At 70.1% G+C, this 57279-nt stretch carries 53 protein-coding genes and 1 pseudogene (2 of these 54 cut by a window edge); 36 read left to right on the top strand and 18 right to left on the bottom strand.

Translation table 11 applies throughout. From position 1 onward, the window contains the following. The 7 genes from ACFMRZ_RS07405 to ACFMRZ_RS07375 form a co-directional block, all read left to right on the top strand. Positions 1-65: the 3' portion of a hypothetical protein gene (locus tag ACFMRZ_RS07405; protein WP_400178454.1), read on the top strand. It extends 580 nt beyond the left edge of the window; only the last 65 of its 645 coding nucleotides appear in the window; its start codon lies off the left edge, out of view; its stop codon occupies positions 63-65. Between the two features lie 107 nt (positions 66-172). Next, the gene (locus ACFMRZ_RS07400; protein ID WP_400178453.1) at positions 173-1180 is read left to right on the top strand and encodes a malate dehydrogenase; all 1008 of its coding nucleotides are present in this window, start codon (positions 173-175) and stop codon (positions 1178-1180) included. 135 nt (positions 1181-1315) lie between these two features. Then, positions 1316-2476 carry a ubiquitin-conjugating enzyme E2 variant gene (locus ACFMRZ_RS07395; RefSeq protein ID WP_400178452.1) on the top strand — a complete coding sequence of 387 codons (1161 nt, stop codon included), beginning with the start codon at positions 1316-1318 and terminating at the stop codon, positions 2474-2476. Beyond that, complete coding sequence (locus ACFMRZ_RS07390; RefSeq protein WP_400178451.1) at positions 2473-3633, top strand: hypothetical protein; 1161 nt, start codon at positions 2473-2475, stop codon at positions 3631-3633. Before ACFMRZ_RS07395 ends, ACFMRZ_RS07390 begins: the two co-directional genes overlap by 4 nt. A 28-nt stretch (positions 3634-3661) precedes the next feature. Then, a complete protein-coding gene (locus ACFMRZ_RS07385) occupies positions 3662-4111 on the top strand; it encodes a hypothetical protein (protein WP_400178450.1) in 450 nt (149 codons plus the stop codon). Between the two features lie 24 nt (positions 4112-4135). Continuing rightward, positions 4136-4330, top strand: a complete 195-nt coding sequence (locus ACFMRZ_RS07380; RefSeq protein WP_400178449.1) for a hypothetical protein — start codon at positions 4136-4138, stop codon at positions 4328-4330. Further along, a complete protein-coding gene (locus tag ACFMRZ_RS07375) occupies positions 4323-5507 on the top strand; it encodes a HesA/MoeB/ThiF family protein (RefSeq protein WP_400178448.1) in 1185 nt (394 codons plus the stop codon). The genes ACFMRZ_RS07380 and ACFMRZ_RS07375 overlap by 8 nt, the downstream gene beginning before the upstream one ends. Positions 5508-5538: 31 nt before the next feature. On the opposite strand, the gene ACFMRZ_RS07370 is transcribed toward ACFMRZ_RS07375, so the two are convergent. Together ACFMRZ_RS07370 and ACFMRZ_RS07365 are read right to left on the bottom strand one after the other, a co-directional pair. Then, positions 5539-6411, bottom strand: coding sequence for a TIGR03619 family F420-dependent LLM class oxidoreductase (locus ACFMRZ_RS07370; RefSeq protein ID WP_280274150.1), 873 nt, complete (start codon positions 6409-6411; stop codon positions 5539-5541). Between the two features lie 232 nt (positions 6412-6643). Further along, positions 6644-7291: a TetR/AcrR family transcriptional regulator gene (locus ACFMRZ_RS07365; protein ID WP_280274151.1), complete on the bottom strand. Its 648-nt coding sequence runs from the start codon at positions 7289-7291 to the stop codon at positions 6644-6646. A 227-nt stretch (positions 7292-7518) separates the two neighbouring features. Here ACFMRZ_RS07365 and ACFMRZ_RS07360 point away from each other — a divergent pair, with 227 nt between their 5' ends. Both ACFMRZ_RS07360 and ACFMRZ_RS07355 read left to right on the top strand, forming a co-directional pair. Further along, positions 7519-8946 (top strand): NAD(P)/FAD-dependent oxidoreductase, encoded by a 1428-nt coding sequence (locus tag ACFMRZ_RS07360; RefSeq protein ID WP_400178447.1) that lies wholly within the window; start codon positions 7519-7521, stop codon positions 8944-8946. Further along, positions 8939-10741, top strand: a complete 1803-nt coding sequence (locus tag ACFMRZ_RS07355; protein ID WP_400178446.1) for an FAD-dependent oxidoreductase — start codon at positions 8939-8941, stop codon at positions 10739-10741. Before ACFMRZ_RS07360 ends, ACFMRZ_RS07355 begins: the two co-directional genes overlap by 8 nt. A 9-nt stretch (positions 10742-10750) precedes the next feature. Here the strand turns inward: ACFMRZ_RS07355 and ACFMRZ_RS07350 are convergent, their stop codons facing one another. Both ACFMRZ_RS07350 and ACFMRZ_RS07345 read right to left on the bottom strand, forming a co-directional pair. Beyond that, positions 10751-12379, bottom strand: coding sequence for a hypothetical protein (locus tag ACFMRZ_RS07350; protein WP_400178445.1), 1629 nt, complete (start codon positions 12377-12379; stop codon positions 10751-10753). Positions 12380-12381: 2 nt separating this feature from the next. Next, positions 12382-12708: a type VII secretion target gene (locus tag ACFMRZ_RS07345; protein WP_280272903.1), complete on the bottom strand. Its 327-nt coding sequence runs from the start codon at positions 12706-12708 to the stop codon at positions 12382-12384. A 213-nt stretch (positions 12709-12921) separates the two neighbouring features. On the opposite strand from ACFMRZ_RS07345, the gene ACFMRZ_RS07340 reads away from it, so the two are divergent. From ACFMRZ_RS07340 to ACFMRZ_RS07325, 4 genes are all read left to right on the top strand, one after another. Then, positions 12922-13914 carry an NAD-dependent epimerase/dehydratase family protein gene (locus ACFMRZ_RS07340; RefSeq protein WP_400178444.1) on the top strand — a complete coding sequence of 331 codons (993 nt, stop codon included), beginning with the start codon at positions 12922-12924 and terminating at the stop codon, positions 13912-13914. A 31-nt stretch (positions 13915-13945) separates the two neighbouring features. Next, positions 13946-14962, top strand: coding sequence for an Rv2578c family radical SAM protein (locus ACFMRZ_RS07335; protein WP_400178443.1), 1017 nt, complete (start codon positions 13946-13948; stop codon positions 14960-14962). A gap of 162 nt (positions 14963-15124) precedes the next feature. After that, the gene (locus ACFMRZ_RS07330) at positions 15125-17068 is read left to right on the top strand and encodes a 2-oxoacid:acceptor oxidoreductase subunit alpha (RefSeq protein ID WP_400178442.1); all 1944 of its coding nucleotides are present in this window, start codon (positions 15125-15127) and stop codon (positions 17066-17068) included. After that, the gene (locus tag ACFMRZ_RS07325; RefSeq protein WP_400178441.1) at positions 17068-18147 is read left to right on the top strand and encodes a 2-oxoacid:ferredoxin oxidoreductase subunit beta; all 1080 of its coding nucleotides are present in this window, start codon (positions 17068-17070) and stop codon (positions 18145-18147) included. The genes ACFMRZ_RS07330 and ACFMRZ_RS07325 overlap by 1 nt, the downstream gene beginning before the upstream one ends. A gap of 28 nt (positions 18148-18175) precedes the next feature. Here ACFMRZ_RS07325 and ACFMRZ_RS07320 read toward each other — a convergent pair whose 3' ends face one another. Then, complete coding sequence (locus ACFMRZ_RS07320; protein ID WP_400178440.1) at positions 18176-19096, bottom strand: neutral zinc metallopeptidase; 921 nt, start codon at positions 19094-19096, stop codon at positions 18176-18178. A 165-nt stretch (positions 19097-19261) separates the two neighbouring features. On the opposite strand from ACFMRZ_RS07320, the gene aspS reads away from it, so the two are divergent. Together aspS and ACFMRZ_RS07310 are read left to right on the top strand one after the other, a co-directional pair. Further along, on the top strand, positions 19262-21046 hold the full coding sequence (gene aspS / locus ACFMRZ_RS07315) for an aspartate--tRNA ligase (protein ID WP_280272897.1): 1785 nt from the start codon (positions 19262-19264) through the stop codon (positions 21044-21046). 92 nt (positions 21047-21138) lie between these two features. Then, positions 21139-22128, top strand: a complete 990-nt coding sequence (locus ACFMRZ_RS07310) for a DUF389 domain-containing protein (protein WP_280366761.1) — start codon at positions 21139-21141, stop codon at positions 22126-22128. On the opposite strand, the gene ACFMRZ_RS07305 is transcribed toward ACFMRZ_RS07310, so the two are convergent. Then, positions 22092-23219, bottom strand: coding sequence for a hypothetical protein (locus ACFMRZ_RS07305; protein WP_400178439.1), 1128 nt, complete (start codon positions 23217-23219; stop codon positions 22092-22094). The two genes, ACFMRZ_RS07310 and ACFMRZ_RS07305, sit on opposite strands and share 37 nt — an antisense overlap. 228 nt (positions 23220-23447) lie before the next feature. Here ACFMRZ_RS07305 and ACFMRZ_RS07300 point away from each other — a divergent pair, with 228 nt between their 5' ends. The 8 genes from ACFMRZ_RS07300 to ACFMRZ_RS07265 all read left to right on the top strand — a co-directional run bounded on the left by ACFMRZ_RS07300 (position 23448) and on the right by ACFMRZ_RS07265 (position 32861). Continuing rightward, positions 23448-24617 (top strand): kinase, encoded by a 1170-nt coding sequence (locus ACFMRZ_RS07300; protein WP_280272894.1) that lies wholly within the window; start codon positions 23448-23450, stop codon positions 24615-24617. A 244-nt stretch (positions 24618-24861) separates the two neighbouring features. Further along, positions 24862-26205 carry a replication-associated recombination protein A gene (locus ACFMRZ_RS07295; protein ID WP_280366756.1) on the top strand — a complete coding sequence of 448 codons (1344 nt, stop codon included), beginning with the start codon at positions 24862-24864 and terminating at the stop codon, positions 26203-26205. Positions 26206-26317: 112 nt separating this feature from the next. Beyond that, positions 26318-28984 (top strand): alanine--tRNA ligase, encoded by a 2667-nt coding sequence (alaS, locus tag ACFMRZ_RS07290; RefSeq protein WP_400182794.1) that lies wholly within the window; start codon positions 26318-26320, stop codon positions 28982-28984. Beyond that, positions 28984-29538: a Holliday junction resolvase RuvX gene (gene ruvX / locus ACFMRZ_RS07285; RefSeq protein ID WP_400178438.1), complete on the top strand. Its 555-nt coding sequence runs from the start codon at positions 28984-28986 to the stop codon at positions 29536-29538. The genes alaS and ruvX overlap by 1 nt, the downstream gene beginning before the upstream one ends. Further along, positions 29531-31099 carry an endolytic transglycosylase MltG gene (locus ACFMRZ_RS07280; protein ID WP_280272891.1) on the top strand — a complete coding sequence of 523 codons (1569 nt, stop codon included), beginning with the start codon at positions 29531-29533 and terminating at the stop codon, positions 31097-31099. Before ruvX ends, ACFMRZ_RS07280 begins: the two co-directional genes overlap by 8 nt. Further along, positions 31089-31919, top strand: a complete 831-nt coding sequence (locus tag ACFMRZ_RS07275; protein WP_400178437.1) for a shikimate dehydrogenase — start codon at positions 31089-31091, stop codon at positions 31917-31919. The genes ACFMRZ_RS07280 and ACFMRZ_RS07275 overlap by 11 nt, the downstream gene beginning before the upstream one ends. A 108-nt stretch (positions 31920-32027) precedes the next feature. Then, positions 32028-32219 (top strand): hypothetical protein, encoded by a 192-nt coding sequence (locus ACFMRZ_RS07270; protein WP_400178436.1) that lies wholly within the window; start codon positions 32028-32030, stop codon positions 32217-32219. A gap of 168 nt (positions 32220-32387) precedes the next feature. Then, positions 32388-32861, top strand: a complete 474-nt coding sequence (locus ACFMRZ_RS07265) for a B-4DMT family transporter (protein WP_400178435.1) — start codon at positions 32388-32390, stop codon at positions 32859-32861. Between the two features lies 1 nt (position 32862). On the opposite strand, the gene ACFMRZ_RS07260 is transcribed toward ACFMRZ_RS07265, so the two are convergent. The 6 genes and pseudogenes from ACFMRZ_RS07260 to ACFMRZ_RS07235 all read right to left on the bottom strand — a co-directional run bounded on the left by ACFMRZ_RS07260 (position 32863) and on the right by ACFMRZ_RS07235 (position 39034). Next, a complete protein-coding gene (locus ACFMRZ_RS07260; protein ID WP_400178434.1) occupies positions 32863-33201 on the bottom strand; it encodes a hypothetical protein in 339 nt (112 codons plus the stop codon). A gap of 449 nt (positions 33202-33650) precedes the next feature. Beyond that, positions 33651-34787, bottom strand: coding sequence for a 3-dehydroquinate synthase (aroB, locus tag ACFMRZ_RS07255; protein ID WP_400178433.1), 1137 nt, complete (start codon positions 34785-34787; stop codon positions 33651-33653). A 1379-nt stretch (positions 34788-36166) separates the two neighbouring features. Continuing rightward, on the bottom strand, positions 36167-36388 hold the full coding sequence (locus tag ACFMRZ_RS07250; RefSeq protein ID WP_400183063.1) for a hypothetical protein: 222 nt from the start codon (positions 36386-36388) through the stop codon (positions 36167-36169). 166 nt (positions 36389-36554) lie between these two features. Continuing rightward, positions 36555-37067 (bottom strand): annotated as a pseudogene (locus ACFMRZ_RS07245) (shikimate kinase); the annotation flags it as partial. Between the two features lie 2 nt (positions 37068-37069). Beyond that, positions 37070-38275: a chorismate synthase gene (gene aroC, locus ACFMRZ_RS07240; protein ID WP_400182793.1), complete on the bottom strand. Its 1206-nt coding sequence runs from the start codon at positions 38273-38275 to the stop codon at positions 37070-37072. Between the two features lie 318 nt (positions 38276-38593). Beyond that, a complete protein-coding gene (locus tag ACFMRZ_RS07235; RefSeq protein WP_400178432.1) occupies positions 38594-39034 on the bottom strand; it encodes a prepilin peptidase in 441 nt (146 codons plus the stop codon). A gap of 199 nt (positions 39035-39233) precedes the next feature. Between ACFMRZ_RS07235 and ACFMRZ_RS07230 the strand changes: the two genes are divergently transcribed. From ACFMRZ_RS07230 to ACFMRZ_RS07215, 4 genes are read left to right on the top strand one after another with little or no spacing between them, the layout of a single operon-like run. Next, positions 39234-40355, top strand: coding sequence for a M24 family metallopeptidase (locus ACFMRZ_RS07230; RefSeq protein WP_400178431.1), 1122 nt, complete (start codon positions 39234-39236; stop codon positions 40353-40355). Between the two features lie 47 nt (positions 40356-40402). Then, positions 40403-40966, top strand: coding sequence for an elongation factor P (gene efp, locus ACFMRZ_RS07225; protein ID WP_400178430.1), 564 nt, complete (start codon positions 40403-40405; stop codon positions 40964-40966). 10 nt (positions 40967-40976) lie between these two features. Then, a complete protein-coding gene (gene nusB, locus ACFMRZ_RS07220) occupies positions 40977-41483 on the top strand; it encodes a transcription antitermination factor NusB (protein ID WP_400178429.1) in 507 nt (168 codons plus the stop codon). Further along, positions 41483-41740 (top strand): YciI family protein, encoded by a 258-nt coding sequence (locus ACFMRZ_RS07215; RefSeq protein WP_400178428.1) that lies wholly within the window; start codon positions 41483-41485, stop codon positions 41738-41740. Before nusB ends, ACFMRZ_RS07215 begins: the two co-directional genes overlap by 1 nt. Before the next feature lie 13 nt (positions 41741-41753). Here the strand turns inward: ACFMRZ_RS07215 and ACFMRZ_RS07210 are convergent, their stop codons facing one another. Next, positions 41754-42893 carry a serpin family protein gene (locus ACFMRZ_RS07210; RefSeq protein ID WP_400178427.1) on the bottom strand — a complete coding sequence of 380 codons (1140 nt, stop codon included), beginning with the start codon at positions 42891-42893 and terminating at the stop codon, positions 41754-41756. 269 nt (positions 42894-43162) lie between these two features. Between ACFMRZ_RS07210 and ACFMRZ_RS07205 the strand changes: the two genes are divergently transcribed. Further along, on the top strand, positions 43163-43720 hold the full coding sequence (locus tag ACFMRZ_RS07205) for a DUF4334 domain-containing protein (RefSeq protein ID WP_400178426.1): 558 nt from the start codon (positions 43163-43165) through the stop codon (positions 43718-43720). Positions 43721-43736: 16 nt separating this feature from the next. On the opposite strand, the gene ACFMRZ_RS07200 is transcribed toward ACFMRZ_RS07205, so the two are convergent. From ACFMRZ_RS07200 to ACFMRZ_RS07190, 3 genes are all read right to left on the bottom strand, one after another. Next, complete coding sequence (locus ACFMRZ_RS07200) at positions 43737-44450, bottom strand: HD domain-containing protein (protein ID WP_400178424.1); 714 nt, start codon at positions 44448-44450, stop codon at positions 43737-43739. 82 nt (positions 44451-44532) lie between these two features. After that, positions 44533-45159, bottom strand: coding sequence for an alpha-ketoglutarate-dependent dioxygenase AlkB (locus ACFMRZ_RS07195; protein WP_400178422.1), 627 nt, complete (start codon positions 45157-45159; stop codon positions 44533-44535). 32 nt (positions 45160-45191) lie between these two features. Further along, the gene (locus ACFMRZ_RS07190; RefSeq protein ID WP_400178421.1) at positions 45192-46418 is read right to left on the bottom strand and encodes a glycosyltransferase; all 1227 of its coding nucleotides are present in this window, start codon (positions 46416-46418) and stop codon (positions 45192-45194) included. Positions 46419-46613: 195 nt separating this feature from the next. Between ACFMRZ_RS07190 and ligA the strand changes: the two genes are divergently transcribed. The 4 genes from ligA to ACFMRZ_RS07170 all read left to right on the top strand — a co-directional run bounded on the left by ligA (position 46614) and on the right by ACFMRZ_RS07170 (position 51367). After that, positions 46614-48605: an NAD-dependent DNA ligase LigA gene (gene ligA / locus ACFMRZ_RS07185; protein WP_400178420.1), complete on the top strand. Its 1992-nt coding sequence runs from the start codon at positions 46614-46616 to the stop codon at positions 48603-48605. A gap of 82 nt (positions 48606-48687) precedes the next feature. Beyond that, positions 48688-49467: a hypothetical protein gene (locus ACFMRZ_RS07180; RefSeq protein ID WP_400178419.1), complete on the top strand. Its 780-nt coding sequence runs from the start codon at positions 48688-48690 to the stop codon at positions 49465-49467. A gap of 355 nt (positions 49468-49822) precedes the next feature. Continuing rightward, a complete protein-coding gene (locus tag ACFMRZ_RS07175) occupies positions 49823-50557 on the top strand; it encodes an alpha/beta hydrolase (RefSeq protein WP_400178418.1) in 735 nt (244 codons plus the stop codon). A gap of 132 nt (positions 50558-50689) precedes the next feature. Next, on the top strand, positions 50690-51367 hold the full coding sequence (locus tag ACFMRZ_RS07170) for a hypothetical protein (protein ID WP_400178416.1): 678 nt from the start codon (positions 50690-50692) through the stop codon (positions 51365-51367). A 27-nt stretch (positions 51368-51394) separates the two neighbouring features. Here ACFMRZ_RS07170 and ACFMRZ_RS07165 read toward each other — a convergent pair whose 3' ends face one another. Next, entirely contained in the window at positions 51395-51979 is a 585-nt protein-coding gene (locus ACFMRZ_RS07165) for a winged helix-turn-helix transcriptional regulator (protein ID WP_400178415.1), read from the bottom strand. A gap of 92 nt (positions 51980-52071) precedes the next feature. On the opposite strand from ACFMRZ_RS07165, the gene ACFMRZ_RS07160 reads away from it, so the two are divergent. Beyond that, on the top strand, positions 52072-53283 hold the full coding sequence (locus tag ACFMRZ_RS07160) for a pyridoxal phosphate-dependent aminotransferase (RefSeq protein ID WP_400178414.1): 1212 nt from the start codon (positions 52072-52074) through the stop codon (positions 53281-53283). A gap of 31 nt (positions 53284-53314) precedes the next feature. On the opposite strand, the gene ACFMRZ_RS07155 is transcribed toward ACFMRZ_RS07160, so the two are convergent. Continuing rightward, positions 53315-54190 (bottom strand): alpha/beta hydrolase, encoded by an 876-nt coding sequence (locus ACFMRZ_RS07155; protein ID WP_280362171.1) that lies wholly within the window; start codon positions 54188-54190, stop codon positions 53315-53317. Between the two features lie 243 nt (positions 54191-54433). On the opposite strand from ACFMRZ_RS07155, the gene pyrR reads away from it, so the two are divergent. The 3 genes in view from pyrR to ACFMRZ_RS07140 are tightly spaced (each overlapping or abutting the next) and all read left to right on the top strand, a layout consistent with a single transcriptional unit that may run on beyond the window. Continuing rightward, positions 54434-55069 carry a bifunctional pyr operon transcriptional regulator/uracil phosphoribosyltransferase PyrR gene (gene pyrR / locus ACFMRZ_RS07150; protein WP_280272868.1) on the top strand — a complete coding sequence of 212 codons (636 nt, stop codon included), beginning with the start codon at positions 54434-54436 and terminating at the stop codon, positions 55067-55069. Beyond that, positions 55066-56031 (top strand): aspartate carbamoyltransferase catalytic subunit, encoded by a 966-nt coding sequence (locus ACFMRZ_RS07145; RefSeq protein WP_280317906.1) that lies wholly within the window; start codon positions 55066-55068, stop codon positions 56029-56031. Before pyrR ends, ACFMRZ_RS07145 begins: the two co-directional genes overlap by 4 nt. Further along, on the top strand, positions 56028-57279 hold the 5' portion of the coding sequence (locus ACFMRZ_RS07140) for a dihydroorotase (RefSeq protein ID WP_400178413.1). The gene runs 53 nt beyond the window's last position; only the first 1252 of its 1305 coding nucleotides appear in the window; it begins with the start codon at positions 56028-56030; its stop codon lies off the right edge, out of view. The genes ACFMRZ_RS07145 and ACFMRZ_RS07140 overlap by 4 nt, the downstream gene beginning before the upstream one ends.

Below are 57279 nucleotides of genomic sequence, written 5' to 3'. Positions count from 1 at the left end.
TCCGCGCCAAGGACATCGTGCAGCCGGTGGTGCTCAGCGACAGTGAGATCGCCGCGCTGGAGTGAGGGTGACTGTCTACTTGCTCACGGCACGGGTTCGGGCGTGGTGAGTCTCGTTAGGGTTGGGGCCGAGACCATCGAGACAGAGGAGCCTTCGTGCGCGAGGAGTTGTCGTGAGCTATGCCGTCCGTCCGCCCGTGACCGTCACCGTGACCGGCGGCGCCGGTCAGATCGCTTACGGGTTGCTGTTCCGGATCGCGTCCGGGGCGATGCTCGGCCCGCAGACGCCGGTGCGGCTGCGGCTACTCGAGGTGCCCGCCGCGGTCGGCGCCCTCGAGGGCGTGGCGATGGAGCTGGAGGACGGCGCGTTCCCGCTGCTGCGCTCGGTGGACATCAGTGACGATCCGTGGATCGGCTTCGACGGCGCGAATATCGCGTTGCTGGTCGGGGCGCGCCCGCGCACGGCTGGCATGGAGCGCGGGGATCTGCTCGCCGCCAACGGCCCGATCTTCACCGATCAGGGCGCGGCCATCAACGCCGGCGCGGCCGACGACGTCAAGGTGCTGGTGGTCGGCAATCCGGCCAACACCAACGCCTACATCGCGATGAGCAACGCGCCCGACGTGCCCGCCGACCGCTTCACCGCGCTGACTCGGCTCGACCACAACCGGGCCATCGCCCAGCTGGCCGCGCGGACGGGCGCCCCGGCCGCCGACATCCACCGGGTGACGATCTGGGGCAACCATTCGGCCACGCAGTACCCCGACCTCGAACACACCACCGTCGCTGGCCGCCCCGCCCTCGAGGTCGTCGACGACACCGAATGGGTCCGTGACGTTTTCGTCCCGACCGTGCAGCAGCGCGGCACCGCGATCATCAAGGCCCGCGGCGCGTCCTCGGCGGCGAGCGCGGCCAGCGCCGCCATCGACCACATCCACGACTGGGTGCTGGGCACCCCCACCGGCGACTGGGTGTCGATGGCGGTGCCCTCCGACGGCTCCTACGGCGTCCCCGAAGGCCTGATCAGCTCTTTCCCCGTCACCTGCGCCGACGGCGCCTACACCGTCGTCCCCGACCTGCCCCGCACCGAATACGCCCGCGAGCGAACAGATCTCAGCATCACCGAACTGCGCACCGAACGCGACGCGGTCATCGACCTGGGCTTCGCCAAGCCCCGCTGATCCCTAGCGCCCCCGGGGGCACGGCCGCTCGCCATCGGGCCTTTGGACCCTGTTGCCCGATATCAGCCACCCATACTCTTTCCGCATCACTGTGGCGGCGGCCGACCGGCCGGATCATAGGGGGAGGGTGGTTCGGTGGAATGGTTCTGGGCGTTGATCGCTGGTCCCGCCTTGAAGACGGTGCTGGGGGCTTTGCCGAATCTGCTGGGCGAGCAGCTGCGGCAACGCGGGGTAATTCGCGAGGCGCGCGAGCGGGGGCGGCTGAGTGAGCTGGCCGAGGAACGGCGCAACGCCGCCCAGCTGGCGTACTCGGAGCAACGACATCGGCGAGAGCTGCTGCTCACGAAGTACCGGACTCGCACGGCGAGTTACCCTCTCGGAACGATCGGTCGCCTGCACGACGTGACAGCGGCCGACGATATCCGCCCAGCCGTGCTCGTGTCGCCGGTGCGGGGTGCTGCCGCGACCGTCCGGCCGTTGATCCACCGGGCGCTGCACGACATCGGCGAGTTTGCGGATTTCGCGCAATTGCACACCGGCGGGTTCGTGAGCGACCTCGGTATCACCCGGATCATCGACGGGTCGGTCGAGGCTTCGGAAATTGCCGTGCTGGAATTCCCGGGACACCCGTCGATTCTGCTCTATTTCGAGGAAAGTGCCGGTCGGGTGGACGCGTTCGCTCATCTCGGGTCGTTGTTCCCCTTGACGGACGGCAGGACCGGGTTCTCGCTGCGGATCGCCTCGTTCGGTTCGGGCGGTGGTGTGACGGCGCCGGGCGATGGCGCATTGCCGACGTGGCGATACGTGAACCTCGGCGAAATCGACTATCCCCCCGAAGAAGTCATCGCCACTGTCGTCACATGGTTCGTGGCGACCTGCGTGGAAACCTATTGGTCGCTGCGTGGTGCCGCGTCCCCGAACCTGCGGGCGATCGCGAACGGTCGGGCCGCCGGTAGCGCCGCCGCGAATTCGGCGCGGTCGGAGTCCGCGCTCTCGCTGATCGACCGGATCAACGACGAGGATTCGGTATTCGGCTGCCGGATCCAACAGGAAGCCTCCATGTTGCTCGAGCTCGGCTACGCCGACATCGAAACCGTCGAAGTCGGCCCGGACGGTGTGGCATTGGTCGTCTTCGGTCCGGCGTTGTCGTTGTCGTTCCTGCTCGACGCCGACTTTCCGGCGACGCCGCCGGAAATCTTCTACATTTCCGGCACCGAACGCGAACACATCCTGCTGGACGGCGCCACCTGGTCTCCCGAACACACACTGGCCGAGATCGTGGAGGCGATCGGATGAACGAGCACTATCCGGTGCGGGTTTACGAATCCGAACTGGCGCTGATCGCCGACGAAACCCGCGGCCATGTCGATCTGGAGACAGGTGGCAATCTGTTCGGCCTGTTCAGTCACGGCGGCGGGCCGACCGTCTTTCTCGCCACCCGCCCCGCGGGGCGGTTCCGGAAGACGCCGACGGCCCTGGAACTCGATCCCGGCATCACCCGGGAACTCGAGGAACTGGCGTGGAAGCGGTACGGCGTGCAATGCATCGGTATGTGGCACTCGCACCACTGGATCGGGCTGCTGGAACCGAGCAACGGTGATCGCGAACGCACACGGCGGTATGCCCAGAAATACGACCGCCCGCAATACACCGAGATACTCGCGAATTTCGTGGGTGAGCGACCGTCGCGGGCGGGCGAGGATGCCGCCGTCGTGCAGCTGACGCCCTTTTTTTATCTGGACGCTCGGAATCTGTCCCGCGCCGAATCCACCATCGAGGTGCTGCCGGGGATGAGCCCGCTGCGGCGGGAACTCACCGAGCACCAGCACGATTCGGCGTTGTCCGGCGCGCTGCGCCCGCCTGTCCGGTTGCCCAACGGCTGCTACCGATTGGCCGGTTCGGCGGGCACCGGCGCCTCGGCACGGGGGATACGCCGGCTGTTCGGCGGCGCCGCAACCGGTCGTACCGGCCCGGAGTTCTACCAGGAGGTCGCCGACGACCAGCGCGGTCTCGACGAGCCCGGCAAAACCCTGGAGCCCGAAAGGGATTCGCGTGCCGAAGAGACGAGTGCCCGGGCGATCGAACCGCCCGGTCCCGCGCCGCAGCCTCCGGCGCCCGAAGGCGCGTGGGTGCAGTCCGCGCATCTGCGGCCGATCCCCGACCTGACCGACTTCGTGACCCGGTATCTCGAACCGGTATTGCAGCGACTGGCGGGGCAATACGAGGTGCAGCTGGACATCATCGACGCGGATCGGCTCGCCGTGCTCATCCATCGACCTCGCCATCACGCCCAGGCGTTGCTGCTGGTCGGCTGGGACGGCACGGCCGCGGTCGCTTTCGGTTGCGAGGTGGTGGTGGCCTCCCAGGTGGAGCGCTTGCCTCCCGACCGGGGCGTCTCCGGGCTCGATGGGCCACTCCAGTGGAGCCTGAGCCGTCTGGCCAGGTTGCCGTAACGCCACCAACCGCGTCGAGGAGCATGAGATGGCTTGGGCCCCATACCAACAGCATCGGCTGGGCCACGAAAGGGCCGCGCTGCGGCGACATTTCCCGAACTTCCAGTTCTACGACCCGTCCGGCCGGACCTACGTGCGTGGCACGTGGTTCAGTAACACCGCCCGCCGGTACGACATCCGGATCGCGATCCCGCCCGGCTATCCCGACGAATGCCCGAGCACCTACATCACCTATCCGTCGCCGCTGCGCGACTGGACCGGGCTGCAATCGCTCGAGTCGTTCGGCACCAGCCACCACATGCACATCTGGCAGACCGACCGGCCCGGCTGGGTGAGGATCTGCACGTATCGGCCGGAGAACTGGTCGGCGGCCCACTCCATGATCAAGATCATTCGCAAGGGGTTGCTGTGGATCGTGGCGTACGAATGTCACCTACAGGACGGCGCGCCCTTGACGAACTTCCTACTCGACGACTGAGGACAACAGTGCAGAGGAGACGCTATGTCCAGCGATAAACACCACGACCTGCGTGCGTTCATGGAACAGGCTCGTGCACAGGGCGCGCCACCGGCCGGCAAGCGCATGGTGCTCAACCCGGTGACCGGCAAGTTCGAGGTCCGGTCCGTCGGTGAACCGGTCGGCGACCAGGTCGCGCAGGTGGATGCGGAAGATATGAAGGCGTTCGGTCGTGACTGAGCGGAGCCCGCGCCATCTCGTCTTCACCGCCGCGGCGCTCGATACCGTCGCGCGAATCGGCGAGCGCCCGATCGGGCTGGCCATGGAACTGCGCGACGACGGTGACCTGGGGACGGTCACCGGCCGCGGCGGACACGACGTGCTCGTCTTTCCCCACGAACCGGAGCGGACCGCGACGGGAGCGCCCGTGCTCTGCTGGTCCTCGGACCATGGCGTGCTCGCCCGCCGCGTCGATACCGGGGACCGGATCGACACCACCGCGGCCGTAGCGGACGCCGGAACGGGCTTCGAGCGAGTCCACAGCGCTCTCGAAACCGACGTGCTGGCCGCCAAATCCGTCGCGGTGCTCGGATTGGGCTCGGGCGGCAGCTTCATTGTGCGCGAACTCGCCAAAACCGGTGTCGGCCGGTTTCTGCTCGTCGACAACGATCGCCTGGAAGTCGGTAACGTCACCCGCCACGAATGCGGGCTGTCGGAGGTCGGGAGGCTGAAGACCAACGCCGTGCGCGACCTTGTCGCCGATCGCAACCCTCGCGCCGACGTGCACACCAGCACCTTGACCATCGACGGGACGACGCTCGGCACGCTGCGCGGCCTGATCCGGGACATCTCGGCCGACCTGGTGGTCTGTGCCACCGACAATCGCGAGAGCAGACTGCTGATCAACCGGCTCTGTCTGGAGGAGCAACTGCCCCTGTTGCTCGGCGGTGTCTACCGCCGCGCGTACGGCGGCATCGTCCAGCGGGTGGTGCCCGGAGTCACGCCATGCTACCAGTGCTTCGTCCAGTCGCTTCCCGCCCACGCCGCCGACAACGAGGTCAGTAGCGCCACCGATGCCGCCCGCTACTCCTACACCGATCGTCAGACAGCCCCGCAACCAGGACTGTCGGCCGACATCGTGCCCATCGCGCTGCACATGACCAAGTTGGCGTTGCTGGAACTGCTCGACGGGGCGTCACCGGCGTTCAACACGCTCGCCGCCGACCTGGTCGCACCGATTCACCAGTGGATCAACAGACGAGAATTCGCCCACGTGAACCTCGAACCGCTGGGTGTCACGATCGATGAGCAGACGGTGCTGCGCTGGTACGGCGTGCTCCTGCAACGTCTGGACGACTGCGCGGCGTGCGGCAGCGGCACACGTTTCAGCGCGGAGTCGGCGCTGTTCGCCGGATGAGTCCGCAGCGCAACAACTTCGCTGGATCGGGTCAGTCGCACTTGGCGATGACGGACTCCGCGTAGCGCTGGAGGTTGGAGATCTTGGTTTCCAGGGGTTCGGTGTCGGGGCCGGGGGTGTAGGGGTAGCGAAAGCCGACGATGACGTCGGTGACGCCCTTGTCCTCGAGGCGCTTGATGCCGTCGGGGGTGTAGGCGTCGAGGGAGGCCACGTGGATTTCGAACGGGCCGGTGCGGTCGCTCTGCGCGCGGAGTTCGGTGAGCCGGGTGAGCATGCGGTCGAGGTCGTCGGCGTCGCCGCCGGCGTGCATCCAGCCGTCGCACAGGCGGACCGCGCGGCGCAGCGCGGCGTCGCTGTGGCCGCCGACGAGGATCGGCAGGGGTGCGGTCGGGGCGGGGGTGATCTTGATCTTGGGGATGTCGTAGAACTCGCCGTGGTATTCGAAGTACTCGCCGGTGCACAGGCCGCGCACGACCTCGATGCACTCGTCCATGCGCTTGCCGCGCCGCTCGAACGGCACGCCCATGATCTCGAAGTCCTCCGGCCACGGGCTGATTCCCACGCCGAGCACGAACCGGTTGTTGCTGAGATACGCCAGCGAGGCGGCCTGCTTCGCGACCAGTACCGGCGGGCGGATCGGCAACTTGATCACGAAGGGGTTGAACCGCAGCGTCGTGGTCGCAGCCGCGAGCGCCGCGGACAGGACGAAGGTCTCGATGAAGGGCTTGCCGTCGAGGAACTCCCGCGACCCGTCGGGGGTGTACGGGTAGGTCGAATCCGATTCCGCCGGATACGCGATGCTGTCGGCGATCGACATGCCGTGGAATCCGGCGGCCTCCGCAGCCTGCGCCAGCGGGATGTAATACGCGGGATCGGTCATCGCCTCCGCATAGGTGAAGCGCATCGAGGCATCCTCTCGGCTCAGAACTAGAACGAATTCCAATTTAGCCGAGATGGTAGCCCGGACCGAACGGGGCTGTCAGGGGATCGGCCGATGCCTTCCGCTCGGGAGCGTATTTCGCTGGCAGAGGCGGTATGTCGACGACTGTGCAGTGGGGTGGAGGTTGAGGGCCGCGGACTGTCGGCCTTCGTCGTCTCTCGCTGTTATGAAACGTGTTCTACTGACTGGGCGCGCGTCAGCCCGCGTCGGGCGAATCGCCGTACACGACCAACCAGATCGCCCGCCCCAGCGCCCGGGCCAGCTCCGTATCGCCGATGCCGGTATCGGCCGAGAACGCCACCGTGATCGAGCGCTCCACCATCGAGGTCAGTACGACGGCCGTGGCCGCGGCATCCAGATCCGCGCTCACCCGGCCCGCGGCGCGATCGGATTCCAGTCGGGCGCGGACCATTTCGCTGAACGTCGCGACCCGGCCGCGCCAGTAGGCGCCGACGTCCCGGTCGTAGGCGGCGACCTCGCTCAAGGCCAGCAGCAGGTAGCGGTGCCGCCGGAACCCGGCGATCATCGCCCCGATCGCGCGCGCCACGCCCGCCTGACGGTCGGTGTGCTCGGTGGTCCACCAGAGTTCCGCGGCTTCGAACAGATCGGCGGTGGCCAGGTCGGCCATCCGGATCAGTAAGCTGCTCTTGTCGGGAAAGTAGCGATAGAACGTCGACCGTGCCGAATTCGAGGCGGCGGCGATCTTCTGCACGGCGATCTCGGTGTACGGCGTGCCCTCGGCGAGCAGTTCCTCCACCGCGACGAGCACCCGCTGTTCGAACTCGGCGCGGCGGTCGTCGGTGGGCTTGCGCGCATGCCTCGGGACTCGGGTCAGTGACGGCATCGGCCGCCCGTCGCCGCGGCGCCGGAACCGTCCGGCGGTTTTCCGTTCGCGCGTGCCATGGGGCCATTGTGCCCGTCCCGCGCCCGGAAATCGCGTCGGCTCGCGGGCCGGGGCGCTGTCCCGGACACCCGGCCCCGCGCCCGGAATCAGGCGTTGACTTTCGGGTGCCGACCGCCGCACTATCGATCGGACACACTGTCCGAGACTGAGTGGCCGAGGCGGTACGTATGGGCGACATTTCCGCTGCGGCGGTGGAACGGGCCGACGTGGTCGTGGTCGGCGCCCGCTGTGCCGGAGCAGCGACCGCGGCCACTCTCGCGCGGGCCGGGCGCACGGTGATCGCCCTGGACAGCGCCCGCTTTCCTTCTGACACGCTCTCGACGCACCTGCTCTGGCCGTCCGGGGTCGCCGAGGTCCGGCGGCTGGGCGCCCTCGGCGCGGTGGCGGACCTCGGCGCGCCACGGCTGACCCGGGCGTACGCCGGGGGCGCCGGGCACCGCATCGCGACGGCGTTCCCGGCCGTCGACGGGATCGACTACGCGATGTGCGTACGCCGGATCGGCCTGGACGATGCCCTGGTCCGCACGGCCGTCGCGGCGGGCGCCGAAATCCGCGAACGATGCCGGGTCACCGACATCGTCTGGGACGGCGAGCGGTGTGCGGGCGTGCGGTACACGGACGCGTCCGGGGCCCTCGCGGAGATCCGGGCCCGCCTCGTCGTCGGGGCCGACGGCCGGCGCAGCACCGTGGCCCGGCTGGTGGGCGCCGAGCGGCCGTTCGCCGAGGCGCCCAGCGGTCGCGACTGCCTGTTCGCCTATTGGCACGACGACGCGACCGGGTGGCGTCGCATCGCCGCCCAGTGGCGCGCGGGTTCGGATCTGGGCACCGCCTTCCCGTGCGACGACGGACTGCTGCTGTGCCTGGTCCAGCCACCGGCCGACCCGGAACGGCGACCCGGCCCGGCCGAACAGCGCTACACCGCGGCCATCGAGCGCATACCCGAACTCGCGGCGCGGCTGGCCGGGTGCGAGCGGGTGGGCCGGGTGCGGTCGGCGACGGGCCTGTCGTCCTACTTCCGGCGGTCGTCGGGACCGGGCTGGGTATTGCCCGGCGACGCCGGGCATTTCAAGGATCCCGTCACCGCACAGGGCATCCGCGACGCCCTGCACTACGGGCGGCTGCTCGGCGAGGCGGTCGCACCGGTCCTGGACGACGCCCCGCGCCTCGATCGGGTGCTGAGCGAGTGGGAGCGGCGGCGGCTGCGCGAATGCCGCGACATCTACCACTGGACCAATCGCCTGGCTCGCGGAGAGGCCCTGCGGCCCTTGGAGATCGAGCTGTACCGCGCCGCGACCCGCGACCCGGCGCTGAGCGAGCTGGTCACCGGAATCTTCTCCCGCACCCGGCGGCCCGCCGAACTCAACGCCCCGGGCCGCTCCGCCCGCCTGGTGCTGAGCGCGCTGTGGCGAGGCCGCCACGATCCCGTGCCCGTGCTCGCCGACGTGGCGCGCCAAGCGCGGGACAACGCCGCCGACTGGTTCACCACGCATACCGCCCTGAGTGCCGGTCCGCTGCAAGACCTTTCGCGGCTCGCGACCCCTACGCCGCTCTCCCTCCGCTCCACCCCAGCCCGTCCAGGAGAAGACCATGACTGATCAGCTGCCGACGACGTCAGCACAGATGAACCGCCGCGCCCTGCTCCGCGGAACCTTGGCCGCGGGAGCGGGACTCGCGTGCGCACCGGCGCTGTCCGGTCCGGCCGCGGCGGCCGCGCCGCGACGGCGTTCGCCGGGGCCACGCTCGGACGGCCGCACCGTGGCGATCTTCGGCGGCGGTATGGCCGGGCTGTCGGCCGCGCACGAACTCGCCGAACGCGCCTACCGGGTGACCGTCTACGAACCCGCGTATCTCGGTGGCAAGGCCCGCAGCATGGGAGTTCCGGGGACCGGTGCGGGCGGCCGCCGAGACCTGCCCGGCGAGCACGGTTTTCGCTTCTTCCCGGGGTGCTACCAGCACGTTCCCGACACCATGCGCCGAATCCCGTTCCCCGGCAACCCGAATGGCGTGCTGGACAACCTGATCCGGGTCGAGGGCACGGTGGCGGGCCTGCGCGGCCGTCCGCCGATCTTCGCGCCGGTGGAGATCGGATCGATCGATCAGCTGACGCCACAGTTGTTGCAGAACACCATTGTCGGCGCGTTCGGGTTCGTTCCCGAGCTGCCGCCGCACGAGCTGGCGTTCTTCGGCAAGCAGATGTTGCTGTGGTTCACCTCCAGCGAGGAACGCCGGTTCGGCCAGTGGGAGTACGTCACCTGGGAGCAGATCATGCACGCCGAGGGCAAGTCCGCGGCGTATCGGGATTACCTGGTCAACGCGCTCACCCGGATCACGGTGGCGGCCAAACCGCACCTGAGTTCGGCCCGCACCATCGGCACCATCGGCGAGGCGCTCGTCCTGGCGGCGACCGGGGCGATACCGCAGTTCTCCGGCGGGGTCGACCGCATCCTGAACCGGCCCACCAATGAGGCGTGGATCGACCCGTGGGTGGCGTATCTGCGGTCGCTCGGCGTCCGTTTCGTGCTGGGCAGCCGGGCGAGCGCACTGCACCTCGGCGGCGGGCGGATCGAGTCGGTGACGGTCACCGACTCCCGCGGCGCGTCGACCCGGGTCGAGGCGGATCACTACATCTGCGCGATGCCCGTGGACAAGGCGGTACCGCTGCTGCACGATCGGATCCTGGAGGCCGACCCGCGACTGGCCGGCATGCGGGAACTGCTCACCGACTGGATGGTCGGCATCCAGTACTTCCTGCGGCGGCCCACCGAGATTCCGCAGGGACACATCGCCGCGCTCGGCTCACCGTGGGCGCTCACCGCGCTACGGCAGGCGCCGATGTGGGTCGGGGACTTCGCGGCGACCTACGGCGACGGCAGCGTCCGGGAATGCCTGTCCGTGGACATCTCCGACTGGGACGCGCCCGGCATTCTGTACGGCCGCAGCGCCAAACACTGTACGGCCGAGGAGATTTCGGCCGAGGTATGGGCGCAGCTGAAGGCATGGCTAAACACCGCGACGGACTGGCTGCACGACGACGACATCCACTCCTGGCATCTGGATCCGGGTGTCAGCTGGTCCGGCGGCGTCGCCGCCAACGAGACGCCGCTGCTGGTGAACACGGTCGGCTCCTACGACCATCGGCCGCCCGCGCAGTGTGCGATCCCGAACCTGTTCTTCGGCGGGGACCACGTGCGCAGCCATATCGATCTGGCGACGATGGAGGGCGCCAACGAGTCCGGGCGTGCGGCCGCCAATGCCGTCCTCGACGCGGCGGACGACCCCGGCCCGCGCGCCGCGGTGTTCCCGCTGGTCGCGCTGCCGGTGTTCGATGCCGCCAAGAAACTCGACGCCGACCGCTTCCGGGCCGGGCTGCCGCACGTGCTGGACGTGTGAGGCCCGCGCCTAGAGCTGGTCCATCTCGTAGTCGTTGATGATCTCGTCGTGGTGGGTCTGGCCGATCACCTCGGGCGTGGTCTCGCCCAGCGGCCCGGTGAGATCGGTGTTGCCCGTGGGGCTCTGGTACGGCTGCACCGTGCGGCCGTGCTCGTCCTCGTTGTTGCGGTTGCCCGCCGCGGCGGCGGGAGCGCCCATGAAACCGGAGCCCATGCCCTGACCGGTGGCGCCGGGCATCCCCGGACCGAACGGCAGGCCGGGAATCCCGCCCGGACGCGCGGCGCCGGGCGTCGACGCGCCCGGTACGCCGGGCTTGGAGCCCGCGACCGCCCCTAGGCCGCCGACCGCACCGCCTGCGCCGCTACCGAATCCGCCGCTGCCCGAACCGGCGTGCGCGCCGTTGCCGCCGAAGGACGAGGCGTGCGTCGAGGCCGAGCCTGCGCCGGTGGCCGAATCGCCGAAGCCCGCGGCCATGGTGTCGGCGCCGGTGCCCGAGACCAGCTGCTGGGCCTGTTCCATGATCGGCTGGCCGATGTTCTGTGCCACCGACTGCGCGACCTCGGCCGGATTCGGGCCGCCGCCGGTGCCCAGAACCTGCTGCACGACACCGGAGAGCTGCCCGGTGTATCCGGCCAGCTCGCCGCGGGTGGCGTTGACGATGGTGACGGCCTGGCCGAGATGCTCGGTGGCGATGCCGATCAGGGTGGCCTGCGCGGGCGGGGTGAAGATGACCGGGGCCAGCGCCGAGGCTTGTGCGGCAAGGGAATTGACGACGGCGGTGAGCTGCACGTTGCCGCGCTGTACCACGCCCGCGGCCTCCTCGGTGAGCTTCGAGATGTCGAACCCGCGCTGGGCGGCGTCCTCACCATGGGCCTGGGTCTGCTGGCCGGCGGTCTGCGCGTTGCGCGCGGCCTGCCCCTGCCAGACCTGGTCGACGCTCTTGAGTGCGCCCTGGCCGATCTGCATCGCGCTCTGGATGACCTGTGAGGACTGGCTCAGCAGCGTGGCCGGGTTGAGCGCGCCCATGACGCCGGTGCCGAAGGAGGACAGCAGATCCTGAAAAGGCTTGAACAACAGGTCGACACCGGGGAGCGCGGGCAGCGCGGCGCCACTCATCAACGCCGCGGCGGGATCCGCGGGCAGCGCGGCGCTCGGTGCGGCCGCGGCGGCGACCGCGGGCGTCGCCGCCTGCTGCACCGCTGACGCGGCGCCACCGAGCCCGCCGGCGGCGGTGTTCACGGCATCGTGCGCGCCCGCGAGCAGGCCCTGGGAATCGGCGCCGAGCGCCGCTCCCGCGTTGTCGATCGTGCCGTGCGCGGCGCCGAGCAGGGGCGAGGAGGGATCGGCGAACCCGGCGGGCTGGATCGCCGAGCCGTCCGGCGCGCCGCCGCCCAGCGCCGGCGCGTGGGGAGCGCCGACCGTCGGCAGGCCGCCGTCCTCGAATTCCTTGCGGGACGGCATGAATGCGGGCGGCTCGGGCGGCGGGACGTCGGCGGGCAGCTGGCCCAGCGGCACGTCCTGGATGGGGCCCTGCTGAGCCGCCGGCGCCAGCAGGGGCTCGACCGGGGACGCGGGCGCGGCCGGGGCGGCGGTGGGCGCGTCGATCACGCCGCTGTCGTGTCCATCGAGTGTGCGCACGGTCAGCCTCCGATCTGGTTGCCGAGCGCGCCGAGGGTGCTGGACCAGGCCGAATCGGTGTCGTCGAAGATCGCGGCCGTGCCGAAGGCCGACTGCCCCAGGTGATTACACTTGTCCGACAGCTCGTTCACGTCTTTGCAGTGCAGGACCTGCGCGGCGGCGAACATGGCCAGATAGTCGGCGCCGATGACGCCGAACACCGGTGTCATGGCGGCCACGTGGCTCACCGCGTCCATATTCCCCGCGGCGGCGATCTGGCCGGCAACGCCCTCGTGTGTCGCGGCGAACGCGCGGACCGCGTCGGTCTCGACAGAGAGATCCTCCGTCATCGAATCTGCCCCCCAATCATCATGATCATCAGCTTGTCGTGAACGTCGGTGCTCGTCTACTGCTGTGCCCCCCGGCGCGTGACCGGCGAGGTCCGGTCCTCAATATAGCCGACCAGCAGGACAGGTTTCGAGCCGACGCGAGCCGCGACCGGGACGGAATGGAACAAACTAGAACTTGTTGCAAATTAGAACGGGTTCTATATCCTCGGTGCCATGAAGGTCGCAGTCACCGGCGCAGCCGGCTTCCTCGGTACGAACCTGCTCCACCAGCTGGTGGACGGCGGTCACCAGGTCACCGCCATTGATCGGGTCCGGCCGGCGGGTGCGCCGGAGCCCGGCGTCACCTGGGTGACCGGCGACGTGCTCGATCCCGAGTCGATGCGGTCGGCGCTCGACGGGGCCGAAATCGTGTATCACCTGGTCGCGGTGATCACCCTCGCGCACCGTAACGACCTGGCATGGCGGGTGAACACCGAGGGCGTGCGGGTGGTCGCCGAGGCCGCTCGCGCGGTCGGGGCGCGGCGGATGGTGCACGCCAGCTCCATTCACGCCTTCAACCAGTACACCTGCGGTGGCCGCATCGATGAGAACTCGCCGCGTTCGGTCGAACCGGATCTGCCGGTCTACGACCGTTCCAAATGGCAGGGCGAGATCGAGCTGCGCAAGGTCATCGATGCCGGACTGGACGCGGTGATCTGCAATCCGACCGGCGTCTACGGCCCGATCGACCACTCCGACTCCCGGATCAACACCACCCTGTGGGACTGCGCGCGCGGGCGGGTGCCGGTGATGATCGGCGGCGGATTCGACCTGGTCGACGTGCGTGACGTGGCGGCCGGGCTGATCCTGGCCGGCGAGCGTGGCCGGACCGGTCAGAACTATCTGCTGACCGGATCCATGCTGACGATGCTCGAGGTGAGCCGGATGGCCGCGGCCGTCAACGGCAAGCGCGGGCCGTCGTTCGCGATCCCGCCCAAGGTGATCTCGGCCGTGCTGCCCGTGCTGGAACCGGCGGCCAAGCTGTTCGGCAGCGACCGGATCTCGAAGGCGGCGATGGGCGCGCTGCTGTCCGCGCCGGTGGTGGACGGCGGCCGGGCGAAGGACGAACTCGGTTACCGGCCGCGCCCGGCGCAGGAGACGGTGCGCGACCTGATCGCCTTCTACCAGGGTGCGTCGCCGCGTCCGGAAGCGCGCAGCATTGCTTGACAGTCGTTAGAACAGATGTTCGACTGGACGGGTGCGATGGCAGAACCAGACTCTCGATGCCGATGACGGGGCGCTCCCCGGCCTCGAGCGCGCTGGTTTCGTGCGCACCGTCCGCACGCCCGAGTTCGAGGGGGTCACCTTCCACGAGGTGCTGTGCAAGAGCGCGCTGAACAAGATGCCGGCGGGCTCCGGGTTGCCGTTCGACTGGACGATCAACCCGATGCGCGGCTGCTCGCACGCCTGCCGGTACTGCTTCGCGCGCGGCAGCCACGAATATCTGGAGCTGGACGCGGGCCGCGATTTCGACAGCCAGATCGTGGTGAAGACGAATATCGTCGCGGTGCTGCGGCGCGAGCTGCGCCGGCGCTCGTGGCAGCGCGACGGCGTGGCGCTGGGCACGAATACCGATCCGTACCAGCGCGCCGAGGGCCGCTACCGGCTGATGCCCGGCATCATCGGCGCGCTGGCCGAGTCGGGCACCCCGTTTTCCATCCTCACCAAGGGCACGCTGCTGCGCCGGGATCTGCCACTGCTCACCCAGGCGGCGCGCGCGGTGCCGGTGAGCGTCGCGGTCTCACTCGCGATTCTCGACCCGGACCTGCATCACGGCCTGGAATCGGGGACGCCGTCGCCGCGCGCCCGGCTCGATCTCATCCGGGCGCTGACCGAGGCCGGTTTCCCGGTGCACGTCATGGTCGCCCCCGTGATCCCGTGCCTGACCGACGGCAGCGCCCACCTCGACGCGCTGTTCGGCGAGATCGCGGCGGCCGGGGCGGCGAACGCGGTCGCGTTCCCGATGCATCTGCGCGGCAGTACCCGCGGCTGGTTCCTGGAATGGCTCGCCACCCACCACCCGGCGCTGTTGCGACGCTACCGGCAGCTGTACCGTCGTGGGGCGTACGTCACACCGGAGTATTCTGCGTGGCTACGCGGCCGGGTCGAGCTGATGCTCGCGCGACACGGGTTGAACCGCGACCGGTCGCCGGACGTTGTACCTCGGTCGGACCCGGCCGCGCGGCCCGATCCGCAGCTGGCGCTGTTCGCCTGACGCACTACCGGTTGGCTCTGCCGAATCATGTTGGACCGCACATAACTCGGGTGTGTCCGGGGTGCGGGGGAGTAACTTGGCCAGTGATACCTCATAACGACGAGGAAGTGATGCGGGCGTATGGCTGACGAAATACGTCGAAGTGACACTGCCGCAGAGCAATTGGCTGCGCCTGCCGCCGCGGGCGGCTCCGGCCGGGCGGCGCCCGAGAAGCTCGAGAAGGTCGTCATCCGCTTCGCCGGCGACTCCGGCGACGGCATGCAGCTGACCGGGGACCGCTTCACCCACGAGGCGGCCGCGTTCGGCAACGACCTTGCCACCATGCCCAATTTCCCCGCCGAGATCCGCGCGCCCCAGGGCACGCTGCCGGGCGTCTCGTCGTTCCAGATCCAGATCGCCGACTACGACATCCTCACCGCCGGCGACCAGCCCGACGTGCTGGTCGCGATGAATCCGGCCGCGCTGAAGGCCAACCTGGAGGAGCTGGCGCGCGGGGCCACCGTCATCGTCAACACCGACGAGTTCACCAAGCGCAACCTGTCCAAGGTCGGCTACGCGGGCGACCCGCTCGCCGACGACACGCTGTCCGATTTCGTCGTGCACCGGGTGGCGATGACGTCGCTGACGCTGGCCGCCACCGAACCGACCGGTATCGGCAAGAAGGACGCGCAGCGCGCCAAGAACATGTTCGCTCTCGGGCTGCTGTCGTGGATGTACGGGCGGCCGATCGGCGGCACCGAGCAGTTCATGCGGGAGAAGTTCGCCGCCAAGCCCGAGATCGCCGAGGCCAACATCCTCGCCTTCCGGGCGGGCTGGAACTACGGCGAGACCACCGAGGCCTTCGCCACCACCTACGACGTGGCGCCCGCGACCCTGTCGCCGGGCACCTACCGGCAGATCACCGGCAACACCGCGCTGGCCTACGGACTGGTGACGGCCGGGCAGCTGTCGGGGCTGCAGGTGTTCCTGGGCACGTATCCGATCACGCCCGCCTCCGACATCCTGCACGAGCTGAGCAAGCACAAGAGTTTCGGCGTCACCACCTTTCAGGCCGAGGACGAGATCGCGGGTATCGGTGCGGCACTGGGCGCTTCGCTCGGCGGTGCGCTGGGTGTCACCAGCACCTCGGGACCGGGTCTGGCGCTCAAGAGCGAGACCATCGGCCTGGCCGTGATGACCGAGCTGCCGCTGCTGATCATCGATGTGCAGCGCGGCGGTCCGTCCACCGGGCTGCCGACCAAGACCGAGCAGGCCGACCTGTTGCAGGCGTTGTACGGGCGCAACGGCGAATCGCCGGTCGCGGTGCTGGCGCCGCGGTCGCCCGCCGACTGCTTCGCGGCCGCGGTGGAGGCCGCGCGCATCGCGCTCACCTACCGCACCCCGGTGCTGCTGCTCTCCGACGGCGCGATCGCCAACGGCTCCGAACCGTGGTCGATTCCGAACGTCGCGGATCTCGCGCCCATCGATCCCGGCTTCGAACCCGAAGCGGGGGAGGCCGAGTCGTTCCAGCCGTACGCCCGCGATCCCGAGACCTTGGCGCGGCCGCTCGCGGTGCCGGGCACGGCGGGGCGCGCGCACCGCATCGGCGGTTTGGAGAAGGCCGACGGCAGCGGCAACATCTCCTACGATCCGGCCAACCACGAACTGATGGTCCGGTTGCGGCAGGCCAAGATCGACGGCATCACGGTGCCCGACCTCGAGGTCGACGACCCGGACGGCCGGGCGGAACTACTGCTGCTCGGCTGGGGCAGTTCCTACGGTCCGATCGGCGAGGCGTGCCGGCGGGCCCGCCGCCGCGGCGTGCCGGTGGCGCAGGCGCATCTGCGCAATCTGAACCCGTTGCCCGCCAACACCGGCGAGGTGCTGCGGCGCTACCGCCGGGTGGTGTGCCCGGAGATGAACGGCGGGCAGCTGGCCACGCTGCTGCGCGCTCGCTACCTGGTCGACGTGCAACCCTGGACGAAGGTCGCCGGTACGGCGTTCTCGGCACAGGAACTCGTCGGCGTCATCGACGCCGCGCTCGACGGCTCCATCGCGGAACTGGAACACGACAAGGCCTTCGCCGCGCGGGCGCGGGCCACGTACTGCAGCACTGGGGGTAAGTGATGACCATCGTCGAAACCTCGCTCGTCGGCGCCGATCTCGGCCTGACCGGACTGTCCGGCGTGCCCGGTGCGGACGGGCCGCAGAAGGCCAAGGACTTCACCTCCGATCAGGAGGTGCGCTGGTGCCCCGGCTGCGGTGACTACGTCATCCTCGCCACAGTGCGCGGGTTCCTGGCGGAGCTGGGCTTGCGCCGCGAGAATCTGATGTTCGTCTCGGGCATCGGCTGCTCCAGCCGGTTCCCCTACTACCTGGACGCCTACGGGATCCACTCGATCCACGGCCGCGCGCCCGCCATCGCCACCGGGCTGGCCGTCACCAGGCCCGATCTCTCGGTGTGGGTGGTGACCGGTGACGGCGACGCGCTGTCCATCGGCGGCAACCACCTGATCCACGCGCTGCGCCGCAATGTGAACATGACGATCCTGCTGTTCAACAACAGGATCTACGGGCTCACCAAGGGCCAGTACTCGCCGACGTCGGAGAGCGGCAAGGTCACCAAGTCGACGCCGATGGGGTCGGTGGACCACCCGTTCAACACGCTGTCGGTGGCGCTGGGCGCCGAGGCGACGTTCGCCGCGCGGGCGCTGGACTCCGACCGCGCCGGGCTGACCGAGGTGCTGCGCGCCGCCGCCGAGCATCGCGGCACCTCGTTCGTGGAGATCCTGCAGGACTGCCCGATCTTCAACGACGGTTCCTTCGACGCGCTGCGCCGCGACACCGCCGAATCCCACCTGATCCGGCTGCGGCACGGGCAGCCCATCCGGTTCGGCGCCGAGAACGAATTCGCGGTGGTGCGTGAGGGTTTCGGCCTCGCGGTGGCACCGGCGGCAGAAGTCGCCGAGACCGACATCGTGGTCCACGACGCCTACTCCGACACTCCCGAATACGCCTACGCCCTGTCCCGCCTCTCGGCCCAGGACCTCTCCCACGTCCCGATCGGCATCTTCCGCAGCGTCACCCGCCCCACCTACGACGACGGCGTCCGCACCCAGCTGACCGCGGCCCGGGAACGGAAACCGGTGGGGGAGAACACCCTTCAGGAACTGCTCACGGGCAAGGAAACCTGGACCGTCGGCTGAGCCGGGCGTAACCCGAGCGCCCGCGGGGTCAGCGTCCGCTCGGGGGATTGTTCAGGTCGGGTGCGGCGAACGTGTCGCATGCTTGGACCTGGCCGGTGCGGTAGCCGGTGAGGAACCACTTCTGGCGCTGGTCGGAGGAGCCGTGGGTCCAGCCCTCGGGGTTGACCCGTCCGGTGGCCGCCTTCTGAATGCGGTCGTCGCCGACGGCCGCGGCCGCGGACAGGGCATCGCGAATGTCGCTGTCGGACAGCGGCTTCAGGAACGGCTGGTTGCTGCCGGGCGCGGGCTGCTTGTCGGCGTAGCTGGCCCACAGGCCCGCGTAGCAGTCGGCCTGCAATTCCAGGCGCACCGAACCGGATTCCGGCCCCTTCGGATCCCGTTGCGCCCGGCCGGAATCGCCGAGCAGGTTCTGGATGTGGTGCCCCACCTCGTGCGCCACCACGTATTCCTGGGCCAGCGGCCCGCCGCTGGAACCGAACTTGTCGACCAGCTCCTGGAAGAAGCTGGTGTCGAAGTAGGCGGTGCGGTCGGCGGGGCAGTAGAACGGCCCGACCGCGCTGGTCGCCTGGCCGCAGCGGGTATTGACCCCGCCGGTGAACAGCGTCACCTTCGGCGGCGAGTACTTCCGGCCCGCCTGCTTCGGCAGCTGCGTCCCCCACACCGCGTCCAGGCTCTGCGTGGTCAGCACCACGCGGCAGTCGACGTACTTGTTCGCGTCGGCGCCGGTCTTGCAGTGCGCCGGCGTCTTCGCGGAGCCCTGCTGCGACGCGTCGCTCCCCGCGCCGGTGAACTGCCCGAGCAGCGACCCGGGATCACCGCCGAACAGCAGCGCCAGCACCAGCACCACGATGCCGCCCGCGCCGCCCCCCAGCGCGAGCTTGCCGCCCATCCCGGGCCCGCCGGAGGAAACCCGATCCGGATCGATCTGCATACCTTCGTTGAAGGTCATCCTCGTCGCCTCTCGCACAGTGTCTGCTGGTGGTCGCGCGCGTCGCGTTCTCAAGCTTGACACGGCCGCGCGGATATCGGTTTCCGGTCGGTGGACGTGTCTAACTACCATGGGGCTGCACCTGGTCACAACGCACCGGTGCATCGAGCCGTCGAAAGGAATCCCGTGCTGCGCACCCACTTGGCCGGCTCGCTGCGAAGCGAGCACGCCGGTCTGACCGTCACCCTCACCGGTTGGGTGGCCCGGCGGCGAGACCACGGTGGCGTGATCTTCATCGATCTGCGCGATGCGTCGGGCGTGGCGCAGGTGGTGTTCCGGGAGGGTGAGCCCGCCGAGCAGTCGCACCGGTTGCGCGCGGAGTACTGCGTCCAGGTCACCGGCGTGGTCGAGCAGCGGCCGGACGGCAGCGAGAACGCGAACCTGCCCACCGGAGCCATCGAGGTCAACGTGACCGAGCTGGTGGTGCTCAACGAGTCCGCGCCGCTGCCGTTCCAGCTCGACGAGCAGCCCGGCGAGGAGACCCGGCTCAAGTACCGCTACCTCGACCTGCGCCGCGAGGGCCCGGCGCACGCCATCCGGCTGCGGTCCAAGGCCAACGCCGCCGCCCGCGAAGTCCTCGACCAGCACGCGTTCATCGAGGTCGAGACGCCGACCATGACGCGGTCGACCCCCGAGGGCGCGCGCGACTTCGTGGTCCCGGCCCGCCTGCAGCCCGGCAAGTTCTACGCGCTGCCGCAGAGCCCGCAGCTGTTCAAGCAGCTGCTCATGGCCTCGGGCGTGGAACGCTACTACCAGATCGCGCGCTGCTACCGCGACGAGGACTTCCGCGCCGACCGCCAGCCCGAGTTCACGCAGCTCGACGTCGAGATGAGCTTCGTGACCCAGGAGGACGTGATCCTGCTGGCCGAGGACATCCTGGTGGCGCTGTGGAAGCTGGTCGGCTACGACATCCCGACCCCGATCCCGCACCTGACCTACGCCGAGTCCATGCGCCGCTACGGTTCGGACAAGCCGGACCTGCGCTTCGGTATCGAGATCACCGAATGCGCGGAGTACTTCGCGGACACGCCGTTCCGCGTCTTCCAGGCGCCCTACGTCGGCGCGGTGGTGATGCCGGGCGGCGCGAGCCAGCCGCGGCGCCAGCTCGACGCCTGGCAGGACTGGGCCAAGCAGCGCGGCGCCCGCGGCCTGGCTTACGTGCTGATCGGCGAGGACGGCACCCTCGGCGGACCCGTCGCGAAGAACCTCAGCGAGGCCGAGCGCGAGGGTCTGGCCAAGCACGTCGGCGCCGAGCCGGGCGACTGCGTCTTCTTCGCCGCCGGTGAGCCCAGGGCGCAGCGGGCGCTGCTGGGCGCGGCGCGCGGCGAGATCGCGCGCCGCTGCGGCCTGATCGACGAGGACGCCTGGGCGTTCGTGTGGATCGTGGACGCGCCGATGTTCGAGCCGGCCGCCGACGCCACCGCGAGCGGCGATGTGGCCCTGGGCCATTCGGCTTGGACCGCGGTGCACCACGCCTTCACCTCGCCCAAGCCGGAGTCGATGGACACCTTCGACACCGATCCGGGCGCGGCGCTGGCCTACGCCTACGACATCGTCTGCAACGGTCACGAGATCGGCGGCGGCAGCATCCGCATCCACCGTCGCGACGTGCAGGAGCGAGTGTTCGACGTGATGGGCATCGGGCACGACGAGGCGCAGGAGAAGTTCGGCTTCCTGCTGGACGCCTTCGCCTACGGCGCCCCGCCGCACGGCGGCATCGCCTTCGGCTGGGACCGCATCACGGCGCTGCTCGCGGGCGTCGACTCGATCCGTGACGTCATCGCGTTCCCGAAGTCCGGTGGCGGGGTCGACCCGCTGACCGACGCCCCGGCCCCGATCACCGCGCAGCAGCGCAAGGAGGCGGGCCTGGACGTGGTGCTCGACGAGAACGGCAACCCGATCAGCGAGTGACCGCGCCTGAGCGGGCATCGGGCAGCCGGAGCCGATAGTCTGCGTCGGCGGCATCGCCCGATGCCGGAAACCGCTCACCACAAGGGGTTACGGTGTTGCACGTCCGGGTGATCTGCCCTCCCGACAGAACCGACGCCGTGCTGGAGTCGCTGCGGGCCGAGCCCGGCGCCACGCTCGTCACGCTGCAGCGCGGCGCGGCGGTGGCGCCGGCCGGTGACGTCGTGGAGGCCGACGTCGCGCGCGAGTCCGCCAACGACGTGCTCGCGGCGCTGTCGGCGCTGGGCATCAAGGAAACCGGCGGCATCATGCTCGATCCGGTCGACACCGCGCTGTCCGACGCCGCCGAGCGGGCGGTGGAGGCGGCGCCCGGCGACCCCTCGGACGCGGTGGTGTGGGAGGAACTGGTCGCGCAGACCCACGAGGAGTCCACCCTCAGCCCGACCTTCCTCGGCTTCATGACCATCTCCTGCCTGCTGGCCGTGGTCGGAGTGGCAACCGACTCACCGGTCACGGTCGTCGGCGCGATGGTGGTGGGGCCGGAGTTCGGCCCGCTGGCCGCGGTCGCGGTGGCGTTGGTGCGCAGGAACTTCCGGCTCGCCCGGCGGTCGGCGCTGGCGCTGCTGATCGGTTTCCCGGTGGCGATGGGGATCGCCGTGGTGGTGTCGCTGCTGTGGGAGCGGCTGGGCTGGATCACGCTGGAGCGCATCGACGATCTGCACAACGTCGACTTCATCTACGAGGTCGGGCCGTTCTCCCTGGTGGTCGCGTTGCTGGCGGGGGCGGCGGGCATGCTGTCGCTGGTGACCTCGAAGTCCGCGGCGCTGGTCGGCGTGTTCATCTCCGTCACGACCATCCCGGCCGCCGGTTTCGCCGCGGTGGCGGCCACTCTGGGGCAGTGGGACAAGGCCGGGGAGTCCATCGGACAGCTCGGCGTGAACATGGTCGGCATCGTCGCCGCGGGCGTGCTGGTGCTGTGGCTGCGCCCCAGCCACGGCAGTGAGGGCGGGCCGATCGAGCGGGCCAAGCGGTGGTGGCGACCGGCGGCTCAGGGGGTGACGAGGCCGCCGACGAGTACGCGGTAGGCGTAGGTCAGCGCGATCGCGGTCACGGGGCCGACGATCAGCAGCGGAATCCCGCACAGCAGTGCGGACACGAAGGTGAGCAGGGCGACGGTCACCGCCAGCAGCAGCGTCGTCCCCACGTTCGTCACCACCAGCTGGACGCTGGACTTGATCGCCGCGACCGGGCCCATGTCCCGATCGATCACGAAGTGCAGCGAGAACATGCACAGGAAGCCGATGATCAGCGCGGGGAACACGCACAGGATCGCCCCGATCCACGCCGCGACGAAGACCAGCAGCGCGGTCAGCAGCACGTTGCCCGCGTTGACGAAGCCGAAGAAGGCCTGGAAATCCGGTGGCGTGCCGTCGGTTTCGTACAGCGCGCCGCGAATCATGGCCGCCTGCAACAGCCACACCACCACCGACACCACGAGGAAGATCAGCAGCAGCGACAGCAGCGAGTTCACGTTGCCGACATTGATCACCACGGTGACCGCCAGGTAGGCGACGAAACCGACCAGGGTCACGGCGATCCACGGAATCGGGTTGGCGCGGAACCGGTTCCAGCCGTAACCGAGGGCATCGGGCACACTCAGCGCGAGCGGCGGCAGCGCGGGGGCGACGCCCGGCTGCTGCGGATAGCCCGGCGGCGGCCCGCCGTACTGCTGTGCGGACGTATCCCAATCTCCTTGGGGCGGAGCCGATCCCGGTGGGCCGTAGGTCGGGCCCGGCGGCGATCCGGGCGCGTACTCGCCCTGCGGCGCGGTCGGGGGCGGTGGTACCGCCGCGCCGTACGTGGGCTGCCCGCCGGGAACCGGCGGTTGCTGCGGTGCGGAACTCGGGGGCGGTGGCACGGGTACGGCGCCCGCGACCGGTGGCGGCGCCACCGGTTCGCTGCCGTACTGCGCGGCGCCCGGCTGTGCTCGGCCGGGCCCGGCGGGCGTCTCGTGACGACCGTGCTCGGTCCCGGTCGGCGAGTCGGGATTTGGCGTTTGTCCGGAATGTCGAGATCCGGGATCCGATGCGGAGTGCGCGGCCCCACCCTCCGCCGGAGTGTCGCCGGACGGCGCCGGCTCACGGCGCGCCGGACCTGGGTGCGGAGTGTCGCTCATCGCGGGGGACCTTTCGGATCACCTGGGTTTCGGTGTGGCGCACAGCAGTTGAGACGAGACAACCGGAAGGGTCAGAATGTGTCAAGCAACGGCCGTCCGGATGTCCCATGCTGCCCGACCACAATCCAGTAGTGGTGGCAAGTGCTTCACAGTGACACGCCGAGCGACGCGCGAAAGGTTGCCGAACCGCTCGCTGAAAGTGACCTGATGCGAGTAACTTGGGAGCCGATGACCGCACTATTGGCCGAACGCGCCGCCGAAGTCGTGTCCGCGGCACAACAGTTGCTCACAAAGCGAATGGGTGCTCCGGTAAAGCTGAGCGATCCGATCGAGCTCAGCGGAAGTGGCAGGACGACGGTGCTGCGCGTGCGCGTTGCGGAGAACGCCTTTTCACTTCCACGGACCTTGATCGTGAAGCAGGTCCGCGGCCCCGCGCAGGAGCGCCGCATCGGAGGCTTGGCGCCCGGCGTGGCCAGCATCGACTCGGCGTTCCTCCGCGAGGCGGTGTCCTATCAGTTCACCACCGCGCTGAGCAGCGAACATCGCCCCGGCGCCTACCTGTTGGCGCACAACCTGCCCGAGCGCCTGCTGATCCTCAGCGATCTCGGGGAGAACACGTCGCTCACGACGGCGCTGCAGACCGGCGCCGAGCCCTCCGTGCGCAATTCGCTGATGGCGTTCGCGCAGGCGCTGGGCCGCATGCATGCCGCGACGGTCGGCCGTGAACCGGATTTCGTGGCGTTGCTGCGCCGGGTCGACGTGGTGCATCGCATCGACGGCATCGCGCAACAGGCCGAGGCCGCCATCGGCGAGGTGCCGGGATTGCTGGCCCGCGAGTTCGGCATCGAGGTGCCCGGCGAGATCGCCGAGCGCATCGTGCGCGGTAACCGGCTGTTCTCCGCGGGCCGCTTCCGCGCGTTCAGTCCCTCGGACCTGTGCCCCGACAATGTGATTCTGAACGAGGAGGGCGCGCGCTTCCTCGACTACGAGTGGGGCGGATTCCGCGACGCCACCCTGGACATCGCCTACGCGCTGGTGTCGTTCCCCGGCTGCCTGTGCGATATGGAGCTGTCGCGCGAGCGGGCGCGCCAGATCGTGGAGGCGTGGCGTTCGGAGGTGGTCGGCGTGTGGCCGGCCCTCGCCGACGACGAACTGCTGGCGGAGCGGATCCTGGAGGCCCGCCTGATCTGGGTGTGGCTGAGCACCTTCTGGTTCCTGCCCGCCGACCACGCCCGCATCGCCGCCGCCCGCGAGCACGGCCTGTCCGTCCCGCGCTCGGCCGCTCTGATCAACCGCTGGGCCGCCCTCGCCGAGGACGCCCGCTGCACCGGCGACGACACCCTGGGCGATTTCGCCGAGCACGTCTCGGCCACGCTCGAGGAGTACTGGGAGGAATAACTCCCCACGGCGCGGGCGCGGTAGCCTCGCCGCGGTCGTGGAGCGTACGTGCGAATCTGTCGGACCCCGTGAGTACCGTGGTGGCCTGTGAGCCGGGTTGTGCGACGAAGTGACTGCGCGGATGGCGACGTGTTCGGCACGGGCAAGGGCACGGCATGAGCGGACATTCGTGCGGCCGGTCCGAGAGCGTGGACGCGGCGCGGATGATTCGGGAGGCGCCACCGAGGTGCGGTGAGGGGGAGGAGTGAGCGAGGGCCTGTTCGACGCGCCGGGCGCGGAGCGCGCGACCGGAAGCGCGGTCGAGTTCCGGGGCGCGGGCGAACACATTCCGCTGGCGGTGCGGATGCGCCCGGCGAGTCTCGACGAGGTCGTGGGACAGCAGCATCTGCTCGGTCCGGGATCGCCGCTGCGGCGGCTGGTCGAGGGATCGGGCGCGGCGTCGGTACTGCTCTATGGTCCGCCCGGGACGGGGAAGACCACGCTCGCCTCGCTTATCTCGCAGGCCACCGGTCGGCGCTTCGAGGCGCTGTCCGCGCTGTCCGCGGGCGTGAAGGAGGTCCGCGCGGTCATCGACCTCGCGCGGCGGCGGCTGCTGGCGGGCGAGCAGACGGTGCTGTTCATCGACGAGGTGCACCGCTTCTCCAAGACCCAGCAGGACGCGCTGCTGGCCGCGGTGGAGAACCGGGTGGTGCTGCTGGTCGGCGCGACGACGGAGAACCCGTCCTTCTCGGTGGTGTCGCCGCTGCTGTCACGGTCACTGGTACTTCAATTGCAGTCGTTGTCGGACAGCGATATTCGTGCCGTGCTGAGGCGAGCCATCGAGGATCCGCGCGGCTTGGGCGGTGAGTACACCGTGACCGACGAGGCCCTGGACCATATCGTCCGCATCGCCGGCGGCGACGCCCGCCGTTCGCTGACCGCGCTGGAGGCCTCCGCGGAATCCTCGCTGGACGGCACGGTCGACGTCGACCTGGTGGAGGCCAGCGTCGACAAGGCGGCCGTGCGCTACGACCGGGCGGGCGACCAGCACTACGACGTGATCAGCGCGTTCATCAAATCGCTGCGCGGTTCCGACGTCGACGCCGCGCTGCACTATCTGGCGCGGATGATCAGCGCGGGGGAGGACCCGCGATTCATCGCCCGCCGCTTGATGATCCAGGCCAGCGAGGATGTCGGCATGGCCGACCCGACCGCGTTGCAGACCGCCGTCGCCGCGGCGCAGGTGGTGCAGCTGATCGGCATGCCGGAAGCGCAACTGGCCCTCGCGCACGCCACGATCCACGTCGCCACCGCCCCGAAATCGGGCGCGGTCGCCGCGGCCATCGGCGCCGCGCTGTCCGACATCGGTGCGGGCAAGGCCGGTGCCGTGCCGCCGCACCTGCGCGACGGTCATTACGCGGGCGCGGCGAAACTGGGCAACGCGCAAGGCTACAAGTACCCGCACGATCACCCCGACGGCGTGCTCGCCCAGCAGTATCCGCCCGACGAGCTGGTCGGCACGGAGTATTACCGCCCGACCGACCACGGCTACGAGCGTGAAGTGGGTCCACGGGTAACCAAGCTGCGCCGCATCGTTCGCGGGCGCTGAGCAGTCCCTGCCCCGGCCGCGCCGATGCTCCCCGCGGGGACCCTCCGCGAGCCTGTCCGCACCGGCCCACCGACCGAAACCCGCTGGACGGTTCCCGGTAGGCTGGATGGTTGTGCAGACCCACGAGATTCGACGGCGCTTCCTGGAGCATTTCGTCCGTGCCGGGCATACCGAGGTCCCCAGTGCCTCGCTGATCCTGCCGGACCCCAACCTGCTGTTCGTCAACGCGGGCATGGTCCAGTTCAAGCCGTATTTCCTGGGCCAGGAGGCGCCGCCGTTCGCGCGCGCGACGAGCGTGCAGAAGTGCGTGCGCACCGGCGACATCGACGAGGTGGGCGTCACCACCAGGCACAACACGTTCTTCCAGATGGCCGGCAACTTCTCCTTCGGCGACTACTTCAAGGAGGGGGCCATCACCTTCGCCTGGGAGCTGATCACCACATCCCAGGAGGAGGGCGGCTTCGGCTTCGACCCCGAGCGTATCTGGGTCACCGCCTACGAATCGGACCCGGAGGCCGCCGAGATCTGGCACCGCGTCGCCGGAATCCCGAACGAGCGCATCCAGTTCCGCGACGGCAAGGACAACTACTGGGACATGGGCGTGCCCGGTCCGGGCGGTCCCTGCTCGGAGATCTACTTCGACCGCGGCCCCGAGTACGGCCGCGACGGCGGCCCGGTCGCCGACGAGGACCGCTACCTCGAGATCTGGAACCTCGTCTTCATGCAGGACATCCGGGGCGAGCTGAGCCCGAAGGAGGGCCACGCCCCGGTCGGCACGCTGCCGCGCAAGAACATCGACACCGGCATGGGCGTCGAGCGGGTGGCGATGCTGCTGCAAGGCGTCGACAACGTCTACGAGACCGACCTGCTGCGCCCGATCATCACCAAGGCCGAGGAGCTGACCGGCAAGAAGTACGCCGTCGAGCACGCCGACGATGTCCGCTTCCGGGTCATCGCCGACCACGCCCGCAGCGCCGCGATGCTGATCTCCGACGGCGTCAACCCGGGCAACGACGGCCGCGGCTACGTGCTGCGGCGGCTGCTGCGCCGCATCGTCCGCTCCGCGCGGCTGCTGGGCGCGGAGAAGCCGGTGATGGGCGAGTTCATGAAGACCGTCAGCGACCTGATGGCGCCGTCGTATCCCGAACTGGCCACCGACTTCCGGCGCATCGAGAACGTCGCGGTCGGCGAGGAGACCGCGTTCCTCAAGACGCTGACCACCGGCTCGAAGCTGTTCGACGAGACCGTCGCCGAGGTGAAGTCCGCGGGCGGCCGCAAGATCGCCGGATCGGACGCGTTCACCCTGCACGACACCTACGGCTTCCCCATCGATCTGACCCTCGAGATGGCCGCCGAGGCCGGGCTCGAGGTCGACGAGCAGGGCTTCCGCTCGCTGATGGCCGAGCAGCGCCGGCGCGCCAAGGAGGACGCCGCCGCCCGCAAGCACGCGCACGCCGACCTGTCGATCTACAAGGAACTCGTCGACCGCGGCGCCACCGAGTTCACCGGCTTCGCCGAACTCACCACCGAGGCCCAGGTCATCGCCCTGCTCGCCGACGGCGTGCGGGTCCCCACCGCGACCGCCGGACAGGACGTCGAGGTGATCCTCGACCGCAGCCCGCTCTACGCCGAGTCCGGCGGCCAGATCGCCGACCGCGGCGTGATCACCGCGTCGGGCGTGAAGCTGCGCGTGAACGACGTGCAGAAGATCGCCAAGAAGCTGTGGGTGCACAAGGCCACCGTCGAACAGGGCCAGATCACCGAGGGCGACACCGTGCTCGCCCAGGTCGACCCGGCCTGGCGGCGCGGCGCGACCCAGGGCCACTCCGGCACCCACATGGTGCATGCCGCGCTGCGACAGGTGCTCGGCCCGAACGCGGTACAGGCCGGTTCGCTGAACAAGCCCGGCTATCTGCGCTTCGATTTCAACTGGCAGGGCCAGCTGTCGGAGGGGCAGAGGGCCGACATCGAGGCCGTGTCCAACGACGCGGTCGGCGCCGACTTCCCCGTCAACACCTTCGTCACCGATCTGCCCAAGGCCAAGTCGATGGGCGCGCTGGCCCTGTTCGGCGAGAACTACGGCAGCGAGGTCCGGGTCGTGGAGATCGGCGGCCCGTTCTCGATGGAGCTGTGCGGCGGCACCCACGTCGAGCACTCCTCGCAGATCGGCCCGATCACCGTGCTCGGTGAGTCGTCGGTCGGTTCCGGCGTGCGGCGCGTGGAGGCGTTCGTCGGCCTGGACTCCTACAAGTACCTGGCCAAGGAGCGCGCGCTGCTGGCCGGTGTGGCGTCCTCGCTGAAGGTGCCCAGCGAGGAGGTGCCCGCCCGCGTCGAGCAGCTGGTCGAGCGGCTCAAGGTGGCCGAGAAGGAGCTGGAGCGCAGCAAGGTTCAGGCCGTGCTGGCGCAGGCCGCGAAGTTCGTCGACGAGGCCCAGCGGTTCGGCGAGGTGCTGCTGGTGGCGGCCGCCGCGCCCGAGGGCGTGGGCGGCGGCGATCTGCGCACCCTCGCGACCGACATCCGGGGCCGGTTCGGCACCCGGCCCGCCGTGGTGGTGCTGCTCGGCAACGCCGATGGCAAGGTGCCGTTCGTGGTCGCGGTGAACAAGCCCGCGCAGGAACTCGGTTTCCGGGCCGGTGATCTGGTCGGCAGCTTCGGTCCGAGCATCGCCGGGCGTGGCGGCGGCAAACCGGAGATGGCGCAGGGCGCCGGGTCGGATCCCTCGGGGATCGCGGCCGGGCTTGCCGCGGTACGGGCGCAGGTGGCCGAGCGCGCCGCCTGATGTCCAGGTCCGAGAGTTCGGAATCGGTCGACCGGCCCAGCGCCGCGACCGATCCCGGGCGCGGCCGCCGCATCGCCATCGATGTCGGGACCGTGCGCGTCGGCGTCGCCGCCTGCGATCCGGACGGCATCCTCGCCACGCCGGTCGAGACGGTGCAGCGCGCCGGCTCGAAAAGCGGCCGTGGAGCGCGCGGCGGCGGGGCGGCCGATCTCGCCCGGATTGCCGAAATTGTGCGGGAGTACGAGGCCGTCGAGGTGATTGTCGGCCTGCCCAGGACGCTACGCGGGGCGAACGGCGCCTCCGCCGCGCTCGCCATCTCCTTCGCTGATCGTTTGCGATCCATGATTCCCGGAGTGCCGATACGACTTTCCGACGAACGTTTGACTACGGTGTCAGCTGCACGTGCATTGCGGGACAGTGGAGTTCGCGCGCGTGGCCAGCGGCAGATGATCGATCAGGCGGCGGCCGTATCGATCCTGCAGGGATGGTTGGACGAACGGAGTGCGGTGTTGAAGGCGGCCGGGGAGCAGTCGGCAGGGTGGTCGGATGAATGACCGCTGGGCGCGGGCCGAGGAACGTCATCGGCAGAGCGTCGAGGAGCGGCGATACCGTCGCCGCGACAGCGGTTGGGGCGCCGACGACCGAGCGCCGCGCGGGCGTGGTTCCCGCCATGCGGCGCCGGTCGACGACGACTGGGACGACTACGACGACGACACCACCGTCATTCCGGTCTATACCGACGAGGAGCCCGAGCCGGTGCCGCCGCCGCGGCCGCAGCGCTCGGGTCAGCGCCGGGCGCCCGCCCAGGGCCGATCGGCCAGGAATCGGTCCGCGGGAGAAGAGCCGCCCCGGGGACGGTCCGCACGAGAGCGCCCGGCCCGCAAGCAAACCGGCCGGAGCCAGTCCGGCCGCGGGCAGTCCGCGCGGAGCAAGCGTTCCCGGGTCGCTTCGCGCAAAGCGGCCGAACGCCAGCGTCGCCGCCGCAATCTGTGGATCCTCGGTGCCGTCTTCGTCGTGCTGTTCGTGGCCGCCGGCGGGTACGCCGGTTACAAGTTCATCGGCAAGCTGGGCGGGCCCGAGGACTTCGCCGGCCCGGCCGGTCCGGCGGTGGTGGTGCGGGTGAAGGCGGGCGACACCGCCGAGCAGATCGCCCAGACCATGTACGACAAGGGCGTGGTCGCCAGCACCGGCGCGTTCTACGAGGCCGCGATCCGCAATTCGAAGATGAATTCGGTGCAGCCCGGCTTCTATGCCGTGCCCGCGCACAGCAAGGGCTCCGCGGCCGTGACGGCGTTGATGAGCAAGGACTCGCGCGTCGGCAATGTGGTGATCTCCGAGGGGCGGCTGCTGCACGATCAATCCGAGGTGAAGCGGAACGGGACCCCTACGCCGGGCATCTATTCCCTTGTCGCCCAGGCGAGTTGCATGGGCGCCGAGCCCGCGCGCAGGTGTGTGACCGCTGATGAGCTCGCCGCCGCGGGCGCCGGCACCGATCTGGCCGCACTCGGAGTTCCGGCCTGGGCCGAGCAGGAAGTGCGGCGGGCGCCCGACCGCAGCCGGCAGCTCGAGGGCCTCATCGCCGCGGGTTCCCTGGATTTCGATCCGAGCGGCACGCCGCAGCAGATTCTGCAACAGCTGATCACCCAGAGCGCCGCCACCTACGAATCGACCGGCCTGCTGCAAGCCGGTGCGGCGAACGGGCTCTCGCCGTACCAGACGCTGATCTCCGCCTCGCTGGTGGAACGCGAAGCGAAACCCAACGACATGGCCAAGGTGGCGCGAGTGATCGTGAACCGGCTGAAGGTCGGTCAGATGCTGCAGTTCGATTCGACGGTGAACTACGCGCTGAACGAGATCGAGGTGGCCACTACCGACGCCGATCGCGCGAAGGTCACCCCGTGGAACACCTATGCCATGGTCGGGCTGCCCGCGAATCCGATCGCGGCGCCGTCGCTGAACGCGTTGCACGCCGTGGAGAATCCGGCGCCCGGCGACTGGCTGTATTTCGTCACCGTCGACAATTCGGGGACAACGCTTTTCACCAAGAGCTATTCCGACCATCTGCGGAATATCACCCAGGCTCAGGACAACGGGGTTCTCGACAGTGGACGGTGAGGTCCGCAGGGCCGCGGTGCTGGGAAAGCCGATCGCCCATTCCCGTTCTCCGCAGCTGCATCTGGCCGCGTATCGGGCGCTCGGGCTGCCATGGACGTACGAGCGTGTCGAGTGTTCGGCGGAGCAGTTGCCCGCGCTGGTGGACGGGCTCGGGCCCGAGTGGATCGGACTCTCGGTGACCATGCCCGGCAAGGAAGCCGCCTTGGCGTACGCCCAGGAACGCACCGAACGCGCGGTGCTCGTGGGATCGGCGAATACGTTGGTGCGCACCGAGACCGGCTGGCGTGCGGACTGCACGGACATCGACGGGGTCCTGGGCGCACTGCGCGGTGGCGGGGTCACCTCGGTCACCGAAGCCGTCGTACTGGGTGCGGGCGGCACCGCGCGACCGGCGTTGTTCGCGCTGTCCGAACTCGGTGCGAAATCGGTGACCGTCGCGGCTCGGGATGCCGGAAGGGCAAGCAGCGCACTGGAACTCGCCGAACGACTCGGAATGACCGCGGCATACAGTGCTTTCGAGCCGGAACAGGTGCGCACCGCGTGTTCGAAGGCGGGCGTTGTCGTCAGCACGGTCCCGTCCGCCGCCGCGTCCGCCGTCGCCGACGCGGCCGCCCTCGCGCCACTGGTCCTCGACGCGATCTACAACCCCTGGCCGACACCCCTGGCCGATGCGGTGGCGCGGGCGGGAAACACGGTGGTCAGCGGCCTGGAGATGCTGTTGAACCAGGCGTACGGGCAGGTTGAGCTGTTCACCGGCCGACCTGCTCCGCGCGCGGAAATGGCCGCGGCGCTGGACGGCGGGCTTCGATCCGAAAGCTGATGCCGCGGCGTCCGAGCCTTCCGGTTGCCGGTGCTGGTCGGTATCATCTTGTTGTTCAACGCATTTCGAGGGGATGCGTTCGAGAACTGAAGGGGAGGGGCTGAAATCATGTTCACTCGTGTTGGTATCGCCTTCGCGATGGTCATCGCCGCGTGCGGATTCGTGTTGGCCGGGCAACCGACGGCACATGCTGCCGGTTGTGCCTCGGCGTCGCCGCGCTGGGGCTTCGTCTGTTTGGAGAGCGTGTCGGGCATCTCGCTGGGCTTCTGCTTGAAGGAGGCGCCGCAATGGCACGCGTAGGGGGAGTGCGTCCTGCGTAACGACGGCAGCGGTAACTACGACATCTGGATCCCGGCCCCCAACTGACCGTTCGTCCGCACCCACGCCTCACCTGCCGGTGTCCCGTCCTCGGTTTTCTGTAACCGGTTACTGTTTTTCGGGACCACTCGGCAGGTTAAGGTGATCGACATGAATGCGTGGGTGTTGCGCGCCGTGGCGCTCGGGGTGCTGACCGTGGTGCTTCGGACCGTGCTCGGTTTCGGGATGATCTATTGGCCGACGCACGGCTCGTGGATGCGGATCCTGTGCCTGATCGTGCTGATCGCGATCGTGATCGCGTGGGGATTGCTCGACGGCCGCGGCGACCGCCGCGCGAACCCGGATCCCGACCGCGGCGGCGCCGACCTCACCATGCGCTGGCTGAAGGCGGGCATCGCCGGGGGCCTCGGCGGCGGTGTGGTGGCCTGGGTGCTGGACTACCTGCCGAAGTTCGATCTCGGCGACAACGGCCTGGGGTTCGAGATCACCGCCGGAGCGTCGTTCATCATCCTGCTGATCTTCGTGCCCGGCATGGTCGGGGTCGCCCTCGGCCGCTTCCTGGTCGGCCGGGAAACGAAGAAGGCCGAACCCGCGCCGCCGCCGAACGCCGCGTCCGCGCTGTAGGTCAGGCCGTCCGCGCCGGAGCGCGGGTCAGCAACCGCGCCGCGACGCCGAGATAGATCGCGGCGATCACGAGGTCGAGAATTCCCTGCGCCGGTTCGTCGCGGGTGAAGCGGTCCACGGCCGCGACCGTGACCACCCCGGATCCGAAGAAGAACCCGGCGGTCAGCCCCGGCACCGCGAGGCGCGCCGGGAGCACCGCCGATATCAGCAGCACCAGTGAGAACGCCGCATCCGGCAGCGCGAAGATATTGTCGGCCCGATAGTCGGCGTCGACCGCGAGCGCGGCGAGCAGCCACAGGCTGACCGGAACGGCGATTATGCGCGCGGGTAGGACCGGCATGCTGACTCCTGATGCGGCCGTGGCGAACTCGTCAACGCCAAGCATCGCCGAGAGTGGCTCCTCGGGCAACCGGTGGGTACCTTCCGCGGCTTCAGGCCGGATGCCTGAGCGCCAAGCATCGCCGAGGGCGGCTCGTCGGGCAACCGGTGGGTGCCTTCGGCGGCTTCAGGCCGGATGCCTGAGCGGCGAGCACTCCGTGGGTGGCTCCTGGGGCAACCGGTGGGTGTCTTCTGCGGCTTCAGGCCGGATGCCTGAGCGGCGAGCACTCCGTGGGTGGCTCCTGGGCAGCCGGTGGGTGTCTCCGGCGGTTTCAGACGGATGCATCAGCGGCGAGCACGCTGTGGGTGGCTTCTGGGGCAGGGGGTGGGTGTCTCCGGCGGTTTCAGACGGATGCCTGAGCGTCAAGCGCCGTGGGTGGCTCCTGGCGCAACCGGGTGAAGTCTTCGCGGCTACAGCAGGATGCCGCCGCTCGGGGCTTCGTCGCGGGCGATGGTGGCATAAGCCGCCGCGAGCAGGCTGGGGTCCGGGCCTTCCAGGCGGCCCGGCTTGGCCAGGCCGTCGAGGACGACGAAACGCAGGACGCCGGAACGGGTCTTCTTGTCGGTCTGCATGGTTTCCAGCAGATGCGGCAGGGCGTCGGCGTCGTAGGTGGTGGGCAGGCCGACGCTGTCCAGGATGCTGCGGTGGCGCTCGGCGGTGGCATCGTCGAGGCGGCCCGCCAAACGGCCCAATTCCGCGGCGAAGACCAGGCCCACCGACACCGCCGCGCCGTGCCGCCAGCGGTAGCGCTCGCGGCGCTCGATCGCGTGGCCGAGGGTGTGGCCGTAGTTGAGGATCTCGCGCAGGCTGGCCTCCTTCAGGTCGGCCGCCACCACGTCGGCCTTGACCTGAATGGCGCGGCGCACCAGTTCCGGCAGCACCTCACCGGTCGGGTCGAGCGCGGCCTGCGGGTCGCGCTCGATGAGGTCCAGAATCACCGGATCGGCGATGAAACCGGCCTTGATGATCTCGGCCATCCCGGCCACGATCTCGTTGCGCGGCACGGTTTCCAGGGTCACCAGATCCACCAGCACCGCGGTCGGCTCGTGGAAGCTGCCGACCAGGTTCTTACCGGCCTCGGTATTGATGCCGGTCTTGCCGCCGACGGCCGCGTCCACCATCGCCAGCAGCGTGGTCGGCACGTGCACCACCTTCACTCCGCGCATCCAGGTCGCGGCCACGAAACCGGACAGGTCGGTCGCCGCGCCGCCGCCGAGGCTGATCACGACGTCGCGCCGGGTCAGGCCGATGCGGCCGAGGACCTCCCAGCAGAACCCGGCCACCGGCAGGTCCTTGCCCGCCTCGGCATCCGGGATCTCGATGCGGTGCGCGTCGATCTTCTCCCCGCCCGCGCCGAGATCGGCCTCGGCGAGCGCCTGCCGCACCGCCTCCGCGGTCTCGGTCAGCGGCGGCTGATGGAAGATCGCGACCGTCCGCACACCGGGCTGCGCGGCCACCTGCTCGACCAGCTCGCCCAGCAGTCCGCGCCCGATGATGACCGGGTACGGGTCGGCGGTGCGCACCTCGATGCGAGTGGGCTCGGTCATACTTGCTGCTCCGATTCTCTTGCTACTCATGGTTTCTCGCTGACAGAGGGACTACTCGCCGAACCGCACGGCATCGGTATCCGAGTGCCGGTCCCCGGGACTCGAGCCCGCGTCCCGGCCCGCTCCGGGCGCACCGCCTCCCTCGCCGGGCGGTCCGGCCGCACGGCTCGCCGAGCGCCGCCCCCGCCCGCCCCGGTGAGAACTCTCCACGACCGAGCGGCCACCAGCCGCGGCTCCGTCCGCAGTAGCGCCCCCCTCCGCGGGTGCGCTGCGGTCGGCGGTCGTACCTCGCCCTGTGGCAGCGGTTGTGCCGCTGGCTTTTGCAGTGGGCGTGGCGGAGGGTGCTGCTGCGCTCGAGGCCGGGGACGAGTCCCGGGTCGGGGACGAGGTCGGGGGCGGGGCTGAGGCTGGAGCCGGGGTCGAGGTCGGGGTCGAGGCTGGAGCCGGGGTCGAGGTCGGGGGCGGGGCTGAGACTGGAGCCGGGGACGAGGCCCGGGTCGAGGTCGGGGGCGCAGCCGAGGCCGGAGTTGAGGCCGGGGCTGGGGCTGGAGTCGGCGACGCGGCCCGGGTCGGGGTCGAGGTCGAGGACGGAACTGAGGCTGGAGCCGCGGCAGGGGCTGGGGCCGGGGACGACGGCGGGTAGGGGGATGGGGTCTGAGGCGGAGCTGAGTCCGGGGATGGGGCCGATGTCGGGACAGGGGGCGGGGGTGAGGCCGAGGTCGGGGACGGAGCAGGGGTGCTGGTGCGGTGTGGTTCGGATGCGTGCGGGTCTTCTCCGCGCGGCATTGGGTGCTGCTGTGACGCAATGGGTTTCGGGAGGGCGCCGGGTGCGCCGGAGCCGCGGCGGGCGCTGCGTCTGCGGCGTGACGGGTGTTCGCCTCGGGTGGCTGTGGCGGCTTGGGGGGTGTCTGGTGTGCCGTACCGGTTGCCGTTGGGCGAGTCCGGGTGGATGCCCGCATTGCGGGAGGTTGCGGTGTTGATGGCCGGGGCGCCGCCGGTGTGTTCGGTGCGGTGCGATTCGCTGGGTGGCTGCGGGCTACTGGGGTTCTTGCCTCGGGAGCGGTGATCGGCCCGTGGTGTGGTGGTCGCCTCCGAATTGCCGGTTGCCTGGGCATTTCGGGCATTGTTCGCGGGATGTGCTGGCGCGCCGGGCAATTGAGTCTCGGTCGCGGGGTCTCGGGAACCCTCGATGCTTTCACTCGAGGTGGTCCCCGACATTGCCGTCGTCTCGGTGCCACCGCCACGGGAGCGGCGTCGACCACCTCGGCGCGAACGGCGAGACCGCCGCTTCGCTCCGGTCGGCGCTCCCGCAGGCGAATCTGACTGGGACGCTGTGGAATTCGGATCCGGCGGGCCGCCTTTCGATGAATCCGTGGTGCTTAGAAGTGGTGTGGAGCCGGACTGCGTACGATCAGCGCCACCTGCGCCACCTGCGCCACCTGCGCCACCTGTGCAGACTGCACCGGCTGCGGCACCTGTGCCGACCGCAGCACCCGCGGCGCCCGTGCCATCTGCGGCGCGTGTGCCACCTGCGTCACCTGTGGCGCGTGTGCCGACTGCGGCGCCTGTGCCACCTGCACTACCGGTGCTGACTGCACCACCTGCGTCGACTGTTGCAGCTACCGTACCTGCGGCGACCGTGGTACCTGTGGCACTTGCGGTGGCGGAGCGGTTGCGTCGGCGGCGGCGGGAGCGGGAGCGGCGGGAAGGGCTGGGGGGTTCGGTGGGGTGGGTTGGGGGTGGCGTGGGTTCGGCTGGTTCCAGGCCGAGTTTGGCCAGGATATTGCGGACTACGCGGCCGGGGCTGCGGCCGTCGGTGCGGACCCGGACATCGGACACCTCGCGGTACAGGGGGCGGCGTTCACGCATCAGCTTGCGGTATGTGGCGCCCGGATCGTCACCGGCCAGCAGGGGGCGGTTGGAATTGGCGCCCGTGCGCCGAAGTCCTTCGGCGATACTGATTTCCAGGTACACCACGGTGCGATCGCGCAGCAACTCGCGGGTCGCGTCCGACAGCACCGCGCCGCCGCCGAGCGACACCACGCCCTTGTGCTCGAGCACCGCCCGGCGTACCACGCGTTCCTCGATGCGCCGGAATTCCGGCTCGCCGTCGGCGGCGAAGATCTCCGGGATGGTGCGCCCGGTCTCGTCCTCGATACCGGCGTCCGTGTCGTACAGTTCGACGCCCAGTTCGCGCGCGAGCTTGCGGCCGATCGTCGACTTCCCGGCACCGGGCGGGCCGATCAGCACCACACACGGGTGGCGCGGATCGGTCTGCACGATCACGAGGGGACGGCGCCCGGGACATGCGGGCGCGAGCTGATCCGCTTCAGGTAGCTGGTGATGTTGTCGACGGTCTCGGGCAGCGAGTCGCCGCCGAACTTCTCCAGCGCCGCCTGGGCCACGACCAGCGCGACCATGGCCTCGGCGACCACACCGGCGGCGGGCACCGCGCACACGTCCGAGCGCTGATGGATGGCGACGGCCTCGTCGCCGGTGGTCATGTCCACGGTGGACAGCGCGCGCGGCACGGTCGAGATCGGCTTCATCGCGGCGCGCACGCGCAGCGGCTCGCCGTTGGTCATGCCGCCCTCGAGCCCGCCCGCGCGGTTGGTCGAACGCAGCACGCCATCCGGCCCGGGCCGCATCTCGTCGTGAGCCTGGCTGCCGCGGCGACGCGCGGTCTCGAACCCGTCGCCGACCTCGACGCCCTTGATGGCCTGAATCCCCATCAGCGCCGCGGCCAGGCGCGCGTCCAGCCGGTCCGCGCCGCTGATGAACGAGCCCAGCCCGACCGGCAGGCCGTCCACGACCACCTCCACGACGCCGCCGAGCGTGTCACCATCCTTCTTGGCGGCCTCGATCTCGGCGATCATCGCCGCCTCCGCGTCCTTGTCGAAGGCGCGCACCGGGCTCTCGTCGACGGTGGCGAGGTCGGCGGCCGTCGGCACCAGACCGGCCGTGGCCCGGGCGGTGCCGATCGACACCACGTGCGAGACGACCTCCACGCCGAGGGCCTGGCGCAGGAACTGGCGCGCCACGGTGCCGGCGGCAACCCGGGCGGCGGTCTCGCGGGCGCTGGCGCGCTCCAGCACATTGCGCGCGTCGTCGAAGCCGTACTTGAGCATGCCGGAGTAGTCGGCGTGGCCGGGGCGTGGCCGGGTGAGCGGCGCGTTGCGGGCCAGTTCGGCCAGTTCCGCCTCGTCCACCGGATCGGCGGACATGACCTGCGTCCACTTGGGCCATTCGGAATTCGCGATCTCGATCGCGACCGGTCCGCCCATGGTGCGCCCGTGCCGGACACCGCCGATCACGGTGACCTTGTCGGCCTCGAACTTCATCCGCGCCCCGCGCCCGTACCCGAGCCGGCGACGCGCCAGTTGCGCGGCAATATCGGCGGAGGTCACCTCCACCCCGGCCACCATCCCCTCGAGGATCGTGACGAGAGCGGGACCATGAGACTCACCAGCAGTAATCCAGCGCAACACGCCGTCCATCTTTCCACGTCAGCACCGTTACCCGGACATCCGGCCCGCACCGGCCGCGCCGGTGGCCGCACGCCACACCCGAGCCGAGGTGACTACCTCCGATAATGCGCGCTCTCCGCCGTCTCCGAAAAGCCCCTAGGCCACCCCCGATCGGCGCTGTCCGGACGGTCGAAACCCACGGCCCTGCCCCTGACGACTGCACACAGCTCATTCCCGGCAATCACGATTCGTCTTGCCCGTCCGGCTGCCCCGACAGTGCACCGCTGTGGCGCGCCAAGGTCGAATTCGTGGCGCGGGTGGTGTGCGCCGGGCGCTGACTCACGTGAGGACGAGCGCGAACAGGGTCGATACGCACATCGAAGGGCCGTGGGGGAGAGCACGATTCCAGGGCGAGCCGCGAATTCGATGATGCAGGTAGGTCACGACGCCGGCGAGTGCGGTGAGCAGCGGCGCCGCCACGGCGGCCCAGCTCCACGCCTGCCCGCCGCCACAGGCCGCGGCTGCTCCGAGACCCAGAGCCAGCTTCACGTCACCCGCGCCGAAGGCAGCGGGCGCGATGAAATGGACCGCCAGGTACGGGACGGTCAGCAGCACCGCACCCGTGACGGCTGCGCGCAGGTGGTCGGTCGCCAGCGCATAGCCGAGGACCGCCGCAGCGCCGAGTCCGGTCAATGGATTCGGCAGCCGCCGCTCGCGCAGATCTACGACACTCAGCGCCGCGCACCACGTGGCGAGGACTACGAAGGCGATGGCTGTCATACCGACCATCGTTGCCCGGACGGCGAGCGAGCGGAATGGCCGAACGCGAAATGTGGATAACCCCAACACATGTGAACAACCGGTGCACCCCATTCCCGGTCCCGCGGCCCGTTCGCCCAGGTACCGCCCGATTGCCCGCCGGTGACCGGCTTGTGGGTGAGCGGGGAACGCGCGCACCGGCAGCGGTAGCGTGGGAATCATGTCTGCTGATCACGACGCGAGGCGCCCTGACCACGCGGCTCGCCGGGCCGCGTTGCGGAACCTGTTGGTGGAGAACGGCGTCGACGCCCTCCTGGTGACCGACCTGATCAACATCAGGTACCTCACGGGCTTCACCGGATCCAATGCCGCGCTGCTGGTCGACTCCTGGGACGGCGCCGAGGACCGCACCGTGATCTGCACCGACGGCCGCTACGCCACCCAGGTCGGCGAGCAGGTGCCGGACCTGCGGGCCGAGATCGCCCGCGCCAGCGCCCGCCGCACAATCGAGATCGCGGGGGAGTGGCAGACCGGCCGGGTCGGCTTCGAAAGCCATGTCGTGACCGTCGACCAGCATCACGCGTTCGTCGAACAGGGCACCGGATTGCAGCTGGTGCCGACCCGTGGCCTGGTCGAGCAGCTGCGCATGGTGAAGGACGACTACGAGGTCGAGCAACTGCGCGCGGCCTGCGCCGCCGCCGATTCCGCGCTGGCGAGCCTGCTCGAGCGCGGCGGCCTGCGCCCGGGCCGCACCGAGCGGCAGGTGGCGCGCGAGCTGGAATGGCTGATGTTCGAGCACGGCGCCGCGGCCATATCGTTCGAGACGATCGTCGCCGCCGGCGCGAATTCGGCCGTGCCACACCACCGCCCGACCGATGCGGTGCTCGCGGCGGGCGATTTCGTGAAGTTCGATTTCGGCGCGGTGGTCGGCGGCTACCACTCCGACATGACCCGCACCCTGGTGCTCGGCGAACCGGCCGACTGGCAGCGCGAGGTGTACGAGCTGGTGCGAACCTCGCAGCGCGCCGGGCGAGAGGCGCTGAAACCGGGGACCGGATGCGGCGAGGTGGACTGCGCCGCCCGCACGGTGATCGAGGACGCGGGCCACGGCGAGCTTTTCGTGCACGGATTGGGCCACGGCGTCGGCCTGCAGATCCACGAAGCACCCGGAATCGCCAAAACCGGCACGGGTACACTGCTCGAAGGCATGGCGGTGACCGTCGAGCCAGGTGTGTACTTCCCCGGCCGCGGCGGTGTCCGGATCGAGGATACGCTCGTGGTTCGCGAGGGGCGTCCCGAACTGCTCACCCTGACCACCAAAGACCTGACCGTGGTCGACTGATCACGGTCGACCGACTGCGTTCGAACAAACAAGGAGATCCGAGGACAGTGGCGGACACCAGCGACTTCAAGAACGGCCTCGTGCTGAAAATCGACGGCAATCTGCAGCAGATCGTCGAATTCCAGCATGTCAAGCCGGGCAAGGGGCCGGCGTTCGTGCGGACGAAGCTGAAGAACGTCGTGTCCGGCAAGGTGGTCGACAAGACCTGGAACGCCGGTGTGAAGGTCGAGGTCGCCACCGTCGACCGGCGCGATATGACCTACCTGTACCACGACGGGTCGGACTACATCTTCATGGACGGCGACACCTACGACCAGATCCAGATCGGCGAGCAGACCCTCGGCAACAGCGCCAAGTTCCTGCTGGAGAACATGCCGGTGCAGGTCGCCATGCACGACGGCGAGGTGCTCTACGTGGAACTCCCGGTCACCGTCGAACTCTCGGTCACCCACACCGAACCGGGCCTGCAGGGCGACCGGTCCAGCGCCGGCACCAAGCCCGCCACCGTGGAGACCGGCGCCGAGGTGCAGGTGCCGCTGTTCATCAACACCGGCGACAAGCTGAAGATCGATACCCGCGACGGTGGCTACCTCGGCCGCGTGAACGCCTAGCCTGGTGACTGTGACCGATCAGGCCGGAGACCGGAAGTCCTCGTACAAGAAGCTGGGCGCCCGGCACAAGGCTCGCCGCCGGGCGGTGGACCTGTTGTTCGAGGCCGAGGCCCGCGACATCGACCCGGCCGATCTGCTCGCCGAGCGCGCGCAGCTGGCCGTGGGCGACGAGTCGGTCGCACCGGTGAACCCGTACACCGGCACCTTGGTCGAGGGCGTCGCCGATGATCTCGACCGGGTGGACGGCACCATCGAGTCCTACCTGCAGGACTGGACGCTGGAACGGCTGCCCGCCGTGGACCGCGCCATCCTGCGAGTGGCGGTGTGGGAGTTGTTCCACGCCACCGATGTGCCGCCGGTGGTGGCCGTGGACGAGGCCGTGGAACTCGCCAAGGAACTGTCTACCGACGATTCGCCGAGCTTCGTCAACGGCGTGCTCGGGCAGGTGGTCAAGGTGGCGCCGCAGGTCCGCGCCGCCGCGGCGGCGACCCGGTCCCGGCCGGACGGCGACGCCTAGTGCGCAAGTACCTCGTACTGGCCATGCGCACCGCGCGCTGGGACGACGCCGTCGCGGGCCCGCACCGCGACTGGCTGGCCGGACTCCGTGCCGCCGGGCAGCTGGACTGCAGCGGCGGCTTCACCGACGGCTCGGGTGGCGCCTATGTGCTCCTCGCCGAAAGTCTCGATGCGGCACGGGAATTGGTCCACACCGACCCCATTCACACGACGGGCGCATCCGAGCTGACCGTCTACGAATGGAATATCACCGGCTGAGCGATCCCGGTCGTCACAGCGGCGGCTGCGCGACCCATCCCGCGACGATCACCAGTCCGGTCGGCCGATGCACCGCGAGGAACCCGAACGGCCGGTCGAAGGTCGCCGCGATCTCGAGAACGCGGCGCGGGCGCGGCACGGCGGCGGCCCGGGCCAGGGCGACAGCGGTCACGGCGGCGGCCTCGAATCCCTCGCGGGTGAACCTGGCGAGCGCGTCTTGCGCGGCGTCCGCGAGGTAGAGCGGCGTGTCGGAGATGGCCGGAAAGCGGTCTTGGCTTCTGTCGGACGCGGCGCCCAGTCCGAACAGCTCGCTCCGTGCGAGCAGATTGTGACCGGAACGGATCAGGAACGGCGGCACCTGAATTCGCAGCGTATCCGCCACCGCGCGGGTTTCCCGCACCGTCAGGCCCGGCCCCGAGGTGCCGACCGGTAGGTGGGTCCGCACCGCCACCGACCCGTCCAGCGCACCGAGCCCGGCGCCCAGAATCTCGCCGGGTGTGCCCTCGCCCAGCAGCAGGTGCACGTCCAGGTCTCGGATCCCGCGCACCACGACGCGCGTCACCGGTTCGGTCGCGTCGAGCAGGACGGCGTCGCCGAGTTCGCGCGAGTATCGGGACAGCCCCGGACCGCGGTGCCCCCGCCATGGTCCGGTCGCCGGTTCCAGCACATCGTCGTGGAACGGCTGCAGCCACGACGTGCGAGCGACGATCGCGGTGGCGAGAACGAGCAGCGTATCGGCGTTGATCGAGAGCGGGAACCGGTCGATCAGCCCGCCGGTGTGCCGGTCGGCCCAGGCATCGAGCGCCGATTGCCCGGTGAGCTTGCCGACGACGCCCTCGGGCAGCGACCGCGCCCACTGCTCCCGCAATTCGACATCCTCGCGAACCCAGACCCCGAGCGCACCCGCGACGGTCTCCGCCGCGGTCAGTTCCGCGAGCAGCCGCAGCGCCGATTCCTGTGCGTCCTCGGCCGAAAGTCCCACGGCCGCGGCCAGTTCCGCGCGGGCTGGCTCGTTCGCCGCCGTCGCCAGCACGCCGAGCAGCGGCCACACGCCACATCCGGAGAGCACGAAATCACCGGTGCCCGCCGCGTCGCACCAGCGGCGGGTGAGGTCGTTGGCGGCGGCCACGTGCGGGAGAAGGCTGGTCTGCACACGGCCAGCCTAGTCGCGGAGCGCGAGGGCGAGCCGAAGACGAGTGCGCCCCCGCCGTGGGTGTACGTGGGCCGGCGGGGGCGCGCGCCCGGACCTCGGAGCCCGGGTTGCCGAGCGGATCGACCGCTCGTGCCGGTAATGCTGGTCCCTCGAGCGCACTCGAGGTCCAGTGGTTCCGGACGTGGTCTCGGTCACGGCGCTCCGCCCGAGCGGCCTGAGATAGTGTGAGGCCCGAAGCATCTATTGCTCTCGAGGTCGAGGAGGACGGGATGGCAGACGTCGACACACCCGCGGCGCGGTTGCGCGAGCTGAGCCGGGGCGGCTGCACGCCCGAACAAGCCTGGGAGCTGTACGACAGCCTGCCCACGGTCCGGGTGGACGAGGTCACCACCGGCCGCTGGCGGGGGGACGAACTGGACACCGGGCATCCGTGGGCGGGCGCTCTGGTCGAATCCGGTTGGTACGGAAAGCAATTCGACGGCCCCGACGATGTGCAGCCGTTGGTGTTCGCGACCGCGGCGGGTGCGCTGTTCCCGGTCGACCCGCGCCGGGTGCCGCTGGGGCTGGTGGGCCGGGTGCCCCTGGCCGGAATCCGCGCGGTGCGCCGGCTGCTGCCCGTGCTGCGTCCGGTGCTGCGTACGCCGACGCCGCGCGCACGCCTGCGCGACCTGGAGTTCCGCGGCAAGGTCAGCGCCGCGATGATCTACGACCACCTGCCGATCATCGACGTCTTCCGCCTGGTCGACGACGAGACGCTGCTGGGCGTGATGGATCTTCGCGGCATGACCGACCCGTACTTCTTCGTGCTGCGCCGCGACCACGCCTGACCCGAGCCGGGCGCGGTCAGCCGCGGTCGAGGATGGCGTCGAATCTCTCGTCGGCGCGGTCCAGCTGGTCGAGAATGTGGTCCTTCACGTGGTCGGCCAAGGGCGTGTCGGCGCGCGTCACGAGCTCGCGGTAGACCGCGGTGAGCGGGCGGTACTTGGTGGCCAGCTTGTGCATGACGGGACCGGTGGCGTACAGGATGCCGACGCCGTTGTCGGTGAAGTCGGAAATCTTCACCACCCGCGCCCAGGGATTGCGGGCCAGACTGCTGGAGACGTGCTCGCGGTATTGCGTGTGCCGGTCCATCGCCGGATCGAACGGCGGGTTGGTGACGGCGGCGACCAGCGTCGCCACCCGGGCGCCGAAATCCTCGGCGATCGCGGTGAGCGCGGCGTCGGGCACCGAACCCGTTCGGGCGCCGGCCAATTCGCGCCCGTGGTCCTCGACTGCGTCGTGCAGCAGGCCGGCGATCACCACGTCGGTGTCGCGGACCTCGTAGTGACTGACGATGCGAATCGCCACGCGCAGCAGGTGACTGATGTAGGGCTCGCGGCCGTATCGGTCGTCCCGGTGCAGGTCCGAGGCCAGGCGCAGGGCCGCCGTAACCCGTTCGGGCTCCGGCAGTTTCTCGGTCTCGAGTTCCATGCGCCGGCGCAGCCCGACCTCCCCGTGCACGTCGGAGATCGTGTGCAGCGGCATCACCGAGAGGATTCCCGCCCCAACAGTATTCATGAAGCCAATGTATCGGGCTGGTCCGACGAATACACTTATCGATCCCTTGCGCCGCGGCGGACGCCAGTTGAACTCCGGGTGGCTACCGCACGCCGCGCGGCCGGAATTGGATGCTGATGCGCGGCCCCACCGGGCGCCGGGTCTTGGGTACGGCATGCTCCCAGGTGCGCTGGCAGGACCCGCCCATCACGATGAGATCGCCGTGGCCGAGCTGGTAGCGCATGCTCGCGCCGCCTCCGCGCGGGCGCAGCTGCAGCGCTCGCGCCGCGCCGACCGACACGATGGCCACCATCGTGTCGTGCGTCGCGCCGCGCCCGGACGTATCGCCGTGCCAGGCGACGCTGTCGTCGCCGTCGCGGTAGTAGCACAGTCCCGCGGTGCGGAACGGCTCGCCGAGTTCGCCGAGGTAGTGGGCGCTCAGCGCGTCGCGGGCGCGGTCGAGGACCGGGTCGGGCAGCGTCTCGGACTCGCCGTAGAAGCGCAGCAGTCGCGGGACGTCCACCACCCGGTCGTACATCTGGCGCCGGTCGGCCCGCCACGGCACCCGCGTGGCGAGCGCCTCGAACAGCTCGTCGGCACCCCGCAGCCAGCCCGGCAGCACATCGATCCAGGCTCCCTGACCCAGCACCGTGCGACGCAGCCCGTGCAGTGACCCGAGGTCGGTCTCCCCGAATCCGTCCAGTAGCGAACCCTGCAGCGGTGTAGACATGCGTTCGAATCTACGTACTATCGAACATATGTTCAAGCACGGCGGTTGCGGGCGGCTTCCTCGAGGAGCAATTCGGCGGCTACCGATGCCCCGTCGGCTCGGACCGTTTCCGCTACGGTCCGGGCCCGCGTTCGGGTTTCGGGGGTGAGTGCCGTGCCGAGTGCGGCGGACAGGGATTCGACGGTCGGTGCCGAGTTGTGGTGTGCCGCACCGATTCCCAGCTCCGCGACGCGTGTGGCCCAGGACGGCTGGTCCGCGATCCGGGGTACGACCACCTGGGGCGCGCCGGCTCGCGCCGCCGCCGTGGTGGTGCCCGCGCCGCCGTGATGCATGACGGCGGCCACCCTGCCGAACAGCGCCTGCTGGTTGACCTCGCCGACGGCGAAGCAGTCGTCGGCGTCGTCGACCGGAGCGAGGTCGGCCCAGCCGCGGGCGAGGACGACGCGGCGACCCTGCGCGCGGACCGCCTCGATCGCCACCCGGGCGATGTCCTTCGGGACATACGCCGCCATGCTGCCGAACCCCACGTACACCGGTGGCGCGCCCGCGTCCAGGAACGCGGTCAGCTCGTCCGGGAGCGGCCGATCGTCGGGCAGGATCCAGGCCCCGGTCTGCACGACATCGAGGTCCGTCCGGCCCTGCGACGGGCACAGCGTCGCGTCCGCCGCGAGCCAGGGCCGGTCGGTGAGAACGTGGTCGCGGACGTTGTCGACCGGCGGCAGGCCGATCGCCGCCCGGTGGCTGTTGAGCGCCTCGCCGTACAGGGCGTTCACCCGCTGGGCGTCCTGTTCCCACAGCACGCGATTGTCGGTCTCGTCCTGCGGGGACGGCGTGCCCGGGCGTCGCCCCGGCGGGAAATCCCGTGACGGCAACCCGAGCAGGTGGAAGCACGCGAGCACGTAATGGATGCCGAGTTTCTCGGCGACGTCCCGGGCGCCCGCCGGCATCAGGCCGGTCGCCAGCAGTGCGTCACAGCCCTCGGCGGCCACGGTGAGCGTCTCGAACCGGGCCGCGACCAGGGCGGGAGCGAGCCGGAACGCGTCCTGCGCCGTCGGCGGCGCCGGGTTGGCGACGATCGAATGCACCGTCGGGCCGAGTGGGACCAACGGCACGCCGGCCCGCTCGAGCAAGCTCGCGAACTCCTCGTCCGGCGGCGCGCACACCCGCGCCTCCGCGCCCAGTTCCCGCAACGCCACCGCGAGCCCCGCCAGCGGTTCGACGTCCCCGCGCGACCCCCACGTCGTCAACAGCACACGCACTTTCGCAACTCCCATTTTCGCAGGTAAGGGCTTCCGGCCGGGCTATTCTGGGGCACCACCGGGGCCTTGCCGCAAGCCCCCCTGCCCGCTATATGCTGAAAGTGACAGGAGAACCGGCCCGCGGATGCGCGGATCGACGCTCCACGGAGTGCCGTTTGTGCTGGATGTCAGTGGGTTTCGGTAGCGTCAACGGCTGTGGAAGCTGGGGAACGTATCGAGGAGCTCGCGGACCGCATCGTGGCGCTGCGCGAGGCCTACTATCAGGGCTCGCCGCTGGTGGCCGACGCCGAGTACGACGCCATCGAGGACGAGCTGCGCGGCCTGATCGAGGCGCACCCGGAGCTGGCGCCGGACCCGAATCCGCTGGAGCAGGTCGGCGCGCCGGCGGTGTTGCACGCCCCGATCCGGCACTCGCGCCCGATGTTGTCGCTGGAGAAGGCGACCAAGCCGGAGCAGGTCGCGGCGTTCTTCGACCGCTTTCCCGGCCAGTCGGTGGTCGTGATGCCGAAACTCGACGGATTGTCCCTGGCCCTGGTCTACGAGGACGGGCGGCTGACGCGGGCGGTGACTCGCGGCGACGGCACCACCGGCGACGACGTGACCATGCTGGTCCGCGCGCTGGTCGACGGCGTGCCCGAGCGGATCGACGTCCCGGCGCGGGTGGAGGTGCGGGGCGAGGCGGTGATGCTGCGATCGACCTTCGCCGCCTACAACACCGCTCATCCGGACAAACCACTGATCAACCCGCGCAACGCCGCGGCCGGCACGCTGCGGGCGAAGGACCCGGCCACGGTCGCCGAACGGCGACTGCGGTTCTTCGGCTTCGACCTCGACACCTCGGCTGGGGGCGCCGCGGTCGATCTCGAGGAGGGGCTGGCGGCGCTGGGGATCGCCGGTGCGCAGATGCGGCACTGCGCCGACGCCGAACAGGCCCAGGCGGCGATCACCGCGATCGAGCAGGGGCGCAACGCGCTGGACTACGACCTCGACGGCGCGGTACTGCGACTGGCCGACCGCGATGCCTACGCCGCGGCGGGGACCCGGTCGAACTCGCCGCGCGGCGCGCTGGCGTTCAAGTTCGCCGCCGAGGAGAAGACCACATTGCTGGCCGACGTGGTCTGGGACGTGGGCAAGACGGGCAAGGTCGTCCCGGTCGCCTGGCTCGAGCCGGTGTTCGTGGGCGGCACGACGGTCACGAGGGCCACGCTGGCCAACCAGGAAGTGATCCGGGCCCGCGACATCAAGATCGGTGACACCGTGCTGGTGCGCCGCGCGGGCGATGTCATCCCGTTCGTGGCCGGAGTGCTCGACGCCTCCCGTCGCACCGGCGAGGAGCGCGAGATCGTGCCGCCCACCGCCTGCCCGTCGTGCGCGCAGCCGGTCACCGAGCAGGGCAACAGTCGAGAGTTGTTCTGTACCAACGTTTCCTGTCCAGCCCAGACGGTGCGGAGACTGATCCACTGGGCGTCGCGGGCGGCAGCGGATATCGACGCCATCGGGCAGGTGTGGATCGAACGCCTGGCCGAGGCGGGTCTGCTGGAACGCCCTTCGGACTTCTACACGCTGACCAAGGAGCGTCTGCTCGAGTTCGATCGCATCGGCGAGATCTCGGCCGCCCGCATGATCGAATCGATCGATGGCAGCCGCGGGGTCGGCCTGCGCCGCGCGCTGATCGGCCTGGCGATTCCGATGGCCTCCGACGGCACCGCCGCCCGCCTGGCCCGCGCGGGATTCGGCTCGCTCGAGGAGGTTGCCGACGCGGGCGAGGAACGGCTGGTGGCCGTGGAGGACATCGGCCCGAAGGTGGCCGCCTCCCTGGTCGAACATCTCACGCGCCTGCGCCCCGAACTGCGGCGGTTGCGCGAGGCGGGCGTCTCCCTGGACGTGCGCGAGGAGGACCTGCCGCCGGTCGTCGCGGCGGGTGCGCCGCTCGCGGGCAAGACAGTGGTGATCACGGGTGCGATCAGCGACCCGCGCTCGGGTGAGAAGGTCGCCCGCCCGACGTTCCAGCGCCTGTGCGAGAAGGCGGGCGCGACGGCGGCGTCCTCTGTCTCCGCGAGCACCGACATGCTGATCACCGGCGCGGGAGTCGGCGAAAGCAAGCTGACCAAGGCGGAGAAACTCGGTGTCGAGGTCGTCGATCAGGGCGAGATCTGGACTCTGCTGATCGACGCCAAAGTCGTCTAGCCCGGGGCCTGCCGGTACCAACCGACCGGTCGGCAGCTGGTTGTTCGATGCGCCCGGCCGTGCGAGGGAGGACGATTGAGGTGTGGCAGCTGAACAGCACCGGCCTCCCTCGGGATCGGCCGAGCCGAGCCAGAGCGACTCGCCCGCCGAGAACACCTCCCGGCCCGCGCGGCGGTTCGAAGGCTGGAAACACGCGCTCGCCCAGCGCGAGGCCGTGGTGGGCGAGCGTGAGGCCGAGGCGGCGGCCCGCGAGGAGACAGCGGACTGCCGGCAGGCCGACGCCGACCGTCGCGACGAACTGGCCGACCGGCGCGAGTTCGCGGCGGACGCCCGCGAGGAGACCGCGAACCTGCGCGAGGGCGCCGCCGACACGCGCGAACAGCGGTTGGACGCCCGGCAGCAGTCCCTGGACGAGCGCGCCCACAATGTCGGCTGGTCCGCGGAACCCCCGGACACACGGAGCCGTGAGCTGATCGACCGGGCTCGCGCCCAGCTGGCCACCAGCGCCGCCCGCCTGGACCGTGGCGAAGTGTCGCTGAACCGCGTCGCGGCCCGGGAAGCACGGGAACAGAACGAGATCGAGCGTGCCGTCGACGACAGCCGCCGCCGCATGGACCATATGACCACCCCGCACACCACCGGCACACCGCCGGAGTGGCCGCACGCCTTGCGGCAAGACCTGGCCGCGGCGGCCCGCAAACTCGCCGCCGCCGAGGACGAGACAGCTCGCCTGTACGACGACATCGCCGCCCGCTACCCCGAAGACGCCGCCGAGGCCACCCACATCGCCGACCACGCCCGCGAATCCGCCCGCCGCGCCCGCGAAGTCGCCGACAAATTCGCCTCCCCGCCAATGACCTAGGCGCGACCGGCCCCCACCACCGTCCGCTCCCAAAGCGGAGTACCGACGCAGTGCGGTTCCCGACCGGCCGCGCTGGCCGACCGGCGGTGCTGGCCGTCCGGCGGTGCTGGCCGACCGCCAGTGCCGACCAACTGGTGGTGCCCACCGATTGGCGGTGCCGAGCGACCGGCCGTGCCGCCCGACCGGCGGAGCCACCGGTTGGTCGGCCAGCACCGCCGGACGGCGGGCGGGGGCAGCGGTGCGGGTGCGGCAGTCCGTAGGCGCACGACGTCCGCGGCTGCTGACGACTCAGACGGCCGAAACTGCTTGTGGCATCGGGGGTTCGAGGGCGGGGGGCTCGAGGCAGACTGAGGGCATGGCAGAAGCAGCGGCTGTCGAGGTGCGGCGGCAGGATGATTTCGATCTCTATCGACCGGGGAGCGCGGCCGGACCGTTGCCGACGGTGGTGCTCGTGCACGGGCCCGCGCCGGCCGGGATGCAGCCGCGGGAATCGCCGCTGTTCGCCGGGTATGCCACGCTGCTGGCCGGATCGGGAGTGGCGGCGGCGGTCGTGGGCGTGCGGTATCAGGGTCTCGACGGGTGGCCGCCGGGCACGGTCTGGCCGCCGAACGCCGACTTCACGGCCACCGCGCACTGGCTCGAGGGCGTGGTGCATCGAATCCGCGAGGCGCCCGCCTCCGACCGGGACCGGCTGGCGGTCTGGGCCTTCTCCGGCGGCGGCATGCTCACCGGCGGCTGGCTGGCCGAATCGCCGCCGTGGCTGCGCTGCGTGGCGCTGACGTATCCCGTGCTGGCAGACCAGAATCCGGGGTCGAACACCCCCGCACCGTGCGACCTGGTGCGTCCCGGTCGTCCGATCGTGCTCACCCGCGTCGGCCGGGAGCAACCCGAATTCCAGGCCACCGTGGACCGCTTCCAGGCCCGCGCCGCCGCGGCCGGTGCGGCCGTCGAGGTGATCGACGTGCCCGACGGGGAACACGGATTCGACGCCTTCGTTCCCGCGCTGGATTCCTGCCCACCGGTGCTCTCCGCCGTCTCGAGCGTCACGAAACACCTTGCCGCCGAGCCCGGGTCCGAGGCGCCCCGGTAGCCCGGAACCTCCTGCCGCAGCTGGGCCATCGGTACCCGAGCAGGCCCGGAGTGCCGCGAACCCGTGTCGGTGCACGATACGGGGTATCCCTTCCTCGTATCCTCGGGCCAGCCGACGAGAGGGGTTTCCCGGATGTTCGAGCGCGCGTTACAGAAATCGGTCGAACTGGTGCTCCGCGGTGGCACCGGAGTGCAGGCGCCACTGGCGACGCGGTATGTGGAACGGCTGCGCCGCCGCGACCCGAGCCGTTCGCCCGAAGATCTGGCACGCGGCCTCGAGTCGCGCTACCTGCTGCTGGTGACGGCCAGCGGCACGGCGGCGGGCCTCAGCGCCGTGGTCCCCGGCATCGGCACGCTGATCGGCTTGGCGGTCAGCGGTGTCGAATCGGCGTTCTTCCTGGAGGCCTCGGCGTTCTACGCGTTGTCGACGGGCGCGCTGTACGGCCTCGAATTGATGTCGCCGCGGCAGCGGCGCGCCCTGGTCGTCGGAGTCGTCGTCGGGGAGAGCGGCGCGGAACTGCTGGGCAAGCGCGCCGGTGAGTCGGCCAAGGACTGGGCGAGCGCGGTCGCCGACAAGCTGCCGGTGGTGCGTTCCATCGACAACTCCCTGGCGCGGCGCTTCATCGTGCAGTTCATCGCCAAGCGCGGCGTGCTCCTGTTCGGCAAGACGCTGCCCGTCGGGCTCGGCGCGGTGATCGGCGCGACCGGCAACCGCGCGCTGGCCCGCAGCGTGATCACCAACGCGCACAACATGTTCGGTCCCTCGCCGGTGAGCTGGCCGGACACGCGCACCGACGCGATCGGCGACTGATCCCGATCGCGCCGCCCGCCCGGTGACTCACGGCCACGAGACCTCCGGCGCCGCCTCCGCCAGCGACCGCGACCCCGTGGCGACGGCGGTGGCGGTGGTCAGATCCAGGCGCAATTCCAGATCGGGTGCGGCGGCCGGTCCGTCGTGGTGCGTGATCCCGGTGTCGTCGACGACGAGATGGAACACCGTCTCGCCGATGTGCACGGTGACGGTACCGGCGGTGAGGCGCTGGGCGACGGCACGGCCGATCGGCAGCGCGAACCAGTGCGCGCGCACGGCGTCGGTGGGACGGCGTTTGCCGAGCAGCCCGGCGCCCCAGTCCGACAGCGCCTCCAGCACCGGCCGCAGTGCCGCACCGGCGGGCGTCAGTTCGTAGACCGCGGTCGTCGCGCGCGGTCCGACGCGCTGGCGAGTCAGAATGCCGTCGCGTTCGAGGTCTTTGAGCCGGGCGGCGAGGACATCGGTGCTGATTCCGGGCAGATCGGCGAACAGGTCGCTGTAGCGGCGCGGACCCGGGCACAGTTCCCGGACCACCAGCAGGCTCCAGCGATCGCCCACCACATCCAGGGCTCGGCTCGCGGCGCAGTAGTGGTCGTAGCTTCGGCGTGGCACGATCCCACTCTAGCCATCTGCTTGGAAAAACCAAGTGCATACTTGGAGATTCCAAGTAGAGTGTGCGGAAGTCGTTGCGAGAAGGGATGTTCATGCAGGTCAAGCAGTCGAGCAAGCTGTCGGGGGTCTCGTACGAAATCCGCGGACCGGTGGCCGAGCAGGCGGCGCGGCTGGAAGCCGAGGGGCACCACGTGGTGAAGCTCAACACCGGCAACCCGTTGCTGTTCGGTTTCGAGGCGCCCGCGGAGATCCTGCAGGACATCGTCCGCAACCTGCCGGCCTCCAGCGGCTACTGCACGTCCAAGGGCCTGCTGTCGGCGCGGCGCGCGGTGGTGCAGTACTACCAGACCCTCGGCGTGGCCGATGTCGATGTCGAGGAGGTGTTCCTCGGCAACGGCGTCTCCGAGCTGATCATGATGGCCATGACGGCGCTCCTCGAGACCGGAGACGAAGTCCTCGTTCCCGCACCGGATTTCCCGCTGTGGACCGCCGCGACGACTCTCAACGGCGGTCGCCCCGTGCACTACGTGTGCGACGAGTCCGCGGACTGGTACCCGGACATCGCCGACATCGAAGCGAAGATCACCGACCGCACCCGCGCGATCGTCGTCATCAACCCGAACAATCCCACCGGCGCGGTGTACCCGCCCGAGGTGCTGCGGCAGGTGCTCGAGGTCGCCCGCCGCCATCACCTGGTGGTGTTCTCCGACGAGATCTACGACAAGATCCTGTACGACGACCTCGAGCACGTATCCACCGCCGCGCTCGCGCCCGACCTGCTGTGCCTGACGTTCTCCGGCCTGTCGAAGACCTACCGCTGCGCGGGATTTCGCTCCGGCTGGCTGGTGGTCTCGGGACCGACCCAGCACGCGCAGAGCTACCTGGAGGGGCTGACCATGCTCGCCGGTCTCCGGCTGTGCGCGAATGTGCCTGCGCAACAGGCGATTCAGGCGGCGCTGGGCGGTCATCAGAGCATCTACGACCTGACCCTGCCCGGCGGGCGGCTGCGCGAGCAGCGCGACCGCGCGTGGGAGGCGCTCAACAGCATTCCCGGTGTGTCGTGCGTGCGGCCCAAGGGCGCGCTCTACGCCTTCCCCCGCATCGACCTCGACATGTACCCGATCCACGACGACGAGCGGTTCGTGCTGGACCTGCTGCTGCAGGAGAAGCTGCACATCGTGCAGGGCACCGGGTTCAGTTGGGCGCGCCCGGACCACTTCCGGATCGTGACGCTCCCGCACGCCGACGAACTCGAGGCGATCATCGAGCGCATCGGCCGCTTCCTCGCCACCTATCGGCAATAATCACGGTGCGGCGCAGCCGAATTCGCCGCGGTCAGGCGCCGCCGGGCTGGTGGGCACGCACGAAATCGACCACGGCGTCGGTGAATTGATCGTTCACGTCGCTGGCGGCGGTATGGGCGGCGCCGCGGATCTCGACGTACTCGAGATGCGGGACCAGGCGCCGGAACTCGGCCACGCCTTGCTCGCTGACCACATCCGAGAGCCGTCCGCGCACCAGCAGCACGGGCATCGTCAGCTGCCGGGCCGCGTCCTCGAGCACCGAGGTGTGCAGTTCGATGTCCTCGCCGCGGCCGGACATCATCGCCGGATCCCAGTGCCAGTACCAGCGGCCGTCCGCGCGCTGCCGGAGATTGCGGCGCAGGCCGTCGGTGGTGCGGGGGCGGGTGCGGTGCGGCAGGTACTCGGCCACGGCGTCGGCCGCCTCGTCGAGGGTCGCGAAGCCCTCGGGATGTCCGCTCAGGAACTTCAGAACCCGTTCCACCCCTTTGTGTTCCGGGCGCGGCACCACGTCCACCAGGACCAGCCCGGCGATCCGTTCGCTGCCCGGCCGGGCGGTGGCCAGCAGGCTGGTCAGCCCGCCCATGCTGGCGCCCACCAGGATCGCGGGCCGGCCGAGTTCGGCGAGGATGCCGAGCAGGTCGGCCGTCATGGCCTCGCGGGAGTAGTCGCCGTCGGGCGCCCAGTCGCTCTCGCCGTGCCCGCGCGCGTCCAGCAGCACCGCGCGCAGCCCGACCTTCGCCAGCGCCGCGCCGGAGTCCTTCCAGGAGTGGCGGGTCTGCCCGCCGCCGTGCAGGAACACCGCGAGGGGGCCGTCGTCCGGGCCCCAGCTGTCGCCCGCCAGCCGGATTCCGCCCTCACCGCGGAAGGTGAGGCGGCGCGGTTCGGTGAAGTCGGCATCGTTGCTCACCTCACGAGCATGACACAGGTTCCAGTTCCGATATACACCGTATGAACGATTGTCCCCGTGTTCGCCGGACGCGCCGCCGCCACTCCCGCGTGCGAAGCGAACCGCCATGCGCGGGCATCTGCGCAGGTGGTGGCGCTCACAGCGGCACCCCCGATGACCGGCGTTTGCGGGTGCGCTGCTAGGCTCACTGCTCGAAAGACATCCTTTAACGGACCGTCCTGCGAGGCGGGGAAGGAGGTCGGCATGCCTGTGCCCGAAGACAGCGCGGCCAGGTCGAACGCTGCCGAGTATTCGCAGCGGCACGATCCCGAATGGGTTCGCGCCGGGCGCGAGCTGCTGTCGGCGCGGGATGTGGGCCGGACCATCGCGCGCATGGCCCACCAGATCATCGAGAAGACCGCCCTCGACTCCGCGGACCCCGATGTGCCCCGCGTGGTGCTGATCGGAATCCCCACTCGCGGAACCACTCTCGCCGCGCGGCTCACCGACCGGATCGAGGAATTCTCCGGCGTGCGCCCGGCGCTGGGTTCGCTGGACATCACCCTCTACCGCGACGACCTGCGCAACCGGCCGCACCGGCCACTGGAGCGCACCTCGGTGCCCGAGGGCGGCATCGAGGACACGCTGGTGGTGCTCGTCGACGACGTCCTGTTCTCCGGCCGCAGCGTGCGATCGGCCCTCGACGGCCTGCGCGATCTCGGCCGCCCGCGCGCGGTGCAGCTGGCGGTGCTGATCGACCGCGGCCATCGCGAACTGCCCATCCGTGCCGACTACGTCGGGAAGAACGTGCCCACCTCCCGCAGTGAGGACATCTCCGTGCTGTTGACCGAACACGACGGCCACGACGGCGTGTACCTGCATCAGGGGGCGGGGCAGTGAGGCATCTGCTGTCGGTCACCGACCTGGACCGGGCCGCGGCCACCGAACTGCTGGACGACGCCCAGCGTTTCGAGCAGGCGCTGCTCGGCCGCGAGGTGCGCAAGCTGCCGACGCTGCGCGGGCGCACCGTGATGACGGTCTTCTTCGAGAACTCCACCCGCACCCGGGTGTCGTTCGAGGTGGCGGGGAAGTGGATGAGCGCCGACGTGATCAACGTGAGCGCGTCGAGTTCGTCGGTGTCCAAGGGCGAATCGCTGCGCGACACCGCGCTCACCCTGCACGCCGCGGGCGCCGACGCGCTGATCGTGCGGCACCCGGCCTCCGGCGCGGCCCATCAGATCGCCCGCTGGTTCGGTGAGATGAACGCGGGCGCAGGGGGTTTCGCCGGTCCCGGGCCCGCGGTGATCAACGCCGGGGACGGCATGCACGAACATCCCACACAGGCGTTGCTGGATGCGCTGACCCTGCGGCAGCGGCTCGGTACCCTGGAGGGCAAGCGTGTCGTGATCGTGGGCGACATCCTGCACAGCCGGGTCGCGCGTTCGAACGCGTTCCTGTTGAGCATCCTCGGTGCCGACGTGGTGCTGGTTGCGCCGCGCACGCTGCTACCCGTCGGCGTGGACGGGTGGCCGGTACGGGTCTCGCATGCGCTGGACGCCGAACTGCCCGGCGCGGACGCGGTGATGATGCTTCGCGTGCAGGCGGAACGGATGAACGGCGGATTCTTCCCCTCGGCACGCGAGTACTCGATCAACTACGGACTGAACGAGCGGCGGATGGCACTGCTCGATGACCATGCGGTGGTGTTGCACCCGGGACCGATGCTGCGCGGCATGGAAATCGCGGCATCGGTGGCGGACTCACCGAAAGCCGCTGTGCTGCAACAGGTTACCAACGGAGTTCATATGCGGATGGCGGTGCTGTTCCGCCTGCTGATCGGAGCAGGGGAGGCGGTGGCGTGAGCGGGAGCAACGTGCTGATCAAGAACGTGCGCCTCTACGGTGCGGGCGATCCGGTGGACGTGCTGCTGGCCGACGGCGAGATCCGGGAGATCGGGACGGATCTGGGCGTGGTCGACGCCGAGACCATCGACGGCGCCGGCCAGTTCCTGCTGCCGGGCTTCGTGGACCTGCACACGCATCTGCGCGAGCCCGGCCGCGAGGACACCGAGACCATCGAGTCCGGATCCGCCGCCGCCGCGCTGGGCGGCTACACCGCCGTGTTCGCGATGGCCAACACCAGCCCGGTCGCCGACAGCGTCGTGGTCACCGATCACGTGTGGCGGCGCGGGCAGGAGATCGGCCTGGTCGACGTGTATCCGGTCGGCGCGGTCACGGTCGGCCTGCGCGGCAAGCAACTGGCCGAGATGGGCACCATGGCCGCGGGGGCGGCCGGTGTCCGGATCTTCTCCGACGACGGCCACTGCGTCTACGACCCGCTGATCATGCGCCGCGCCCTGGAGTACGCCAACTCCCTGGGCGTGCTCATCGCCCAGCACGCGGAGGAGCCGCGGCTGACCGACGGCGCGGTGGCGCACGAGGGCCCGACCGCCGCCCGGCTCGGCCTGGCCGGCTGGCCGCGCGCCGCGGAGGAGTCGATCGTGGCCCGTGACGCGCTGCTGGCCCGCGACGCCGGCGCGCGCGTGCACATCTGCCACGCCTCCACCGCGGGCACCGTCGAGTTGCTGAAATGGGCCAAGGGCCAAGGCATTTCGATCACCGCCGAGGTCACCCCGCATCATCTGCTGCTGGACGACTCCCGGCTGGAGACCTACGACGCGGTGAACCGGGTGAATCCGCCGCTGCGCGAGGCGTCCGACGCGGCCGCGCTGCGGCAGGCGCTGGCCGACGGCGTGATCGACTGCGTCGCCACCGACCACGCCCCGCACGCCGAGCAGGACAAGTGCTGCGAATTCGCTGCGGCCCGGCCCGGCATGCTCGGCCTGGAGACCGCGCTGTCGATCGTGGTCGAGACGATGCTCGAGCCCGGCCTGCTGGACTGGCGCGGCATCGCCCGCGTGCTGAGCGAGAATCCCGCGCGGATCGCGGGCCTCGACGATCAGGGCCGGCCGCTCGCGGTCGGCGAACCGGCCAACCTGGTGCTGGTCGACCCGGACACCTCGTGGACGGTGCGGGCAACGGAGCTCGCGAGCATTTCCAAGAACACGCCGTACGAGGCGATGACCCTGCCCGCGCGGGTGACGGCGACGT

This window comes from Nocardia sp. N2S4-5 (assembly GCF_044628355.1).
Lineage (GTDB): Bacteria > Actinomycetota > Actinomycetes > Mycobacteriales > Mycobacteriaceae > Nocardia > Nocardia wallacei_B.
This window is presented reverse-complemented; position numbering and strand designations above follow the sequence as displayed.

Bases quoted from the DNA above. Each gene is read 5' to 3' on its own strand.
- ACFMRZ_RS07230 (WP_400178431.1), top strand. From the start codon at position 39,234: ATGTCTGCTGATCACGACGCGAGGCGCCCTGACCACGCGGCTCGCCGG.
- ACFMRZ_RS07195 (WP_400178422.1), bottom strand. From the start codon at position 45,159: ATGTCTACACCGCTGCAGGGTTCGCTACTGGACGGATTCGGGGAGACC.
- ACFMRZ_RS07340 (WP_400178444.1), top strand. From the start codon at position 12,922: ATGAAGGTCGCAGTCACCGGCGCAGCCGGCTTCCTCGGTACGAACCTG.
- ACFMRZ_RS07325 (WP_400178441.1), top strand. From the start codon at position 17,068: ATGACCATCGTCGAAACCTCGCTCGTCGGCGCCGATCTCGGCCTGACC.
- ACFMRZ_RS07170 (WP_400178416.1), top strand. From the start codon at position 50,690: ATGTTCGAGCGCGCGTTACAGAAATCGGTCGAACTGGTGCTCCGCGGT.
- ACFMRZ_RS07235 (WP_400178432.1), bottom strand. From the start codon at position 39,034: ATGACAGCCATCGCCTTCGTAGTCCTCGCCACGTGGTGCGCGGCGCTG.
- ACFMRZ_RS07205 (WP_400178426.1), top strand. From the start codon at position 43,163: ATGGCAGACGTCGACACACCCGCGGCGCGGTTGCGCGAGCTGAGCCGG.
- ruvX (WP_400178438.1), top strand. From the start codon at position 28,984: ATGTCCAGGTCCGAGAGTTCGGAATCGGTCGACCGGCCCAGCGCCGCG.
- ACFMRZ_RS07265 (WP_400178435.1), top strand. From the start codon at position 32,388: ATGAATGCGTGGGTGTTGCGCGCCGTGGCGCTCGGGGTGCTGACCGTG.
- aroB (WP_400178433.1), bottom strand. From the start codon at position 34,787: ATGACCGAGCCCACTCGCATCGAGGTGCGCACCGCCGACCCGTACCCG.
- ACFMRZ_RS07260 (WP_400178434.1), bottom strand. From the start codon at position 33,201: ATGCCGGTCCTACCCGCGCGCATAATCGCCGTTCCGGTCAGCCTGTGG.
- ACFMRZ_RS07305 (WP_400178439.1), bottom strand. From the start codon at position 23,219: ATGAGCGACACTCCGCACCCAGGTCCGGCGCGCCGTGAGCCGGCGCCG.
- ACFMRZ_RS07175 (WP_400178418.1), top strand. From the start codon at position 49,823: ATGGCAGAAGCAGCGGCTGTCGAGGTGCGGCGGCAGGATGATTTCGAT.
- ACFMRZ_RS07345 (WP_280272903.1), bottom strand. From the start codon at position 12,708: ATGACGGAGGATCTCTCTGTCGAGACCGACGCGGTCCGCGCGTTCGCC.
- ACFMRZ_RS07200 (WP_400178424.1), bottom strand. From the start codon at position 44,450: ATGAATACTGTTGGGGCGGGAATCCTCTCGGTGATGCCGCTGCACACG.
- ACFMRZ_RS07355 (WP_400178446.1), top strand. From the start codon at position 8,939: ATGACTGATCAGCTGCCGACGACGTCAGCACAGATGAACCGCCGCGCC.
- ACFMRZ_RS07280 (WP_280272891.1), top strand. From the start codon at position 29,531: ATGAATGACCGCTGGGCGCGGGCCGAGGAACGTCATCGGCAGAGCGTC.
- ACFMRZ_RS07370 (WP_280274150.1), bottom strand. From the start codon at position 6,411: ATGCGCTTCACCTATGCGGAGGCGATGACCGATCCCGCGTATTACATC.
- ACFMRZ_RS07160 (WP_400178414.1), top strand. From the start codon at position 52,072: ATGCAGGTCAAGCAGTCGAGCAAGCTGTCGGGGGTCTCGTACGAAATC.
- ACFMRZ_RS07270 (WP_400178436.1), top strand. From the start codon at position 32,028: ATGTTCACTCGTGTTGGTATCGCCTTCGCGATGGTCATCGCCGCGTGC.
- ACFMRZ_RS07365 (WP_280274151.1), bottom strand. From the start codon at position 7,291: ATGCCGTCACTGACCCGAGTCCCGAGGCATGCGCGCAAGCCCACCGAC.
- ACFMRZ_RS07320 (WP_400178440.1), bottom strand. From the start codon at position 19,096: ATGACCTTCAACGAAGGTATGCAGATCGATCCGGATCGGGTTTCCTCC.
- ACFMRZ_RS07380 (WP_400178449.1), top strand. From the start codon at position 4,136: ATGTCCAGCGATAAACACCACGACCTGCGTGCGTTCATGGAACAGGCT.
- ACFMRZ_RS07385 (WP_400178450.1), top strand. From the start codon at position 3,662: ATGGCTTGGGCCCCATACCAACAGCATCGGCTGGGCCACGAAAGGGCC.
- ACFMRZ_RS07360 (WP_400178447.1), top strand. From the start codon at position 7,519: ATGGGCGACATTTCCGCTGCGGCGGTGGAACGGGCCGACGTGGTCGTG.
- ACFMRZ_RS07390 (WP_400178451.1), top strand. From the start codon at position 2,473: ATGAACGAGCACTATCCGGTGCGGGTTTACGAATCCGAACTGGCGCTG.
- ACFMRZ_RS07300 (WP_280272894.1), top strand. From the start codon at position 23,448: ATGACCGCACTATTGGCCGAACGCGCCGCCGAAGTCGTGTCCGCGGCA.
- pyrR (WP_280272868.1), top strand. From the start codon at position 54,434: ATGCCTGTGCCCGAAGACAGCGCGGCCAGGTCGAACGCTGCCGAGTAT.